Annotated in this window: 60 protein-coding genes, 4 tRNA genes and 1 rRNA gene (1 of these 65 running past the window's edge); 8 read left to right on the top strand and 57 right to left on the bottom strand. The window is 57.6% G+C overall.

The window, feature by feature from the left end; all coding sequences use genetic code 11:
* A protein-coding gene (locus AC3WN7_RS03165) for a DNA glycosylase AlkZ-like family protein (protein ID WP_102673687.1) crosses the window boundary here: on the top strand, positions 1-2633 show its 3' portion. 1684 nt of this gene lie to the left of the window's left edge; 2633 of the gene's 4317 nt are visible here — the last part of the coding sequence; its start codon lies off the left edge, out of view; its stop codon occupies positions 2631-2633.
* Positions 2634-2769: 136 nt separating this feature from the next.
* On the opposite strand, the gene AC3WN7_RS03160 is transcribed toward AC3WN7_RS03165, so the two are convergent.
* Complete coding sequence (locus AC3WN7_RS03160) at positions 2770-4893, bottom strand: mechanosensitive ion channel family protein (RefSeq protein ID WP_102673688.1); 2124 nt, start codon at positions 4891-4893, stop codon at positions 2770-2772.
* A gap of 368 nt (positions 4894-5261) precedes the next feature.
* On the opposite strand from AC3WN7_RS03160, the gene AC3WN7_RS03155 reads away from it, so the two are divergent.
* The 4 genes from AC3WN7_RS03155 to AC3WN7_RS03140 all read left to right on the top strand — a co-directional run bounded on the left by AC3WN7_RS03155 (position 5262) and on the right by AC3WN7_RS03140 (position 9765).
* A complete protein-coding gene (locus AC3WN7_RS03155; protein ID WP_102673689.1) occupies positions 5262-6473 on the top strand; it encodes an MFS transporter in 1212 nt (403 codons plus the stop codon).
* Positions 6474-6738: 265 nt separating this feature from the next.
* Positions 6739-7503: an endonuclease/exonuclease/phosphatase family protein gene (locus AC3WN7_RS03150; protein WP_256585631.1), complete on the top strand. Its 765-nt coding sequence runs from the start codon at positions 6739-6741 to the stop codon at positions 7501-7503.
* Positions 7500-8792, top strand: a complete 1293-nt coding sequence (clsB, locus tag AC3WN7_RS03145) for a cardiolipin synthase ClsB (protein WP_102673691.1) — start codon at positions 7500-7502, stop codon at positions 8790-8792. Before AC3WN7_RS03150 ends, clsB begins: the two co-directional genes overlap by 4 nt.
* Positions 8779-9765 (top strand): lysylphosphatidylglycerol synthase domain-containing protein, encoded by a 987-nt coding sequence (locus tag AC3WN7_RS03140; RefSeq protein WP_102673692.1) that lies wholly within the window; start codon positions 8779-8781, stop codon positions 9763-9765. The genes clsB and AC3WN7_RS03140 overlap by 14 nt, the downstream gene beginning before the upstream one ends.
* Before the next feature lie 138 nt (positions 9766-9903).
* On the opposite strand, the gene AC3WN7_RS03135 is transcribed toward AC3WN7_RS03140, so the two are convergent.
* From AC3WN7_RS03135 to AC3WN7_RS03125, 3 genes are all read right to left on the bottom strand, one after another.
* Positions 9904-10662, bottom strand: coding sequence for an alpha/beta hydrolase family protein (locus tag AC3WN7_RS03135; RefSeq protein WP_007970134.1), 759 nt, complete (start codon positions 10660-10662; stop codon positions 9904-9906).
* Complete coding sequence (locus tag AC3WN7_RS03130; RefSeq protein ID WP_095965769.1) at positions 10652-11761, bottom strand: DUF3182 family protein; 1110 nt, start codon at positions 11759-11761, stop codon at positions 10652-10654. The genes AC3WN7_RS03135 and AC3WN7_RS03130 overlap by 11 nt, the downstream gene beginning before the upstream one ends.
* A gap of 303 nt (positions 11762-12064) precedes the next feature.
* The gene (locus AC3WN7_RS03125; RefSeq protein ID WP_095965770.1) at positions 12065-13057 is read right to left on the bottom strand and encodes a GlxA family transcriptional regulator; all 993 of its coding nucleotides are present in this window, start codon (positions 13055-13057) and stop codon (positions 12065-12067) included.
* A gap of 101 nt (positions 13058-13158) precedes the next feature.
* Here AC3WN7_RS03125 and AC3WN7_RS03120 point away from each other — a divergent pair, with 101 nt between their 5' ends.
* Entirely contained in the window at positions 13159-13719 is a 561-nt protein-coding gene (locus tag AC3WN7_RS03120) for a cysteine hydrolase family protein (RefSeq protein WP_095965771.1), read from the top strand.
* Positions 13720-13940: 221 nt separating this feature from the next.
* Positions 13941-14441: a YkgB family protein gene (locus AC3WN7_RS03115; protein WP_008053863.1), complete on the top strand. Its 501-nt coding sequence runs from the start codon at positions 13941-13943 to the stop codon at positions 14439-14441.
* A gap of 30 nt (positions 14442-14471) precedes the next feature.
* On the opposite strand, the gene AC3WN7_RS03110 is transcribed toward AC3WN7_RS03115, so the two are convergent.
* From AC3WN7_RS03110 to AC3WN7_RS03100, 3 genes are all read right to left on the bottom strand, one after another.
* Complete coding sequence (locus tag AC3WN7_RS03110) at positions 14472-15344, bottom strand: AraC family transcriptional regulator (protein ID WP_102673693.1); 873 nt, start codon at positions 15342-15344, stop codon at positions 14472-14474.
* A 162-nt stretch (positions 15345-15506) separates the two neighbouring features.
* Positions 15507-16019, bottom strand: a complete 513-nt coding sequence (locus AC3WN7_RS03105; protein ID WP_095965774.1) for a single-stranded DNA-binding protein — start codon at positions 16017-16019, stop codon at positions 15507-15509.
* Positions 16020-16028: 9 nt separating this feature from the next.
* On the bottom strand, positions 16029-17426 hold the full coding sequence (locus AC3WN7_RS03100; protein ID WP_102673694.1) for an MFS transporter: 1398 nt from the start codon (positions 17424-17426) through the stop codon (positions 16029-16031).
* 191 nt (positions 17427-17617) lie between these two features.
* Here AC3WN7_RS03100 and uvrA point away from each other — a divergent pair, with 191 nt between their 5' ends.
* On the top strand, positions 17618-20452 hold the full coding sequence (gene uvrA, locus AC3WN7_RS03095) for an excinuclease ABC subunit UvrA (RefSeq protein ID WP_015097033.1): 2835 nt from the start codon (positions 17618-17620) through the stop codon (positions 20450-20452).
* Between the two features lie 64 nt (positions 20453-20516).
* On the opposite strand, the gene bfr is transcribed toward uvrA, so the two are convergent.
* The 50 genes from bfr to rrf all read right to left on the bottom strand — a co-directional run bounded on the left by bfr (position 20517) and on the right by rrf (position 56179).
* Positions 20517-20981, bottom strand: a complete 465-nt coding sequence (bfr, locus tag AC3WN7_RS03090) for a bacterioferritin (RefSeq protein WP_007970123.1) — start codon at positions 20979-20981, stop codon at positions 20517-20519.
* A gap of 148 nt (positions 20982-21129) precedes the next feature.
* Entirely contained in the window at positions 21130-22584 is a 1455-nt protein-coding gene (locus AC3WN7_RS03085) for a catalase (protein ID WP_102673695.1), read from the bottom strand.
* Between the two features lie 237 nt (positions 22585-22821).
* Positions 22822-23208 carry a 50S ribosomal protein L17 gene (gene rplQ / locus AC3WN7_RS03080; RefSeq protein WP_007970429.1) on the bottom strand — a complete coding sequence of 129 codons (387 nt, stop codon included), beginning with the start codon at positions 23206-23208 and terminating at the stop codon, positions 22822-22824.
* 42 nt (positions 23209-23250) lie between these two features.
* Entirely contained in the window at positions 23251-24252 is a 1002-nt protein-coding gene (locus AC3WN7_RS03075) for a DNA-directed RNA polymerase subunit alpha (protein ID WP_007970428.1), read from the bottom strand.
* A 22-nt stretch (positions 24253-24274) separates the two neighbouring features.
* Entirely contained in the window at positions 24275-24895 is a 621-nt protein-coding gene (rpsD, locus tag AC3WN7_RS03070; RefSeq protein WP_003176404.1) for a 30S ribosomal protein S4, read from the bottom strand.
* A gap of 18 nt (positions 24896-24913) precedes the next feature.
* Positions 24914-25303 carry a 30S ribosomal protein S11 gene (gene rpsK, locus AC3WN7_RS03065; protein ID WP_002555466.1) on the bottom strand — a complete coding sequence of 130 codons (390 nt, stop codon included), beginning with the start codon at positions 25301-25303 and terminating at the stop codon, positions 24914-24916.
* A 30-nt stretch (positions 25304-25333) separates the two neighbouring features.
* Positions 25334-25690: a 30S ribosomal protein S13 gene (gene rpsM / locus AC3WN7_RS03060; RefSeq protein ID WP_009045849.1), complete on the bottom strand. Its 357-nt coding sequence runs from the start codon at positions 25688-25690 to the stop codon at positions 25334-25336.
* 130 nt (positions 25691-25820) lie between these two features.
* Positions 25821-25937 carry a 50S ribosomal protein L36 gene (gene rpmJ, locus AC3WN7_RS03055; RefSeq protein WP_002555468.1) on the bottom strand — a complete coding sequence of 39 codons (117 nt, stop codon included), beginning with the start codon at positions 25935-25937 and terminating at the stop codon, positions 25821-25823.
* A 24-nt stretch (positions 25938-25961) separates the two neighbouring features.
* Complete coding sequence (gene secY, locus AC3WN7_RS03050) at positions 25962-27290, bottom strand: preprotein translocase subunit SecY (protein WP_015097035.1); 1329 nt, start codon at positions 27288-27290, stop codon at positions 25962-25964.
* Positions 27291-27728: a 50S ribosomal protein L15 gene (gene rplO, locus AC3WN7_RS03045; protein ID WP_003228720.1), complete on the bottom strand. Its 438-nt coding sequence runs from the start codon at positions 27726-27728 to the stop codon at positions 27291-27293.
* A 3-nt stretch (positions 27729-27731) separates the two neighbouring features.
* Complete coding sequence (rpmD, locus tag AC3WN7_RS03040; RefSeq protein WP_003176408.1) at positions 27732-27908, bottom strand: 50S ribosomal protein L30; 177 nt, start codon at positions 27906-27908, stop codon at positions 27732-27734.
* A 2-nt stretch (positions 27909-27910) separates the two neighbouring features.
* Positions 27911-28411: a 30S ribosomal protein S5 gene (rpsE, locus tag AC3WN7_RS03035; RefSeq protein WP_003186035.1), complete on the bottom strand. Its 501-nt coding sequence runs from the start codon at positions 28409-28411 to the stop codon at positions 27911-27913.
* 3 nt (positions 28412-28414) lie between these two features.
* Positions 28415-28765: a 50S ribosomal protein L18 gene (gene rplR, locus AC3WN7_RS03030; protein ID WP_003186037.1), complete on the bottom strand. Its 351-nt coding sequence runs from the start codon at positions 28763-28765 to the stop codon at positions 28415-28417.
* Positions 28766-28775: 10 nt separating this feature from the next.
* On the bottom strand, positions 28776-29309 hold the full coding sequence (rplF, locus tag AC3WN7_RS03025; RefSeq protein ID WP_003176412.1) for a 50S ribosomal protein L6: 534 nt from the start codon (positions 29307-29309) through the stop codon (positions 28776-28778).
* 12 nt (positions 29310-29321) lie between these two features.
* Positions 29322-29714: a 30S ribosomal protein S8 gene (gene rpsH / locus AC3WN7_RS03020; protein WP_003186040.1), complete on the bottom strand. Its 393-nt coding sequence runs from the start codon at positions 29712-29714 to the stop codon at positions 29322-29324.
* Positions 29715-29923: 209 nt separating this feature from the next.
* Positions 29924-30229, bottom strand: a complete 306-nt coding sequence (gene rpsN, locus AC3WN7_RS03015; RefSeq protein ID WP_003176414.1) for a 30S ribosomal protein S14 — start codon at positions 30227-30229, stop codon at positions 29924-29926.
* A gap of 13 nt (positions 30230-30242) precedes the next feature.
* Entirely contained in the window at positions 30243-30782 is a 540-nt protein-coding gene (gene rplE / locus AC3WN7_RS03010) for a 50S ribosomal protein L5 (protein ID WP_003210069.1), read from the bottom strand.
* A gap of 22 nt (positions 30783-30804) precedes the next feature.
* Complete coding sequence (rplX, locus tag AC3WN7_RS03005; RefSeq protein ID WP_095059509.1) at positions 30805-31119, bottom strand: 50S ribosomal protein L24; 315 nt, start codon at positions 31117-31119, stop codon at positions 30805-30807.
* Between the two features lie 11 nt (positions 31120-31130).
* Entirely contained in the window at positions 31131-31499 is a 369-nt protein-coding gene (rplN, locus tag AC3WN7_RS03000; RefSeq protein WP_002555479.1) for a 50S ribosomal protein L14, read from the bottom strand.
* A 23-nt stretch (positions 31500-31522) separates the two neighbouring features.
* Positions 31523-31789 (bottom strand): 30S ribosomal protein S17, encoded by a 267-nt coding sequence (gene rpsQ, locus AC3WN7_RS02995; protein ID WP_003176419.1) that lies wholly within the window; start codon positions 31787-31789, stop codon positions 31523-31525.
* A 2-nt stretch (positions 31790-31791) separates the two neighbouring features.
* Positions 31792-31983, bottom strand: coding sequence for a 50S ribosomal protein L29 (gene rpmC, locus AC3WN7_RS02990; RefSeq protein WP_102673696.1), 192 nt, complete (start codon positions 31981-31983; stop codon positions 31792-31794).
* On the bottom strand, positions 31983-32396 hold the full coding sequence (rplP, locus tag AC3WN7_RS02985) for a 50S ribosomal protein L16 (protein ID WP_003228729.1): 414 nt from the start codon (positions 32394-32396) through the stop codon (positions 31983-31985). Before rplP ends, rpmC begins: the two co-directional genes overlap by 1 nt.
* A gap of 12 nt (positions 32397-32408) precedes the next feature.
* Positions 32409-33095, bottom strand: a complete 687-nt coding sequence (gene rpsC, locus AC3WN7_RS02980; protein WP_007970424.1) for a 30S ribosomal protein S3 — start codon at positions 33093-33095, stop codon at positions 32409-32411.
* 13 nt (positions 33096-33108) lie between these two features.
* The gene (gene rplV, locus AC3WN7_RS02975; RefSeq protein WP_003103908.1) at positions 33109-33441 is read right to left on the bottom strand and encodes a 50S ribosomal protein L22; all 333 of its coding nucleotides are present in this window, start codon (positions 33439-33441) and stop codon (positions 33109-33111) included.
* Positions 33442-33452: 11 nt separating this feature from the next.
* Positions 33453-33728 carry a 30S ribosomal protein S19 gene (gene rpsS / locus AC3WN7_RS02970; protein WP_002555486.1) on the bottom strand — a complete coding sequence of 92 codons (276 nt, stop codon included), beginning with the start codon at positions 33726-33728 and terminating at the stop codon, positions 33453-33455.
* A 16-nt stretch (positions 33729-33744) separates the two neighbouring features.
* The gene (gene rplB, locus AC3WN7_RS02965; protein ID WP_003228734.1) at positions 33745-34569 is read right to left on the bottom strand and encodes a 50S ribosomal protein L2; all 825 of its coding nucleotides are present in this window, start codon (positions 34567-34569) and stop codon (positions 33745-33747) included.
* Between the two features lie 14 nt (positions 34570-34583).
* Positions 34584-34883 carry a 50S ribosomal protein L23 gene (gene rplW / locus AC3WN7_RS02960; protein ID WP_002555488.1) on the bottom strand — a complete coding sequence of 100 codons (300 nt, stop codon included), beginning with the start codon at positions 34881-34883 and terminating at the stop codon, positions 34584-34586.
* A complete protein-coding gene (gene rplD / locus AC3WN7_RS02955) occupies positions 34880-35482 on the bottom strand; it encodes a 50S ribosomal protein L4 (protein WP_003228735.1) in 603 nt (200 codons plus the stop codon). The genes rplW and rplD overlap by 4 nt, the downstream gene beginning before the upstream one ends.
* Before the next feature lie 12 nt (positions 35483-35494).
* Positions 35495-36130, bottom strand: a complete 636-nt coding sequence (gene rplC, locus AC3WN7_RS02950; RefSeq protein WP_003186059.1) for a 50S ribosomal protein L3 — start codon at positions 36128-36130, stop codon at positions 35495-35497.
* Between the two features lie 80 nt (positions 36131-36210).
* Positions 36211-36522 (bottom strand): 30S ribosomal protein S10, encoded by a 312-nt coding sequence (rpsJ, locus tag AC3WN7_RS02945; protein WP_003186070.1) that lies wholly within the window; start codon positions 36520-36522, stop codon positions 36211-36213.
* Positions 36523-36679: 157 nt separating this feature from the next.
* Positions 36680-37873: an elongation factor Tu gene (gene tuf, locus AC3WN7_RS02940; RefSeq protein WP_008053875.1), complete on the bottom strand. Its 1194-nt coding sequence runs from the start codon at positions 37871-37873 to the stop codon at positions 36680-36682.
* Between the two features lie 30 nt (positions 37874-37903).
* On the bottom strand, positions 37904-40009 hold the full coding sequence (gene fusA, locus AC3WN7_RS02935) for an elongation factor G (protein ID WP_057400627.1): 2106 nt from the start codon (positions 40007-40009) through the stop codon (positions 37904-37906).
* A 30-nt stretch (positions 40010-40039) separates the two neighbouring features.
* Positions 40040-40513, bottom strand: a complete 474-nt coding sequence (gene rpsG, locus AC3WN7_RS02930) for a 30S ribosomal protein S7 (protein ID WP_007970418.1) — start codon at positions 40511-40513, stop codon at positions 40040-40042.
* A 108-nt stretch (positions 40514-40621) separates the two neighbouring features.
* Positions 40622-40993: a 30S ribosomal protein S12 gene (gene rpsL / locus AC3WN7_RS02925; RefSeq protein WP_003186084.1), complete on the bottom strand. Its 372-nt coding sequence runs from the start codon at positions 40991-40993 to the stop codon at positions 40622-40624.
* A 216-nt stretch (positions 40994-41209) separates the two neighbouring features.
* Positions 41210-45409 (bottom strand): DNA-directed RNA polymerase subunit beta', encoded by a 4200-nt coding sequence (gene rpoC / locus AC3WN7_RS02920; protein WP_007970416.1) that lies wholly within the window; start codon positions 45407-45409, stop codon positions 41210-41212.
* Positions 45410-45473: 64 nt separating this feature from the next.
* Positions 45474-49547, bottom strand: coding sequence for a DNA-directed RNA polymerase subunit beta (gene rpoB, locus AC3WN7_RS02915; RefSeq protein ID WP_007970415.1), 4074 nt, complete (start codon positions 49545-49547; stop codon positions 45474-45476).
* 220 nt (positions 49548-49767) lie between these two features.
* On the bottom strand, positions 49768-50133 hold the full coding sequence (rplL, locus tag AC3WN7_RS02910; protein ID WP_007970414.1) for a 50S ribosomal protein L7/L12: 366 nt from the start codon (positions 50131-50133) through the stop codon (positions 49768-49770).
* A gap of 75 nt (positions 50134-50208) precedes the next feature.
* Positions 50209-50709, bottom strand: coding sequence for a 50S ribosomal protein L10 (rplJ, locus tag AC3WN7_RS02905; RefSeq protein ID WP_007970413.1), 501 nt, complete (start codon positions 50707-50709; stop codon positions 50209-50211).
* A 198-nt stretch (positions 50710-50907) separates the two neighbouring features.
* Complete coding sequence (gene rplA / locus AC3WN7_RS02900) at positions 50908-51603, bottom strand: 50S ribosomal protein L1 (protein ID WP_003186095.1); 696 nt, start codon at positions 51601-51603, stop codon at positions 50908-50910.
* On the bottom strand, positions 51603-52034 hold the full coding sequence (gene rplK / locus AC3WN7_RS02895) for a 50S ribosomal protein L11 (RefSeq protein ID WP_007933726.1): 432 nt from the start codon (positions 52032-52034) through the stop codon (positions 51603-51605). The genes rplA and rplK overlap by 1 nt, the downstream gene beginning before the upstream one ends.
* Positions 52035-52151: 117 nt before the next feature.
* Positions 52152-52685, bottom strand: a complete 534-nt coding sequence (gene nusG, locus AC3WN7_RS02890) for a transcription termination/antitermination protein NusG (protein ID WP_007984405.1) — start codon at positions 52683-52685, stop codon at positions 52152-52154.
* Between the two features lie 9 nt (positions 52686-52694).
* Positions 52695-53063 (bottom strand): preprotein translocase subunit SecE, encoded by a 369-nt coding sequence (gene secE / locus AC3WN7_RS02885; RefSeq protein WP_102673697.1) that lies wholly within the window; start codon positions 53061-53063, stop codon positions 52695-52697.
* Positions 53064-53108: 45 nt separating this feature from the next.
* A tRNA-Trp gene (locus AC3WN7_RS02880) sits at positions 53109-53184 on the bottom strand.
* 173 nt (positions 53185-53357) lie between these two features.
* Positions 53358-53433: transfer RNA gene (locus AC3WN7_RS02875), tRNA-Thr, on the bottom strand.
* 26 nt (positions 53434-53459) lie between these two features.
* Positions 53460-53533, bottom strand: a tRNA-Gly gene (locus AC3WN7_RS02870).
* A 24-nt stretch (positions 53534-53557) separates the two neighbouring features.
* Positions 53558-53642: transfer RNA gene (locus AC3WN7_RS02865), tRNA-Tyr, on the bottom strand.
* A gap of 142 nt (positions 53643-53784) precedes the next feature.
* The gene (locus AC3WN7_RS02860) at positions 53785-54222 is read right to left on the bottom strand and encodes a hypothetical protein (RefSeq protein ID WP_102673698.1); all 438 of its coding nucleotides are present in this window, start codon (positions 54220-54222) and stop codon (positions 53785-53787) included.
* Between the two features lie 7 nt (positions 54223-54229).
* On the bottom strand, positions 54230-54979 hold the full coding sequence (locus AC3WN7_RS02855; protein WP_095965779.1) for a pantothenate kinase: 750 nt from the start codon (positions 54977-54979) through the stop codon (positions 54230-54232).
* Positions 54969-55928, bottom strand: a complete 960-nt coding sequence (gene birA, locus AC3WN7_RS02850; RefSeq protein WP_095965780.1) for a bifunctional biotin--[acetyl-CoA-carboxylase] ligase/biotin operon repressor BirA — start codon at positions 55926-55928, stop codon at positions 54969-54971. The genes AC3WN7_RS02855 and birA overlap by 11 nt, the downstream gene beginning before the upstream one ends.
* Positions 55929-56063: 135 nt before the next feature.
* Positions 56064-56179, bottom strand: a 5S ribosomal RNA gene (gene rrf, locus AC3WN7_RS02845).
* Positions 56180-56402 lie beyond the last annotated feature (223 nt).

The raw sequence follows: 56402 nt of genomic DNA, 5'->3' as shown, positions 1-56402 counted from the left end.
CGCCGACCATTCCGTTCTGGCTTGGTGAAGCGCCGGGGCGCAGCGCCGAATTGTCCTCGGCGGTGGCGCGCCTGCAGGCAAAACTCGACGACCTGCTGGGTACCGCGCCTGGCAACTTGCAGCCAGCGCTGGACTGGCTGACCGAAACCCTGGGCCTGAACCTCGCCAGCGCCGAACAACTGGTGGACTACCTGGCCCGCGCACGACAGACGCTGGGTGCCCTGCCATCCCAAGACACGCTGCTGATGGAGCGTTTTTTCGACGAGTCCGGCGGCACCCAACTGGTCATTCATACGCCGTTCGGCAGCCGCATCAACCGCGCCTGGGGCCTGGCCCTGCGCAAGCGTTTCTGTCGCACCTTCAACTTCGAACTGCAAGCCGCCGCCAGCGAAGACGCCATCGTGCTGTCGCTGTCCACCAGCCACAGTTTTGAACTGGACGATGTCTGGCGCTACCTGCATAGCAACAGCGCCGAGCACATCCTGATCCAGGCCGTGCTCGACGCCCCGCTGTTCGGCGTGCGCTGGCGCTGGAATGCCGGCGTGGCCCTGGCGCTGCCGCGCTACAGCGGCGGGCGCAAAGTCCCGCCGCAGATCCAGCGGATGAAAAGCGAAGACCTGATCGCCAGCGTGTTTCCCGATCAGATTGCCTGTGTGGAAAACCTCGCTGGCGAACGGGAGATTCCCGACCATCCACTGGTGGAACAGACCCTTGACGATTGCCTGCACGAAGCCATGGACACTGAAGGCTGGCTGGCCTTGTTGCGGCGCATGGAACGCGGCGACATCCGCCTGATCAGCCGAGACCTGCCGGCGCCCTCGCCGCTGGCGGCGGAGATTCTCAGCGCCCGCCCCTACACCTTTCTCGACGATGCACCGCTTGAAGAACGCCGCACCCAAGCGGTACTCAATCGACGCTGGAGCGATCCGCAATCCACCGACGACCTCGGTGCACTGGACGCCGAGGCGATTGCCGCCGTGCGCGACGAAGCCTGGCCGGTGCCTTGCAGTGTCGATGAAATGCACGAGGCCTTGATGAGCCTGGCGTGCATCACCGATGCCGAGGCCGGCGCCAATCCGCATTGGCTCGACTGGCTCAAGACCCTGGCCGACAGCGGACGCGCGAGCCGTTTACAGATCAACGCCAGGCAATCGTTGTGGCTGGCGCTGGAGCGCCTGACCTGCCTGCGGGCCATTTATCCACAGGCCGAATTGACGCCACCGCTGCAAGCGCTGCCGGACTTCGATGAAACCTGGGCACGCGACGAAGCCGTCCTCGAAATGATCCGCGCACGGCTCAGCGCCTTCGGCCCACTTGCCCTCGATCGCATTGCCGAACCACTCGGCTTGCCCGCAGCACAAGTGACCCAGGCCCTGGCGCAACTGGAACGCGAAGGCTACGTGTTGCGCGGTCGCTTCACCCCGGGCATCGCCGAAGAAGAATGGTGCGAGCGGCATTTGCTGGCGCGGATTCACCGCTATACGGTCAAGCGCCTGCGCCGGGAAATCGAACCGGTGGCGTTGCAGGATTTCATGCGATTCCTGTTCGACTGGCAGCATGTGTCGACTGCAAGCCAGGGCCAGGGCGCTGCAGTGTTGCCAGTCATCGTCGGGCAATTGGAAGGCTACCCCGCCGCCGCTTCCGCCTGGGACAGCGACATCCTGCCCGCACGGATCAAGGACTATTCGGCGACCTGGCTGGATGAGTTGTGCCGCAGCGGCAGACTGGTGTGGACGCGCCTGACGGCGCACAACAAAAGCGCCGGCACCGCGCTGCGCAGCACACCGGTTGTCTTGCTGCCGCGCAATCGGGTCGGCCTCTGGAGCGGCTTGACCGAACAGACACCGGTGAGCGAACTGTCGCCGAAAACGCAAAAAGTCCACGCCGCCCTCAGTCAGCATGGCGCGCTGTTTTTCGACGAGCTGATCCATGAGGCGCACCTGCTGCGTTCGGAGCTGGAAATCGCCCTGCAGGAACTGGTGGGCGCGGGGCTGGTGAACGCCGACAGCTTTGCCGGGTTGCGCGCGCTGATCACCCCGGCCAGCAAGCGCCAGCCGCGCAACAGTCGGCGTGGACGCGGCGCATTCATCGGCGGCATGGACGATGCCGGGCGCTGGGCCTTGTTGCGACGCGCGCCAACGGCCCCTGTGGTGGAAAACCAGCGTCCCGCACCGACGCCGGGCGATACCCTGGAGCACATCGCCATGACCTTGCTGCGTCGTTACGGCGTGGTGTTCTGGCGCTTGCTGGAACGCGAGGCGGACTGGCTGCCGAGCTGGCGCGAACTGCTGCGCACCTTCCATCGCCTGGAGGCTCGCGGCGAGATTCGTGGAGGACGGTTTGTCAGCGGCCTGGCGGGCGAGCAGTTCGCCCTGCCCGAGGCGATTCCATTGCTGCGGGAGGTGCGACGTCGGCCCCATGACGGGAGTTTGGTCGCGGTGTGCGGGGTCGATCCGCTGAACCTTGCCGGCACACTATTACCTGGTGCGAAAGTCCCGGCGCTGGCGAGCAATCGGCTGGTGTATCGCGATGGTTTGCCGGTTGCTGCCGAGATTGCCGGCAAGCCGCTTTTTTGGCTGGAGCTGGATCAGCAGGCGAGTGCCGAGGTGCGCTGCAAGCTGATCCGGCATTGAGGTTGTCTCTACCGGCCCCTTCGCGAGCAAGCCCGCTCCCACAAGGGGATTTGTGAACGACACAGATCAACTGTGGGAGCGGGCTTGCCCGCGAAGAGGCCATTACAGGCAATAAAGAACCTCAGGACAACAACGGCTATTGAGACCGCGGCCGATCCGGCATCAACACCGCCGCATGTTCCGGCTCAGCCTCCGGTGGCGCTTCGACCGAATGCCTCGGCACCAACGCCTGCTGTGGATAAGTTTGCGCGAAGTTCACCCACGGGCAGTTATCCACAAGCTTTTTCAAACGCTGGTTAAAGGCCCGGCTCACCGCATATTGGCCACCACTCACCGTGCGAAATTGCGCGGTCAGTACCACACCGTTGAGGTCCATCCTGTCGACGCCAAACACATCCAGCGGCCCTTGCAGGTTGTAGCGCAGGAACGGGTCGTTGCTGATGGAATGCCCGGCCTCGCGAATCAGTTCGATGGCCTTGTCGACGTCGGTGTCATAGGTGAATTGCACCGAGAAAAACGCATAGGCGAATTGCCGCGACTGGTTGGTCACGGCCTTGATCTGCCCGAACGGTACCGAGTGCACGAAGCCCTTGCCGTCGCGCAGGCGCAAGGTGCGGATGGTCAGGCCTTCGACCGTGCCGGCATGCCCGGAATCAAGCACCACCCAATCACCGATGGACAGGGTGTCCTCGATGATGATGAACAGCCCGGTAATCACATCCTGCACCAGTTGCTGGGAGCCGAAACCGATTGCCAGGCCGATGACCCCGGCACCGGCCAGGAATGGCGCGACGTTGATGCCCAGGTTGGCCATGGTGGTGATCGCACAGATCACCACCAGGATGATTTTGATCGCATTGCGCAGCAGCGGCAGGATGGTTTTCACCCGCGTACTCGGCTGGCGTGCCGAGCGCTTGTTGGTCGGCGGTTTCAGGGCCTCCTGAATCGCCGTGTCGAGCACCACCCAGACCATCCAGGTCACCAAGAGGATCAAACCGATGTGGCTCAGGGAATCACTGATCGCCCGGCCCACGGCATTGCTCACCGCGAACTCGAACAGCGACACGCCCCAGATCCGCCCGAGGATATCGATGAACACGATGGCCATGCCGATGCGCAGCAAGGCGTGGGACAAATTGAGAAAACGCTCCTTGTAGGCGCTGCTGCGGCGCAGGTCCGCTTCGCTGCGCGCCTTGAACAGATGGTGCAGCGTGGTGCTGAGAAACACCGTGGCGATCAGCAATATCGTGGTGAACAAAGCGCTGCGCAGCACCCTCTGGTTGTCCGCGCCAACGCCGATCAGGTTGATGATCGAGACCAGCACCATCAACAGGATCGGCCAATACCAGAGCCCGGAAAATATCCGCAGGGTCTCACGCAATGCCGGCTGACTTTGGCGCTGGGCCAGCGGCAGGATGCGGATCACATGAGCGACCGGGCGGCGCATGCGGATCACCAGCAAGCCGAAGGAAAGCGAGGCCGCCATCCCGGTGAACACCGCAATGCTGCTGGTGAGATTGCTACCCAATTGATGGGAGATCTGCTGGCTGGTCAGGGCATCGCTCAAGGCCACCAGAAAGCCGATAACGAACAACGGTCGGGGACTTTTCTCGCGGATGATCTGCACCGCCCGCCGCTTGTGCCCGGCATTGAACACCACCACCAGCGACATCACCAATGACGCAGCAAATATCCCCGCGCTGGTGGCATAAGCCAGACACAGCGCCAGCACCCGACCCGCCGAAACCGGCAATAACTGGCTGGCATATATCGTCAGCGGCAGGCTGATCACCGCCGCAAAGGTGTAGGGCAGCACGTAACCGAGCAACGCCTGGCCCCGTTCACGACTGAGCAGCAGGCGATGCGCGCACAGGCGTTTGGCCAACAATCGCCCAAGCAGCCAAAGACAGGCAAACACGGCGGCCCACACGCCGGTCAGTATCAGGAAATCGACAACGACGCTCCAGGGCGAGCGGGCCGAAGGCTGATTGACCAACTGATCCACTTCATCGGCCGCGCGGTCGGCACGCAGGCGCCAGGCGTCGAGCAGGTTTTGATTGAGATCAAGCTTGGTCTGGACCTCGTCGATGCTTGAACTGATGGCCCCCAGTAATCCGCCTTGCACCAGCGGTTCGGGGTGTGCCGGCGGCGTCGCAGCGGTCGCGGCGGCCGGCAGCCCCGGTATCGCGGCGGCTTCCAGTTGCTCGCTGCCCACAAACAGCAACGCCCCCAGCAGTATCACGGTCTTGAGCCTGATCAAAACACCCGCTCCTTTGGCTGTGTCGGTAAGGAACTGATCGAAAAATGCCGGGCAAGTTCGGACATTGCCTCTAGATAGCCGAATGGCGATACCCCATGTGGCGAGGGAGCTTGTCGGATCGCCGCACCGTCCCGCTGGGGTGCGAAGCGCCCCCAAAAATTACCATTCGGAAACATCTGATACACCGCATGCAATGGGTTAACGACTGCTGCGCAGCCGAGCGGGAGCAAGCTCCCTCGCCACAGACTATCACCCGCACTTGCGATCTTTGCGTCCAAGGCAAATATCAAATGTCCATCCCTATATTTTTCCTCACGAGCAAAATCCCGACACTGCGCTCCATCGAATCATCTTCCGGAGTTGCAGCCATGCCCATTGCCTTGCTCGCGCTGACCCTCAGCGCCTTTGCCATCGGGACGACAGAGTTCGTCATCGTTGGCCTGTTACCCACTATTGGCACCGACCTCGGCGTCAGCCTGCCGTCCGCCGGCCTGCTGGTCAGCCTGTATGCCCTTGGCGTTGCCGTCGGCGCCCCGGTGCTGACCGCCCTCACCGGCAAGGTTCCGCGCAAGTTGTTGCTGTTGTCGCTGATGGTGCTGTTCACCCTCGGCAACCTGCTGGCGTGGCAAGCACCGGGCTACGAGTCGCTGATCCTCGCACGAATCGTCACCGGCCTGGCCCACGGGGTGTTTTTCTCGATCGGTTCGACCATCGCCACCAGTCTAGTGCCGAAGGAAAAAGCCGCCAGCGCGATTGCCATCATGTTCACCGGCCTGACCGTCGCGCTGGTCACCGGCGTGCCGCTGGGGACCTTCATCGGCCAGCATTTCGGCTGGCGTGAAACCTTCCTCGCCGTTTCGGCACTGGGCGTCATTGCCTTCATCGGCAGCCTGATCTACGTGCCGAAAAACATCGCCCACAGCAAACCCGCGTCGTTCTTGCAGCAATTGCAGGTGCTCAGGCAACCTCGCCTGTTGCTGGTGTATGCGATGACGGCCGTCGGCTACGGCGGCACGTTCACCGCCTTTACCTTCCTCGCGCCAATTCTTCAGGACCTCTCCGGCTTCAGCGCCAGCGCCGTCAGCCTGGTGTTGCTGGTCTACGGCATCTCCGTGGCCGTCGGCAATATCTGGGGCGGCAAACTGGCGGACAAACGCGGTCCGATCAGCGCCCTGAAAATCATTTTTGCCCTGCTCGCCGCCGTGTTGTTCGCGCTGACCTTCACGGCCGGCAATCCCTGGCTGGCGCTGGCCACCGTGCTGGTCTGGGGCGCCGTGGCATTCGGCAACGTGCCGGGGTTGCAGGTGTACGTGGTGCGCCAGGCCGAACATCACACCCCCCATGCCGTGGACGTGGCATCCGGCCTGAACATCGCCGCGTTCAACCTCGGCATTGCCGGTGGCGCCTGGGGCGGTGGCCTGATCGTCGCCCACATGGGGTTGATCCATACCGCGTGGATCGGTGGCCTGGTGGTGCTGGTGGCGCTGGCATTGACTGCGTGGAGCGGACGTCTTGATCGCCTTGGTCCGGCCTATGCCGAGCCGGCCGACGGTTCTGCCCGCATAATCACGGGCCACTGATACCCACTGTGGGAGCGGGCTTGCTCGCGAAGGCGTCGGCACACTCAACAATGAGGTGACTGACACACCGCTTTCGCGAGCAAGTCGGATCGCCGCACCGCCGCTCCCACAATTGTTCGGTGGTGCTCTGCAGAAAATCTACCGTCCGTAGCCCCATCGAAACTTTCGCCGTCGCCCCAGAGTCATCCAAAGACAGGGCCGTCAAGCGGGAGGCGACATGACAGCGAATCACACCGATATTCCCGCACACTCAAATGCAACCGACATGCGGGTACAGGATCCGTCCGTGACTTGTCGCTTCAAGGTGCTGACGGTCAACACCCATAAAGGTTTCACCGCGCTCAACCGGCGTTTCATCCTGCCGGAACTGCGTGAAGCGGTGCGCAGCGTGTCTGCCGATGTGGTGTTTTTGCAGGAAGTCCACGGCACCCACGAGCACCACCCCAAGCGCTACACCAACTGGCCGGCGATGCCGCAATACGAGTTCCTCGCCGACACCCTGTGGCCGCAGTTCGCCTATGGCCGCAATGCGGTGTATCCAGCGGGTGATCACGGCAACGCGCTGTTGTCGAAATTCCAGATCATCCGCCACGACAACCTCGACGTGTCCATCAGCGGTCACGAGAACCGCGGGATCCTGCATTGTGTGTTGCGCCTGCCAGGCGACGCCCAGGAAGTGCATGCCATTTGTGTGCATCTGGGGCTGCGCGAAAGTCACCGCACGGCGCAATTGAAGCTGCTCGCCCAGCGGCTGGACGCCCTGCCCGCCGATGCCCCGGTGATCGTCGCCGGGGACTTCAACGACTGGCGTCTGCGCGCCGATGCGTTGCTCAAACCCTGCGGTCTGCGCGAAGCCTTCGCCGCGCACCACGGCAAACCGGCGCGCAGTTTCCCCGCGCGCCTGCCGGCATTGCGTCTGGACCGCATCTACCTGCGCAACCTCAAGGCCAGCCATCCGCAAGTGCTGACCACCCGCCCCTGGTCGCACCTTTCCGACCACGTCCCGCTGTCGGTGGAGATCGAGTTATGAGCAGCCAGTCGATGGAAAAAACCACGCTGGATAACATCCCCGCTCCGCCGATCCGTGAGCCGACAGCGGTCGACGTTGAATACGGCTGGCAAGGCAGCAATCGCGTCGAGTTGCTGGAAAACGGTGAAGCGTATTTTCCCCGGGTATTTGACGCCCTTCGCCGGGCGCAAAGTGAAATCCTGCTGGAAACCTTCATTGTGTTCGAGGACAAGGTTGGCAATGAGCTGCAACAGATCCTGATCGAAGCTGCCCAGCGCGGTGTACGCACCACCGTCAGCCTCGACGGCTTTGGCTGCGGCGAATTGAGTACCGGGTTCCTTACCGCCCTGACCGCCGCCGGCGTGCACCTGCAAATGTTCGATCCGGCACCAAAACGCCTGGGCATCCGCACCAACTGGTTCCGGCGCCTGCACCGCAAGATAGTGGTGGTGGACGGCAGCATTGCCTTCATCGGCGGGATCAACTTTTCTGCCGATCACCTTGCCGACTTCGGTCCCGAGGCCAAGCAGGACTATTCCGTGGAGGTGCAAGGCCCGGCGGTGGCCGACATTCATCACTTCGCTCTGCTGCAATGCGGTCGCCCGGCGCACGCCAAATACTGGTGGCAACGCCGTCGGCAGCGGCGTTCGGAGCTGGCCTTCAGCGATCACGATGGCCAGGTGCGTCTGGTGTACCGCGACAACGGTGAACACCCGAGCGACATTGAAGAGGTTTACCGCCAGGTGTTGCGCCAGGCCAAGCGTCGGGTGGTGATCGCCAATGCCTACTTCTTTCCCGGCTTTCGCTTGTTGCGCGAGATCCGCAACGCGGCCCGCCGAGGCGTGGATGTGCGGCTGATCCTGCAGGGCCAGCCAGACATGCGGGTGGCCAAGCTTGCGGCGCGCATGACCTATGACTACCTGCTCAAATCCGGGGTGAAGATCTACGAATATTGCGACCGCCCGTTGCACGGCAAGGTCGCATTGGTGGATGAAGACTGGAGCACCGTCGGCTCGAGTAACCTCGACCCATTGAGCCTGTCGATGAATCTGGAAGCCAACGTGCTGATCCGCGACCGTGGCTTCAATCGAGTTCTGTTCGATCGCCTGGAAGACCTCAGCGACAACCATTGCAAGGCCATGTCTCACGACATCGCGCCGCGCGGGCGTGTCTGGCACATGACCATAGGTTTTCTGGTGTTTCACTTCCTGCGGCATTTCCCGGCTTGGGCCGGTTGGTTGCCGGCGCACAAACCTCGCCTGAAACCCATCCCCCCTCCGACCGGGAGCGCTGACCATGAACCGCGCTGAGCCTCACATGGAAACTGACGCCAAAAGCCCGGGCAAGTCGCACTGGAGCCGCTGGAAACGACCGCTGACGATGCTGTTTTTCCTGATGCTGATCGTGCTGTTCACGATGCTCGCCCAGCGCCTTGAGTGGAACGAAGTGTTCGATAACCTGGCCGATTTCAAGGTGCGCACGCTGATCATCGCGTCGGGGCTGACCCTGGTGAGTTTTCTGGTGTACGCCTGCTTCGACCTGATCGGCCGCACCTACATCCGCCAGAACCTGACGTGGAAGCAGATCCTGCCCGTGGGGATCATCAGCTACGCCTTCAACCTGAACCTGAGCGCCTGGGTCGGCGGCATTGCCATGCGCTACCGGTTGTATTCGCGGCTCCGGGTCAGCAAGAGCAACATCGCGAAGATCCTTGGCCTGAGCCTGGCGACCAACTGGTTCGGCTACATGGTCATTGCCGGCGCCGTGTTCAGCAGCGGGCTGGTGCGCATGCCGCCGGGCTGGAAGCTCAGCAGCAGTGCGCTGCAAGGCGTAGGGGTCTTGTTGTTGCTGTTGAGCGCCGGCTACCTGGTGGCGTGCCAGTTTGCCAAACGTCGGGAGTGGGAGATTCGCGGTATCGAAATCGACCTCCCGTCCTTGCGCATGGCGGTGCTGCAACTGACCCTCGGTGCGCTGAACTGGTCGCTGATGGCGGCGGTGATCTTCACCCTGCTGCCGAGCAAACTGGACTATCCACTGGTACTGGGCGTGCTGTTGATCAGCGCCATCGCCGGGGTCATCACCCACATCCCGGCCGGGCTCGGCGTGCTCGAGGCGGTGTTCGTGGCGCTGCTGCAACACGAGGTTTCGCGGGGTAGCCTGGTGGCCGGGCTGCTGGCCTATCGGGCGATTTATTTCATCCTGCCGTTGTTGATTGCCCTGGTGATGTACCTGTTGGTGGAGGCCAAGGCCAAGGCATTACGGATTTCGAAGAAAACCAAATGATTTGGGGTGTGCTTGAGGACGCCTTCGCGAGCAAGCCCGCTCCCACAGTTGATCGGTGATGAACACATTCTTTGTGAACACCTGCAGACATTGTGGGAGCGGGCTTGCCCGCGAAGGCGTCCGCAGGCACACCGCAAATCACTGGGATTGAATAATGCTCAACCGCTCCCCGACCACCATCTCGGTAATCCAGTCGACAAGGATCGAGGTATAGGCCTGCTGGGAAACCGGGTCGCTCAAGGCGTGGTCGGCACCGTCGATGATGCGGTGGGTCATTGAGTGCGTCTGCTGACAGGCCGCCCGGTAGCTCATGATCGTCGCGTGCGGCACATAATCGTCGGTTTCCGACTGCACCAGCAGGACATCCCCGCGAAATTGCGAGCAGGCATGCAAGGCCCGGTTGCTGTCGGCACGCACCAGAGTGCCTCGGTAATCACGCAGATCCAGCTTGTCCAGGTCACGTTTCGGCGTGTGCCATTGCTCGTCGCGGTACAGTGCCGGCACCCGCAGCGCCAGCCAGCGCACCGGCCGCAGCGAAGTCAGAATCGAGGCCAGATAACCCCCATAACTGGTGCCGACCACGGCAATCGCGGAGGTATCGAGGGCCGGGTGCGCGAGCAAGCGGTCATAGGCTGCCAGCAGGTCGCGCAGATTGTCCTCCCGGGTCACCCGGGACAATGGAATGCCGGTGCCGCCGGTGTGCCCGCGCAGGTCGAAGGTCAGGCATACACACCCCAAGCCGGCGATGCCTTTAGCGCGCTCCAGGTCCCGCTCCTGACTGCCGCCCCAACCGTGCACAAAAAGTACGCCGGGGACTTTCGATTTGGGGCTCAGAAAAGTCCCGCTCATCTGTTCATTATCGATATCGATCTGAATGGATTCGCTTCTAGCCGTCATAGGATTTAACCGTTACATACTTGAGGAGAAATTCACTGCTTTGCGCCGGCCCGCGATACACCTCGATGGCATCTGCCGGCAGCGGCTGATCAATGTAGGTTTCCACCGAAGACACACGAATCGCGCGCATCCCCGGATCGTTGACGAAACTCTGCAAGGCCGCCACCTCGGCACTGCTGGCACCGCCCATGCGCCAGGATTGTTCGAGCACGCCGCTGCGCTGTTTGCCGTCGCTATCGATGCCCTGAGCGATGTCGTAGTTGCGCCGTGACGCATAGAAACGCGGATAGGCTTCATCCGCGGCGCTGTCGAACACCTGCGCCTGCTTGATAGCCACCCGCACGTCATCGGCAAGGTCCAGCTTCAACAAATCGTCGTAGCTGCCCTGCACCACCAACAGGTTCGAGCCGCCATACACCTCCTCGCCCTCAGTGTCTTTGGTCAAGTATTGATCACCGCAGTAACTCAGCACCTTGTCGCCGATGAAGCTCTGGCCGACGCTGTGGGTAATCACCTGATCAAGATCCTGCTCCAGCACCACGCCTTCGGTGAAGGTTGCGTCAGCCTCGGGCCTGGCCAGAATTTCATCGAACTCGTCGAGGCTTTGGATCACTTCCTGACCACGCCCGGCGCAAGCGTGTATCGGCTTCAGGCGGATCGGCCCGGTGTACAACAGATGCTCCGCCGCCGGGCGAGCATCCTTCAGGCAGAACACGCTGAGACCGTCGAGTACGACGCTGCGTACCCGCTGGGAAAACAAAGGAGCCCAGCCGGGCGGTGCATGGGCATGGTGGTTGAGCAGCCCATGACTGATGGCTTTGGTGCAGATGAAATCATGGTCGACATAACCACCCCACAAATCCTCCGGTCCCTTGACCCCCAGTTGCCGGGCAGCCGCAGCGCCCACCAGCGTCTGGGTCGGCAACAGGTAGAGGTCCCGACCGTCATGCAATTGCGGATCGTAACTGCCGCCGTACTTGAGTCCCATTATCTGCGCCAGCCAGCGCGCCAGCGCACGGTTTGTCTCGACTTCGTGCAGCGGCGCATCGGCGCGTACAGAATGGGCAACCACCAGTTTCTTGCGGTTTGTTGGGGTCATGCATCCCCCTTCAATCGACGCTTGATGAATGTAGTTGAAGGGGTGCAGGGATCAGGCCAAGGCCCGTTGCGCAAAGAGGGGTTTTAAATCAGCCCGTTGCGTACAAAGTGATGGCATGGGGCCTGTTTTATTCTGCACGATGCCCTTTGATACTCCGGCATTTTGCACGACTCAAGACTGGCACAAACCCCATGTGGGAGCGGGCTTGCTCGCGAATGCGGACTTTCAGTCAACATTTGCGGTGAATGACACTCTGCCTTCGCGAGCAAGCCCGCTCCCACAAGGGGCTTTGTGGTGATGGGCCTATCGTACTGCGGCCCCCGGTGTCACCCCAAACCGCGCCCGATAATCACTCGGCGCCAACCCGGTGATTTTCTTGAAGGTCGCGCGAAACGCGCCGGGGTCCTGATAACCCACGGTCCAGGCGATATGATCGATGGTGCCGTTGGTGAATTCGAGCATTTCCCGGGCCTTGCCGACTCGCAGATGCTGACAGTATTCGGTAGGTTTGAGCCCGGTGGCCGCGCGGAAGCGTCGCAGGAAGGTGCGCTCCTCCAGCCCTGCCTTTTCGGCCATCGCCGCCAGCGACACATCGGTCGCCCCGGTGCTTTGCAGCCAGTGTTGCACCTTGAGAATCGCCGCATCGCCATGACTGAGGATCGGCGCAAAATTGCTGCCGCACTCGCTGGCGCTATCGCTGTGTTCCACCACCAGAAAACGCGCGGTACTGGTGGCAATGCTCGGTCCCAGCAGCCGGTTGACCAGGCGCAAACCCAGTTCAGACCACGCCATCAGTCCGGCGGTGGTGATCAGGTCGCCATCATCGACAATCGGCGTATCGGCCTTGAGCCGTATCGCCGGATAACGTTCGGCGAATGCTTTGGCCGAAGTCCAGTGGGTGGTGGCGCTGCGACCGTCGAGCAGACCGCTTTCAGCCAACAGGATCGAGCCCACGCAAACCCCGCCCAGTGTCGCGCCGCCGGCATGTTGCTCGCGCAACCAGCGGATCAAGCCCTGTGGCGCCTGGCCCTCGGAAAAGCCGGCAATCGATGGCGGGATCAACACGGCCACCAGGGCACGCTCCGGGCCGGGATGGCTGTCGAAGACCCGGGCCGGCGGCTGATCACCCTCGACCTGCCAATGGCTGACCCGCAGCAGGGGCAACTGCGCAGCCTGATGCTCGGCGGCGATCCGGTTCGCCACCCCGAACAAGTCCGTCAAGCCATGCACCGCCGCCATCTGCGCGCCGGGATAGATCAGCACACCGAGCTCGGCGATTGCCCTTTCTGCATCCATTGTCAGTTTTCCCCCTCTTATTGTCGGTGCGGCCAATCCCCGGACCGCCTGCCAGCGCCAATACTTCATTCCACACCCAAACACACTTCGAGGAAACAGTCATGGCCAAGCAAGCGCTCATCGTAGTCGATATCCAGAACGACTACTTCCCCCAAGGCAAGTGGCCACTGGTCGGCGCCGATGCCGCCGCCGACAACGCCGTCCGCCTGATCAAGGCCTTCCGTGATGCCGGTGATCCGGTGGTGCATATCCGCCACGAATTCACCTCCGCAGAGGCGCCGTTCTTCACCCCGAACTCCGAAGGCGCGAAGCTGCACCCCAAAGTGATCAACCGTGCAGACGAACCGGTGGTGCTCAAGCACTTCGTCAACTCGTTCCGCGAAACCGAGTTGAAATCGATCCTCGACGAGCAAGGCATCAAGGAACTGGTGGTCGTGGGCAGCATGAGCCACATGTGTGTCGACGGCATCACCCGTGCGGCGGCGGACTTCGGCTACACGGTGACCGTGATCCACGACGCCTGCGCCACCCGTGACCTGGAGTTCAATGGCGTGACGGTGCCGGCGGCCCAGGTTCATGCGGCGTTCATGGCGTCCCTGGCATTTGCGTATGCCAGCGTGGTGTCGGCCGACGAATTCCTGATAGGAAGCCAGAACGTGTAACCCTCATTCAGGACGAGACAGCAAAAATGAAAAAGCCCATGGCCTCACATGCCATGGGCTTTTTACTTCCAGTGAGTCTGGACGATCTGCATCGAACGCAATACCGCCAGAATCCTGGAAAGTCATGCCAAAGCCAACAATCACTCCACTCCCTACGCATACGCGGGGGATGTTGCTTTCACCCATGCCACTTTCTGGATAACTCACTGGAAGCCTGAACAATGAACAGCATGAATATCAGCACTGACAGCCTGTCGAAAAAAACATCCCTCGGACTCACCACCATGGCGATCGGGACCTACGGCATTTACTTTGCCCTTGCCGTTATCTACTTCTGGTTCGGCGGTATGAAATTTACTCACTATGAAGCAGAGGGACTGGTGCCTCTGGTGAGCAACAGCCCTTTCCTGGGTTGGGTCTATGACCTTATCAGTGTCGATCTGTTTTCCAGTTTGCTCGGTGTCCTGGAGATTTCCATCGGTGTACTGATTGCAGGCCGCCTGCTGTCACCAAAGCTTTCCTTGATCGGAGGCGCCTTGTCTGCCGGGTTATTTTTCACCACCTTGAGCTTTATGTTCTCGACGCCCGGAGTGATTGAGCCAGGCCTTGGTTTCCCGGCCATTACGGTCGCGCCAGGCCAGTTCCTGCTCAAGGACATCGGCTTGCTTGCCGCCTCCCTGTTCGTGGCGGGCCATTCGCTGACCAGACTGGAAACTCCTTGAGCTGACAACCTCATCCGCCGATGGCCTGAATCAGCTCAATGCATTCAGGTCATCGTCATCCTCAGCCAGTACGCCGCCCTCAGCCGCCAGGGACTTCATCCAGTCCCGTGGACTGCAGCCGGTCTTGCGGCGAAACGCACGGGCAAGCGCCGACGGACTTTCATAGCCCACCTCATCGGCGATCAGCGTAATCGGCCGCCCCTCCCGCAGGCGCTTCTGCGCCAGGCTGATACGCCAGCTCAACAGATAATCCAGCGGTGTTTGCCCCAGAACCGCGCGAAAATGCACAGCAAAAGCGGCGCGGGACATGTTCGATTCATTCGCCAACTCGGCCACTGACCAGGCCCGCTGAGGTTGGTTGTGCATCTGAATCAACGAGCGCGACAGCCGCACGTCGGCCAACCCGGCCATCATTCCAGTGCTCAACTGCTGGTGGTCAAGCAAATGCCGGAGCAGCAGGATGATCAACAGTTCGAACAAACGATCAAGTACCGCCTCCCTGCCACAATGCCCGGCGCCAGCTTCACCGAACAGCCATCTCAGGGTGTCGGCCAGCAACGGCAGCTCATCCAGAGGCAATATCAGAAGATCGGGGAGCGAAGCAGATATCGGATTACTGGCGCCGCCATCGAACAGCATCGACGCGCATAACAGCTGAGCACCTTCAGTGTCACTGGCGATGAGCTGATGTCGGTTGGGGCGCGGCAGGAAAATCAGGCTGGGGCGAGTGAGCAACAACTCACTCCTCCCCAGGCCTTTCAACGTGACAGAGCCGGCCTGCAACAGGTGAATATGGCCGCGCTGGTCGGCGCCATCGTAGGACGCCACGCCGCAAAGCTTGCCGCTGTAAAACAGGTGCGCGCGCACTCCGAACTGTGACAACAACGTAGACAGGCGATCCATAGGGCAACTCTGCACAGGGTCTAGACCCATAGCAGAGTATCACTGCGCGCTGACGGCTGGACGGTCCTCGATCCCGGCGAGGAAGCCTTGGTAAAAATGCAAAAAAGCCCGGCATCCATAAGGAGGCCGGGCTTTGTCAGGTTCTATTCTTCGGTGAAAGAATCAGAACGGGATATCGTCATCAAAGCTGTCGAAATCCGGAGCCGGTTGCGGTGCGGCCTGTTGAGGGGCCGGACGCTGTGGCTGCTGTTGCGGAGCAGGACGTTGAGCCTGCTGGCGCGGCGCGGATTGCTGGTAGTTGCCACCGCCCTGGCCCTGCTGGTCGCCCTGTGGACGGCCACCCAGCAGTTGCATGGTGCCTTGCATGTCGACCACGATTTCGGTGGTGTAACGCTTGATACCGTCTTTTTCCCACTCGCGGGTCTGCAGCTTGCCTTCGATGTAAACCTGCGAACCTTTACGCAGGTATTCGCCGGCGATTTCTGCCACTTTGCCGAACATCGATACACGGTGCCATTCGGTCTTTTCGACTTTCTGGCCGGTTTGCTTGTCGGTCCACTGTTCGCTGGTCGCCAGACTCAGGTTGGTCACGGCGTTACCGTTAGGCAAGTAGCGAACTTCGGGATCCTGGCCGCAAGTGCCGACCAATATGACTTTGTTAACCCCACGGGCCATAACGTTCTCCTAGGCTACGCACGCTGCCCCGGCCGGGTTGTTCACCAGGCGCTCAAGGGTGGTGCGATCCAATAGTTCGGTGTCCAGTTTGATGTAAATCGCCGCCTCTTCCGCGACGATGACTGCATCTGTTACCCCTACGACCGCCTTCAGGCGCTCGACCAGACCCGCTTCGCGGATCGCCTCGGGCGACAACGGCAAGCGCAGGCTTGTGACGTAGGGAGGTTCGCGCATGGTAACAGCAAAGGCCAGCCAGAGGGCAGCCAGACCGGCGCATCCGAGGAATACAACCGACAGACCGCCATGCTGGAACAGCCAGCCACCGAGGATTCCCCCCAGTGCCGAGCCGAGGAACTGGCTGGTGGAATAAACCCCCATCGCCGTGCCCTTGCCACCTGCCGGTGAAACCTTGCTGATCAGCGACGGCAATGAAGCCTCCAGCAGATTGAACGCGGTGAAGAACACCACCGTACCGATCACCAGAGACCGCAAGCTGTCACCGAACTGCCAGAAGAATAGCTCAGTGAACATCAACGTCACGACGGCGCCGAGTAAAACTCGTTTCATTTTGCGTTTCTTCTCGCCGTAGATAATGAACGGGATCATGGCGAAGAAAGAAATCAGCAGTGCGGTCAGGTATACCCACCAGTGCTGCTCTTTGGGCAACCCGGCTTTCTCGACCAGTGCCAGGGGCAAGGCGACGAAGCTGGACATCAACATCGCGTGCAAGACAAAAATGCCCAGGTCCAGGCGCAGCAGATCCGGATGCTTGAGGGTCGGGATCAACGCCTGGCGCGCGACACCGGACTCACGGTGCTGCAACGGGCCGGTGGAGCGCGGCACCATGAACATCACGATCACGATGCCGAACAGCGCCATGCCGCCCGTGGCGAGGAACAGCCCGGACAATCCGAAGGCCCGGGTCAACAGCGGGCCAACGACCATGGCCACCGCAAACGACAGGCCGATGGTCATGCCGATCATGGCCATGGCCTTGGTCCGGTGCTGTTCGCGGGTCAGGTCGGACAGCAAGGCCATGACCGCGGCGGAAATCGCCCCGGCACCCTGCAGGATTCGCCCGGCGATCACGCCCCAGATCGAATCGGCATTGGCGGCCAGCAGACTGCCGAGGGCAAAGACGATCAAGCCCAGGTAAATCACCGGGCGACGGCCGATGCGGTCGGAAATGAAACCGAACGGAATCTGGAAAACTGCCTGGGTCAGGCCATAAGCACCAATCGCCAGACCGATCAGGGCCGGCGTGGCTCCGGCCAGATCCATCCCATAGGTTGCCAGTACCGGCAACACCATGAACATGCCAAGCATACGGAAGGCGAACACCAGGGCCAGACCGCTTGCCGCGCGGGTCTCGCTACCACTCATGCGCTCGCTGTGGGGATCGTGCATGGAAAAACCTCATGTGAACCGGCGGCGATTCTACCAGTCCGATCGATTGGCGGGGTATATCGCGACGCTTTGACGCGCATTGCTGACACACTCTTCATGTAAGACAGTAACCCTCTCGTTTGATAGTGTGCATCCATCCAGTATTTGGCCGTATACTCCTACGTTTTCGACGCCCGCCGAGCGAGGCCACCTTGGACAAGATCCTGATTCGTGGGGCTCGAACCCACAACCTGAAGAACATCGACCTGACCCTGCCACGGGACAAGCTGATCGTCATCACCGGCCTGTCCGGCTCCGGCAAGTCGTCCCTGGCTTTCGACACCTTGTACGCCGAAGGCCAGCGCCGCTACGTCGAATCGCTGTCGGCTTATGCCCGGCAGTTCCTGTCGATGATGGAAAAGCCTGACGTCGACACCATCGAAGGCCTGTCGCCGGCGATCTCCATCGAACAGAAGTCCACCTCGCACAACCCGCGTTCGACGGTCGGCACCATTACCGAAATTTACGATTACCTGCGCCTGCTGTATGCCCGCGTGGGCATCCCCCGTTGCCCGGACCACGACATTCCGCTGGAAGCGCAGACCGTCAGCCAGATGGTCGACCTGGTCCTCGCCGAACCGGAGGGTAGCAAACTGATGCTGTTGGCCCCGGTCATCCGCGAGCGCAAAGGCGAGCACCTGTCGGTTTTCGAAGAACTGCGCGCACAGGGTTTTGTCCGCGCCCGAATCAACGGCAAGCTTTACGAGCTGGACGAAGCCCCCAAGCTCGACAAGCAGAAAAAACACACCATCGATGTCGTGGTCGACCGTTTCAAGGTTCGCGCCGACCTGCAACAACGCCTGGCCGAATCCTTTGAAACCGCGCTGAAACTGGCGGACGGCATCGCCCTGGTAGCGCCGATGGACGACGAACCGGGTGAAGAGATGATCTTCTCCGCACGCTTCGCCTGCCCGATCTGCGGCCACGCCATCAGCGAGCTTGAACCCAAGCTGTTCTCCTTCAACAACCCGGCCGGCGCCTGTCCGACCTGTGATGGTCTGGGGGTAAAGCAGTTCTTCGACATCAAGCGCCTGGTCAACGGCGAACTGACCCTGGCCGAAGGGGCGATTCGTGGCTGGGACCGGCGTAACGTCTATTACTTCCAGATGCTCGGCTCACTGGCCGCGCACTACAAGTTCAGCCTGGAAGTACCGTTCAACGAACTGCCCGCCGACCAGCAGAAATTCATCCTGCATGGCAGCGGCTCGCAAAACGTCGATTTCAAATACCTGAACGACCGCGGCGACATCGTCAAACGCTCGCACCCGTTCGAAGGCATCGTGCCGAACCTGGAGCGCCGTTACCGCGAAACCGAATCGGCATCGGTGCGCGAGGAGCTGGCCAAATTCCTCAGCACCCAGTCGTGCCCGGATTGCCGTGGCACCCGTCTGCGGCGTGAAGCGCGGCACGTCTGGGTCGGCGAGAAAACCCTACCGGCGGTGACCAACCTGCCGATCGGCGATGCGTCCGATTATTTTGGCGGGCTCAAGCTCACCGGTCGGCGTGGCGAAATTGCCGACAAGATCCTCAAGGAAATCCGCGAACGCCTGCAGTTCCTGGTCAACGTCGGCCTCGACTATCTGTCGCTGGACCGCAGTGCCGACACCTTGTCCGGTGGCGAGGCCCAGCGCATTCGCCTGGCCAGCCAGATTGGCGCCGGGCTGGTGGGTGTCCTGTACATCCTCGACGAACCCTCCATCGGCCTGCATCAGCGCGATAACGACCGGCTGCTGGGCACCCTCAAGCACCTGCGCGATATCGGCAACACGGTGATCGTGGTCGAGCACGACGAAGACGCAATCCGCCTGGCCGACTACGTGGTCGACATCGGCCCGGGCGCCGGCGTGCATGGCGGGCATATCGTCGCCGAAGGCACACCGGCCGAGGTCATGGCGCACCCGGACTCGCTGACGGGCAAATACCTGTCGGGCCGGGTGAAGATCGAAGTCCCGGCCAAACGTACGCCGCGCAACAAGAAACTGACGCTGTCGCTCAAAGGCGCGCGCGGCAACAACCTGCGCAATGTCGACCTGGAGATTCCGATCGGCTTGCTGACCTGTGTGACCGGCGTGTCCGGCTCGGGTAAATCGACGCTGATCAACAACACGCTGTTCCCGTTGAGTGCCACCGCGCTGAATGGCGCAACGACGCTTGAGGCGGCCGCCCACGACAGCATCAAGGGCCTGGAGCACCTGGACAAAGTCGTCGACATCGACCAGAGCCCGATCGGCCGCACACCACGCTCCAACCCGGCGACCTATACCGGATTGTTCACGCCGATCCGCGAGTTGTTCGCCGGCGTGCCGGAGTCCCGCTCCCGGGGCTACGGCCCGGGGCGCTTCTCCTTCAACGTCAAGGGCGGGCGTTGCGAAGCCTGCCAGGGCGACGGCCTGATCAAGGTCGAAATGCACTTCCTGCCGGACATCTACGTGCCGTGCGACGTGTGCAAGAGCAAGCGCTATAACCGTGAAACCCTGGAGATCAAGTACAAGGGCAAGAGCATCCACGAAACACTCGAGATGACCATCGAGGAAGCGCGGGTGTTCTTCGATGCCGTACCGGCCCTGGCGCGCAAGCTGCAAACGTTGATGGATGTCGGCCTGTCGTACATCAAACTGGGGCAATCGGCGACCACGCTCTCCGGAGGTGAAGCCCAGCGGGTGAAACTGTCTCGCGAATTGTCCAAGCGTGATACCGGCAAGACCCTGTACATCCTTGATGAACCGACCACCGGGCTGCACTTCGCGGATATCCAGCAACTGCTGGACGTGCTGCATCGCCTGCGCGACCACGGCAACACCGTGGTGGTCATCGAGCACAACCTGGACGTGATCAAGACCGCCGACTGGCTGGTGGACCTCGGTCCGGAAGGTGGTTCCAAGGGCGGTCAGATCATCGCCGTCGGTACACCGGAGGAAGTGTCAGAGATGAAGCAATCTCATACCGGCTACTACCTCAAGCCGCTGCTGGAGCGTGACCGGGCTTAACCGGGCGCCATGAAAAAGCCCCTGTCACTTCATCGGTGGCAGGGGCTTTTTTGTATTCGCTGAATCAGGCGTGGGATTGCAGGTAGTTCTCAAGCCCGATCAACTTGATCAGACCCAGCTGCTTTTCGAGCCAGTAAGTGTGATCTTCTTCGGTGTCATGCAATTGAACCCGCAGCATTTCGCGGCTGACGTAGTCCTTGTGCTGCTCGCAGAGCTTGATGCCTTTGCACAGCGCAGCCCGCACCTTGTATTCCAGGCGCAAATCCGCTTCGAGCATCTCGGTCACCGTGGTGCCGACATCGAGATCGTCCGGACGCATGCGCGGAGTACCTTCGAGCATCAGGATCCGGCGCATCAAGGCATCAGCGTGCCCTGCTTCCTCTTCCATCTCGTGGTTGATTCGTTCGTAGAGCTTGGTGAAACCCCAGTCCTCATACATCCGCGAATGAACGAAATATTGATCACGCGCGGCCAGTTCGCCGGTCAGCAACGTGTTGAGGTAATCGATCACATCTGGGTGGCCTTGCATCGCCCTACATCTCCCTGCTTGAAAGTTATAGTTTGAACCAACATGCCCCTATCGTCACTCGCAAGACGCAATAAAAGCGAAGATATTCTGAGAAAACCAGCTGAAATAACGCAAAAACCGCCCAAACAAGGGCGGTTCTGCTTCTCATTTAGACTTCGTTAAGCTGTACGTTGAGCAGCTTTGCGATTGCTTCTCCATACGCCGGGTCAGCCTTGTAGAAATGTTGCAGCTGGCGATCAACCACATCACTCGTCACCCCCGCCATCGCACCGGCGATGTTGCTGACCAGCAGTGATTTCTGCTCTTCAGACATCAAGCGGAACAACGCGCCGGCGTGACTGTAGTAATCAGTATCTTCGCGGTGGTCGTAGCGATCGGCGGCACCACTGAGGGCCAATGCAGGCTCTGCATAACGAGGTGCCTGCTTCGGCGATTCCACGTAGCTGTTTGGCTCGTAGTTCGGCGCCGCACCGCCATTGCTGCCAAAGGCCATCGATCCATCGCGCTGATAAGTGTTGACCGGACTGCGCGGAGCGTTGACTGGCAACTGTTGGTGATTGGTGCCGACACGGTAGCGGTGAGCATCCGCGTAGGCAAAGACCCGACCTTGCAGCATACGATCCGGCGACAAACCAACGCCTGGAACCATGTTGCTGGGACCGAACGCCGCCTGCTCGACTTCCGCGAAGTAGTTCTGCGGATTGCGATTGAGCTCCAACTCTCCGACTTCAATCAGTGGAAACTCTTTTTGCGACCAGGTTTTGGTGACATCAAACGGGTTCTCGTAGTGCGCTGCCGCCTGAGACTCGCTCATGATCTGAATGCACACGCGCCATTTCGGGAAATCACCCTGCTCGATGGCATTGAATAAGTCGCGCTGGGCGTAATCCGGATCTGTACCCGCCAGGCGCGCAGCCTCCGCTGGAGCAAGGTTCTTGATCCCTTGTTTGGTCTTGTAGTGCCACTTCACCCAGTGGCGCTCGCCTTTAGCGCTGATGAGGCTGTACGTGTGGCTGCCAAAGCCGTGCATGTGGCGATATCCGTCAGGGATACCGCGGTCGGAAAACAGGATGGTGACCTGGTGCAACGCTTCGGGCGAATGCGACCAGAAGTCCCACATCGCCTGGGCACTTTTCAGGTTGCTTTGCGGCAAACGCTTCTGGGTGTGGATAAAGTCTGGAAACTTCAATGGGTCACGAATGAAGAACACTGGCGTGTTATTGCCGACAATGTCCCAGTTGCCTTCCTCGGTGTAGAACTTCAAGGCAAACCCGCGTGGATCGCGCTCGGTATCGGCCGAACCGCGCTCACCACCCACGGTGGAAAACCGCAGGAAAGTCGGGGTCTGCTTGCCGACCGCCTCAAACAGTTTCGCACTGGTGTATTGAGTGATATCACGCGTCACTGTGAACGTACCGTAGGCACCCGAGCCTTTGGCGTGCACACGGCGCTCGGGGATGTTTTCACGGTTGAAATGGGCAAGCTTCTCGATCAGATGAAAGTCGTCGAGCAGCAGCGGGCCACGAGGGCCAGCAGAACGGGAATTCTGGTTATCGGCAACAGGAGCGCCACTGGCGGTGGTAAGCGTTTTGTTTTGGCTCATGCGATCTTCCTTCCTTTGTCGGTCTTGAACTGCCGGCTATCGGCTGAGAAGGAGTATTGATCATCAATATGACAGCTACAAATTCATTAACTTGCAGACATCGATAGATAAAAACTAATGATCATCCCCATCACATCATGACGATGTGGACGAAGAAGACGCTTGTACAAACGGCGCGTTTCTTACAGGCACAAAAAACCGGGCACTAGGCCCGGTTCCTTGTTTCAGACTGACGTCTTACTCGGCGGATACAGCTTCGCCAGCAGTAGCACGATCAACCAACTCGACGTACGCCATAGGCGCGTTGTCGCCAGCGCGGAAACCGCACTTGAGGATGCGCAGGTAGCCACCCTCACGGGTAGCGTAACGCTTGCCCAGGTCGTTGAAGAGCTTACCAACGATAGCTTTCGAACGAGTACGGTCGAAAGCCAGACGACGGTTAGCAACGCTGTCTGTCTTGGCCAGAGTGATCAGCGGCTCGGCAACGCGGCGCAGTTCTTTGGCTTTTGGCAGAGTCGTTTTGATCAGCTCGTGCTCGAACAGCGACACCGCCATGTTTTGGAACATGGCCTTGCGGTGCGAGCTGGTGCGGCTCAGGTGACGACCACTTTTACGATGACGCATGGTTCATTCCTTACCAAACACTACGTTCGGTGATTACGACGATCAGGCAGTCGCCTTGTCGTCCTTCTTAAGACTTGCAGGCGGCCAGTTGTCGAGGCGCATGCCGAGGGACAGACCGCGGGAGGCCAGAACGTCCTTGATTTCAGTCAAGGATTTCTTGCCCAGGTTCGGAGTCTTCAACAGTTCCACTTCGGTACGCTGAATCAGGTCACCGATGTAGTAAATGTTTTCCGCCTTAAGGCAGTTAGCCGAACGTACAGTCAGTTCCAGATCGTCAACCGGGCGAAGCAGGATCGGATCGATCTCGTCTTCCTGCTCGACAACCACTGGCTCACTGTCACCCTTGAGGTCGACGAACGCAGCCAACTGCTGTTGCAGGATGGTTGCAGCGCGGCGAATAGCCTCTTCAGGATCCAGAGTACCGTTGGTTTCCAGATCAATAACCAGCTTGTCCAGGTTAGTACGCTGCTCGACACGGGCGTTTTCCACCACGTATGCGATACGGCGAACCGGGCTGAACGAAGAGTCAAGCTGCAAGCGACCGATGCTGCGGCTTTCGTCTTCATCGCTCTGACGCGAGTCTGCCGGTTCATAACCACGACCACGAGCTACTACGAGCTTCATGTTCAGGGCGCCGTTAGACGCCAGGTTAGCGATTACGTGATCGGGATTAACGATCTCGACATCATGATCCAGCTGAATATCGGCAGCGGTAACCACCCCCGAACCCTTCTTCGACAAGGTCAGCGTAACTTCGTCACGACCGTGCAGCTTGATAGCCAGACCTTTAAGGTTCAACAGGATTTCAATGACGTCTTCCTGTACACCTTCGATGGCGCTGTACTCGTGGAGCACACCGTCAATCTCGGCCTCGACTACTGCACAGCCGGGCATTGAGGACAACAGGATGCGGCGCAGCGCGTTGCCCAGGGTATGGCCGAAACCACGCTCGAGAGGCTCGAGAGTGATCTTGGCGCGGGTTGGACTGACAACCTGCACATCAATGTGGCGGGGTGTCAGGAACTCATTTACCGAAATCTGCATGGATGCACCTATTTTCTAGCCCTTACTTGGAGTAGAGCTCGACAATCAGGCTTTCGTTGATGTCGGCGGACAGATCACTGCGAGCTGGAACGTTCTTGAAAACGCCCGACTTCTTCTCAGTGTCTACTTCTACCCATTCTACGCGGCCACGTTGGGCACACAGATCGAGAGCTTGGACAATGCGAAGTTGATTTTTTGCTTTCTCGCGAACAGCAACCACGTCACCAGCACGAACCTGGTAGGACGGTACGTTAACGGTCTGACCGTTTACGCTGATCGACTTGTGCGATACCAGCTGACGGGATTCGGCGCGAGTCGAACCAAAGCCCATACGGTATACAACGTTGTCCAGACGGCATTCGAGCAGTTGCAGCAGGTTCTCACCGGTTGCACCTTTCTTGCCAGCAGCTTCTTTGTAGTAGCCGCTGAATTGACGCTCGAGAACGCCGTAGATACGACGGACCTTCTGCTTTTCACGCAGTTGGGTGCCGTAGTCGGACTGGCGACCGCGGCGTTGGCCGTGGATACCAGGTGCTGCTTCAATGTTGCACTTCGATTCGATCGCGCGCACGCCGCTCTTCAGGAAGAGATCGGTGCCTTCGCGACGAGCGAGTTTGCATTTTGGACCAATGTAACGAGCCATTCTTTACAATCTCCTGGATTACACGCGGCGCTTCTTCGGCGGACGGCACCCGTTGTGCGGGATTGGCGTCACGTCGGTGATGCTGGCGATCTTGTAGCCACAGCCGTTCAAAGCGCGGACTGCGGATTCACGACCTGGACCTGGACCTTTGACGTTGACGTCGAGGTTTTTCAGGCCGTATTCCAGCGCAGCTTGACCAGCACGTTCAGCAGCTACCTGAGCAGCAAACGGGGTGGACTTGCGGGAACCGCGGAAACCCGAACCACCGGAGGTAGCCCAGGAAAGAGCGTTACCTTGACGGTCGGTGATGGTCACGATGGTGTTGTTAAAAGATGCATGGATGTGGGCGATGCCATCAACCACTGTCTTTTTAACTTTTTTACGAGGACGAGCAGCAGGTTTTGCCATGATTAAATTCCTGTCGATTCGCTGGGGCGATTACTTGCGGATCGGCTTACGCGGACCTTTACGGGTACGCGCGTTGGTCTTGGTACGCTGACCGCGCACTGGAAGACCGCGACGATGACGCAGACCGCGATAGCAACCGAGGTCCATCAAGCGCTTGATTTTCATGTTGATTTCGCGACGCAGGTCACCTTCAGTGGTGAACTTCGCCACTTCGCCACGCAGCTGTTCAATCTGCTCGTCGCTCAGATCTTTGATCTTTGCTGCTGGGTTTACCCCAGTCTCTGCACAAATTTTCTGTGCAGTAGTGCGACCAACACCATAGATGTAGGTCAGCGAGATAACAGTATGCTTGTTATCTGGAATGTTAACGCCTGCAATACGGGCCATTCAGTGGGACTCCAATTGACAGCTACCTACGCCCCGGAAGCCAAGAAATAGGGCGCGAGATAATATCGCTGTAATAACAAATAATCAACCCGGCAGCGCACTAGCTGCCGGGCTTGAAGCACAATCACACTCAGCCTTGGCGCTGTTTGTGACGCGGTTCCGCGCTGCAAATTACTCGAACAACACCTTCGCGGCGAATAATCTTGCAGTTACGGCACAGCTTTTTCACCGATGCACGAACTTTCATCACCAACTCCTCGAACCTTATGGGTCAGCGCAGCATGCCGCTGCCGTAACCCTTCAGGTTGGCTTTCTTCATCAGGGATTCGTACTGGTGCGAAACGAGGTGCGATTGTACTTGGGACATGAAGTCCATCACAACCACGACGACGATCAGCAACGAGGTCCCGCCAAGGTAGAACGGTACGTTCGCTGCAACCACCAGGAACTGGGGCAACAGGCAGACGGCCGTCATGTAAAGAGCACCGAACATGGTCAAGCGAGTCAGAACGCCATCAATGTAGCGCGCAGACTGCTCACCTGGACGGATACCCGGAATAAAGGCACCGGACTTCTTCAGGTTTTCCGCTACGTCTTTCGGATTGAACATCAACGCCGTATAGAAGAAGCAGAAGAAAATAATCCCTGCACTAAACAGCAGAATATTCAACGGCTGACCAGGAGCGATCGACTGCGAGATGTCCTGCAACCAGCCCATACCTTCAGACTGACCGAACCAGGCACCCAACGAAGCCGGGAACAGCAAAATGCTGCTCGCGAAAATAGCCGGAATAACACCGGCCATGTTCACCTTCAGCGGCAAGTGGCTGGTCTGCGCAGCGAAGACCTTGCGGCCCTGCTGACGCTTGGCGTAGTGAACAGCAATACGACGCTGACCACGCTCAATGAACACCACGAAACCGATAATCGCTACTGCCAGCAAACCGATGGCAACCAGGGCGAAGATGTTGATATCACCCTGACGTGCAGACTCGAAAGACTGCCCGATCGCTCTCGGAAGACCGGCGACGATACCTGCGAAGATCAACATCGAGATACCGTTGCCTACACCACGCTCAGTGATCTGCTCACCCAGCCACATCATGAACATCGCGCCCGCCACAAATGTGGTTACCGCAACGAAATGAAAGCTGAAGTCAGCAGTGAACGAAACGCCCTGCCCCGCCAGACCAATGGACATGCCAATGGCCTGGACGAGAGCGAGGACGACAGTGCCGTAGCGGGTGTACTGGCTTATCTTGCGACGGCCAGCTTCACCTTCCTTCTTCAACTGCTCCAGCTGCGGGCTGACGGCGGTCATCAGTTGCATGATGATCGATGCCGAGATGTACGGCATGATCCCCAGTGCAAAGATGCTCATCCGTTCCAGCGCGCCGCCGGAAAACATGTTGAACAAGCTAAGAATGGTCCCCTCATTCTGTCGAAACAGGTCCGCGAGTCGGTCCGGGTTGATACCTGGAACCGGGATGTGTGCGCCTATTCGGTAGACGATAATCGCCAGGAACAGAAAACGCAGACGAGCCCAGAGTTCAGACATACCGCCTTTGCCGAGCGCAGAGAGAGCACCTTGCTTAGCCATTTATTCCTCGAACTTGCCGCCAGCTGCTTCGATAGCCGCACGCGCACCTTTGGTGGCGCCGATTCCCTTGCCGATAGTGACAGCGCGAGTCACTTCACCGGACAGCATGATTTTCACACGCTGTACGTTGACGTTGATCACGTTGGCATCTTTCAGGGACTGCACGGTGACGATGTCGCCTTCCACTTTAGCCAGCTCGGACAGACGCACTTCTGCGCGATCCATGGCTTTCAGGGAAACGAAACCGAACTTCGGCAGGCGACGATGCAGCGGCTGTTGACCGCCTTCAAAGCCTGGAGCAATGGTGCCACCGGAGCGAGAGGTCTGACCTTTGTGACCACGGCCACCAGTCTTACCCAAACCGCTACCGATACCACGGCCCGGACGATGCTTTTCGCGACGGGAACCCGGCGCTGGACTCAGATCATTGAGTTTCATCGATTAACCCTCGACACGCAGCATGTAGTAAGCCTTGTTGATCATCCCGCGATTCTCGGGAGTATCCTGGACTTCTACAGTGTGACCGATGCGACGCAGACCCAGACCCTTAACGCACAGTTTGTGGTTAGGGATGCGGCCGGTCATGCTTTTGATCAGCGTAACTTTAACGGTAGCCATGATCAGAAGATCTCCTTGACGCTTTTGCCACGCTTGGCGGCAATGGATTCAGGAGACTGCATTGCTTTCAAACCCTTGAAAGTGGCGTGAACCACGTTTACCGGGTTAGTCGAGCCGTAGCACTTGGCCAGAACGTTCTGAACGCCAGCAACTTCGAGGACAGCACGCATAGCGCCGCCAGCGATGATACCGGTACCTTCAGAAGCAGGCTGCATGTACACCTTCGAAGCGCCGTGAGCGGACTTCATTGCGTACTGCAGGGTGGTGCCGTTCAGATCAACCTGGATCATGTTGCGGCGAGCAGCTTCCATTGCCTTCTGGATCGCAGCAGGCACTTCACGCGACTTGCCACGGCCGAAGCCAACACGGCCCTTACCATCACCAACCACGGTCAACGCGGTGAAAGTGAAGATACGGCCGCCTTTAACGGTTTTGGCTACGCGGTTAACTTGAACCAGCTTCTCGATGTAGCCTTCGTCGCGCTTTTGGTCGTTATTTGACATAACTTAGAACTCCAGCCCAGCTTCACGAGCAGCATCAGCCAGCGCTTTAACGCGGCCGTGGTACTTGAAGCCAGAGCGGTCGAAAGCCACCTGCGAGACGCCAGCGGCCTTAGCACGCGTAGCGACCAGCTGGCCAACCTTAGTGGCCGCGTCGATGTTGCCGGTGGCACCATCACGCAGTTCTTTATCCAAAGTCGAGGCGCTTGCCAGGACTTTGTTGCCGTCGGCCGAAATGACCTGGGCGTAGATGTGCTGCGAAGAGCGGAACACGCAGAGACGCACGACTTCTAGTTCGTGCATTTTCAGGCGTGCTTTGCGAGCGCGACGCAGTCGAGTAACTTTTTTGTCGGTCATTTGCTATGCCCTACTTCTTCTTGGCTTCTTTACGACGGACGACTTCGTCCGCGTAGCGCACACCTTTGCCTTTGTACGGCTCTGGTGGACGGAAGTCGCGGATCTCGGCGGCCACTTGACCTACCAGCTGCTTGTCGATGCCCTTGATCAGGATATCGGTCTGGCTAGGAGTCTCAGCGGTGATGCCTTCCGGCAGTTCGTAATCCACTGGGTGCGAGAAGCCAAGAGCCAGGTTCAGCACTGTGCCTTTTGCTTGCGCTTTGTAACCAACACCGACCAGCTGGAGCTTGCGCTCGAAGCCTTGGCTTACGCCTTGGACCATGTTGTTTACCAACGCACGAGTGGTACCAGCCATTGCGCGAGTCTGTTGATCGCCATTGCGAGCAGCGAAACGCAGCTCACCAGCTTCTTCAACGATCTCAACGGACGAATGGATGTTCAGTTCGAGAGTGCCCTTGGCACCCTTCACCGAAAGCTGTTGGCCTGCGAATTTTACTTCGACACCGGCTGGCAGCTTAACGGGGTTCTTAGCGACGCGAGACATGCTTATCCCCCCTTAGAACACAGTGCAAAGAACTTCGCCGCCGACACCGGCAGCGCGCGCAGCACGATCAGTCATCACACCCTTGTTGGTGGAGACGATAGACACACCGAGACCGCCACGAACTTTCGGCAGATCATCGACGGACTTGTACTGACGCAGGCCTGGACGGCTAACGCGCTTCACTTCTTCGATAACCGGACGGCCTTCGAAGTACTTCAGCTCGATGGACAGCAGTGGTTTGATTTCGCTGCTGATCTGATAACCCGCAATGTAACCTTCGTCCTTCAGGACTTTGGCAACAGCTACCTTCAACGTGGAAGATGGCATGCTTACGACGGACTTTTCAGCCATCTGGGCATTACGGATACGAGTTAGCATGTCCGCTAACGGGTCCTGCATACTCATGGGCTAGACGCTCCTAATACAAAAAAATTAGCCTTGCGGCTATTACGTGTCGCCGAGAATCTCCGGGCATGAAAAACACGGGCTCAGGCGAGCCGGGTATTCTAGACACACCCCAGAAATGAATCAAGCCCCAAAAGGGGCTTGATCCAGATTCAAGGCCACCGGTGGTCAGGATCTTGCGATCCTGGACACCGAGACTTTGACAGTACTTACCAGCTGGCTTTAACCAGACCCGGTACATCACCACGCATGGCAGCTTCACGCAGCTTGTTACGGCCGAGGCCGAACTTGCGGTAAACGCCGTGTGGACGACCGGTCAGGCGGCAGCGGTTACGCATGCGCGAAGCGCTTGCGTCACGTGGCTGCTTCTGCAGGGCTACTGTAGCTTCCCAACGCGCTTCTGGACTTGCGTTCAGATCAACGATGATAGCTTTCAGTGCTGCACGCTTCTTGGCGTACTTGGCAACCGTGAGCTGACGCTTCAGCTCGCGGTTTTTCATGCTCATCTTGGCCATGGTCCTACTCCAATCAGTTGCGGAACGGGAATTTGAACGCACGCAGCAGAGCGCGGCCTTCATCATCGTTCTTGGCAGTGGTGGTCAGGGTGATGTCCAGACCGCGGAGAGCATCGATCTTGTCGTAGTCGATTTCCGGGAAGATGATCTGCTCTTTCACGCCCATGCTGTAGTTGCCACGACCATCGAAGGACTTGGCATTCAGGCCGCGGAAGTCGCGAACCCGAGGCAGGGAGATCGACAGCAGACGATCCAGGAACTCGTACATACGCTCACGGCGCAGGGTCACTTTGACGCCGATCGGCCAACCTTCACGGACTTTAAAGCCAGCGATGGATTTGCGAGCGTAGGTCACAACGACTTTCTGGCCGGTGATCTTTTCCAGGTCAGCAACAGCGTGCTCGATGACTTTTTTGTCGCCGATCGCTTCGCCCAGACCCATGTTCAGGGTGATTTTGGTAACGCGCGGAACTTCCATCACGTTCGAAAGCTTAAGTTCTTCCTTAAGTTTCGGAGCAATTTCCTTCCGGTAAATCTCTTTTAGTCGTGCCATGGTCTCATCTACCTAGCAGTGTTCAAGCATCAACCGCTTTTTGGGTCGACTTGAAGACACGAATTTTCTTGCCGTCTTCTACTTTGAAACCAACGCGGTCAGCCTTGTTGGTTTCGCTGTTGAAAATGGCGACGTTAGAAGCATCCAGTGGAGCTTCTTTTTCGACGATACCGCCCTGCACGCCCGACATCGGGTTAGGCTTGGTATGACGCTTGACCAGGTTCAGACCACCAATAACCAGACGGTTGTTAGCGAGAACCTTAAGCACCTTACCGCGCTTACCTTTGTCTTTACCGGCGATCACGATGATCTCGTCGTCACGACGAATCTTTTGCATGTCGGATCTCCTTACAGCACTTCTGGGGCGAGCGAGACGATCTTCATGAACTTCTCAGTACGAAGTTCACGGGTCACTGGCCCAAAGATACGGGTGCCGATCGGCTCTTGCTTGTTGTTCAACAGAACAGCAGCGTTGCCATCAAAGCGGATAATGGAGCCATCAGCACGACGTACGCCGTGACGAGTGCGGACTACAACAGCAGTCATCACTTGGCCTTTTTTCACTTTACCGCGAGGAATTGCTTCCTTGACGGTAACTTTGATGATGTCACCGATACCAGCGTAACGACGATGGGAGCCACCCAGCACCTTGATGCACATAACGCGGCGAGCGCCGCTGTTATCGGCCACATCGAGCATGGATTGAGTCTGAATCATATAATTTCTCCGACCCCTAGTCCTTAGACTTCCACAGCGCGTTCGAGAACATCAACCAGCGCCCAAGACTTGGTCTTGGCCAAAGGACGAGTTTCACGAATAGTGACTTTGTCGCCGATGTGGCACTGATTGGTTTCGTCGTGCGCGTGCAGCTTAGTCGAACGCTTAACGTATTTACCGTAGATCGGGTGCTTAACGCGACGCTCGATCAGAACGGTGATGGTTTTGTCCATCTTGTCGCTGACAACACGGCCAGTCAGCGTACGGACAGTTTTTTCGGCTTCAGCCATGATTACTTACCTGCCTGCTGGTTGAGCACAGTCTTCACGCGAGCGATGTCACGCTTAACTTGCGAGAGCAGATGAGACTGCCCCAACTGGCCAGTTGCTTTCTGCATACGCAGATTGAACTGGTCGCGCAGCAGGTCGAGCAGTTGCTCGTTCAGCTGCTGTGCGGATTTTTCACGAAGTTCATTCGCTTTCATCACATCACCGTCCGTTTAACAAAGGAGGTGGCGAGCGGCAGCTTTGCAGCAGCCAGGGCGAAAGCCTCACGCGCCAGCTCTTCAGAAACACCCTCGATTTCATACAGGACTTTGCCTGGCTGAATCTGGGCAACCCAGTATTCCACGTTACCCTTACCTTTACCCATCCGAACCTCGAGAGGCTTTTTGGAGATCGGCTTGTCCGGGAATACACGGATCCAGATCTTGCCACCACGTTTTACGTGACGGGTCAGTGCACGACGCGCTGACTCGATCTGACGAGCGGTGAGACGACCACGAGCAACAGACTTCAGCGCGAACTCGCCGAAGCTGACTTTGCTACCGCGCAATGCCAGGCCACGGTTGTGACCAGTCATTTGCTTGCGGAACTTCGTACGCTTTGGTTGCAACATTTGGCGTACCCCTTACTTAGCAGCTTTTTTACGAGGCGCTGGTGCTTGTGGTTTCAGTTCTTCTTGGCGACCACCAATTACTTCGCCTTTGAAGATCCAAACCTTTACACCGATCACACCGTAAGTGGTGTGAGCTTCGTAGTTGGCATAGTCGATGTCGGCACGCAGGGTGTGCAATGGCACACGACCTTCGCGATACCATTCAGTACGTGCGATTTCAGCACCGCCGAGACGACCGCTCACTTGGATTTTGATGCCTTTGGCACCAATGCGCATGGCGTTCTGTACGGCGCGCTTCATAGCACGACGGAACATTACGCGACGCTCCAGCTGCTGAGCTACGCTCTGCGCAACCAGCATACCGTCGAGCTCCGGCTTGCGGATCTCTTCGATATTGATGTGCACAGGCACACCCATTTGCTTGGTCAGGTCCTGACGCAGTTTCTCAACATCTTCACCTTTCTTCCCGATAACGATACCTGGACGAGCGGTGTGGATGGTGATGCGTGCAGTTTGGGCCGGACGATGGATATCGATACGGCTTACGGACGCGCTTTTTAGTTTGTCTTGGAGGTACTCACGCACATTCAGATCTGCGAGCAAATAGTCCGCATAAGTCCGACCGTCTGCGTACCAGACGGAGGTGTGCTCCTTGACGATTCCCAGGCGAATGCCAATGGGATGTACTTTCTGACCCATCTCTTCGACTCCGTTACTTGTCAGCAACCTTGACAGTGATATGGCAAGACCGCTTGACGATGCGATCAGCACGGCCTTTGGCACGTGGCATGATGCGCTTCAGCGAACGCCCTTCGTTGACGAAAACGGTGCTGACCTTCAGGTCATCAACGTCTGCGCCTTCGTTATGCTCGGCGTTGGCTACGGCCGACTCCAGCACTTTCTTCATGATCTCGGCGGCTTTCTTACTGCTGAAAGCCAACAGGTTGAGCGCTTCGCCCACCTTCTTCCCGCGGATCTGGTCGGCGACCAAGCGGGCTTTCTGGGCGGAGATTCGAGCGCCCGACAACTTAGCGGCTACTTCCATTTCCTAACCCCTTAACGCTTGGCTTTCTTGTCTGCCACGTGCCCGCGATAAGTGCGGGTACCGGCGAACTCGCCCAGTTTGTGGCCGACCATGTCTTCGTTCACGAGAACTGGGACGTGCTGACGACCGTTGTGTACTGCGATGGTCAGACCGACCATTTGTGGCAGGATCATCGAACGACGCGACCAGGTTTTCACCGGTTTGCGATCGTTCTTTTCCGCCGCCACTTCGATCTTCTTCAGTAGGTGAAGATCGATAAAAGGACCTTTTTTCAGAGAACGTGGCACTGTCGTATCCCTCTATTTACTTGCGACGACGGACGATCATTTTGTCGGTACGCTTATTACCACGAGTCTTCGCGCCCTTAGTCGGGAAGCCCCATGGCGATACCGGATGACGACCACCAGAGGTACGACCTTCACCACCACCATGTGGGTGGTCAACCGGGTTCATGGCAACACCACGAACGGTTGGGCGAACGCCACGCCAGCGTTTGGCACCGGCTTTACCCAGCGAACGCAGGCTGTGCTCGGAGTTCGAGACTTCGCCCAGGGTCGCACGGCATTCAGCCAGGACTTTACGCATTTCACCGGAACGCAGACGCAGGGTAACGTACACGCCTTCACGAGCGATCAGCTGAGCCGAAGCACCAGCGGAACGAGCGATCTGTGCGCCTTTACCTGGCTTCAGTTCGATGCCGTGTACGGTAGAACCGACTGGAATGTTGCGCAGTTGCAGAGCGTTGCCTGGCTTGATTGGAGCCAGAGCGCCTGCGATCAGCTGGTCGCCAGCACTCACGCCTTTAGGGGCGATGATGTAGCGGCGCTCGCCGTCTGCGTAGCAGAGCAGTGCGATGTGAGCAGTACGGTTTGGATCGTATTCGATACGCTCGACAGTGGCGACGATGCCATCTTTGTCGTTGCGACGGAAATCGACCATACGGTAATGCTGCTTATGACCACCACCGATGTGACGAGTGGTAATACGGCCATTGTTGTTACGACCACCAGTCTTCGATTTCTTCTCGAGCAGCGGTGCGTGAGGAGCGCCTTTATGCAGCTCCTGGTTGACCACCTTGACCACAAAACGGCGGCCAGGGGAAGTCGGTTTGCATTTAACGATTGCCATGATGCACCCCTTCCTTACTCAGCACTGCTGCTGAAATCGAGATCTTGGCCTGGCTGAAGGGAGATAACTGCCTTCTTCCAGTCATTACGCTTGCCCAGACCGCGAGCAGTGCGCTTGCTCTTACCCAGAACATTCAGGGTAGTTACACGCTCTACTTTCACGCTGAACAGGCTTTCGACGGCCTTCTTGATTTCCAGCTTGGTTGCGTCAGTAGCAACCTTGAAAACGAACTGGCCTTTCTTGTCTGCCAGAACCGTAGCCTTCTCGGAAACGTGCGGGCCAAGCAGAACTTTAAATACGCGTTCCTGGTTCATCCCAGCAGCTCCTCGAATTTCTTCACGGCCGACACGGTGATCAACACCTTGTCGTATGCGATCAGACTAACTGGATCGGAACCTTGCACGTCACGTACATCTACGTGTGGCAGGTTACGAGCAGCCAGGTACAGGTTCTGATCAACAGCGTCCGACACGATCAGAACGTCGGTCAGGCTCATGTTGTTCAGTTTGCCCAGCAGGTCTTTGGTTTTCGGCGTTTCAACGGCGAAATCCTGAACCACGACCAGACGATCAGTACGCACCAGCTCAGCAAGGATGGAACGCATTGCTGCGCGATACATCTTCTTGTTCAACTTCTGGGAGTGATCCTGAGGACGAGCTGCGAAAGTGGTACCGCCGCCACGCCAGATTGGGCTACGGATAGTACCGGCACGAGCACGGCCAGTACCTTTCTGACGCCATGGGCGCTTGCCGCCACCACGAACGTCGGAACGGGTCTTTTGCTGCTTGGAACCCTGACGGCCGCCGGCCATGTAGGCCACGACTGCTTGGTGAACCAGCGTCTCGTTGAATTCGCCGCCAAATGTCAGTTCGGAAACTTCGATCGCTTGAGCGTCATTTACATTTAATTGCATGTCAGCTTCCCCTTAACCGCGAGCCTTGGCTGCTGGACGTACAACCAAGTTGCCGCCAGTAGCGCCAGGAACAGCGCCCTTGACCAACAACAGATTGCGTTCAGCGTCCACGCGCACTACTTCGAGGGACTGCACGGTCACGCGCTCAGCGCCCATATGACCGGACATTTTTTTGCCCTTGAATACACGACCAGGAGTCTGGCACTGGCCGATAGAGCCTGGAACGCGGTGGGATACGGAGTTACCGTGGGTGTTATCTTGCCCGCGGAAATTCCAACGCTTGATCGTACCCTGGAAGCCTTTACCCTTGGACTGACCGGTTACATCAACCAGTTGACCAGCGGCGAAGATTTCAGCGTTGATCAGATCGCCGGCCTGGTACTCGCCTTCTTCAAGGCGGAATTCCATTACGGTACGACCAGCGGCAACGTTCGCTTTAGCGAAGTGGCCAGCCTGAGCTGCTGTTACACGCGAAGCACGACGCTCGCCGACAGTGACTTGCACTGCACGATAGCCATCGGTCTCTTCAGTTTTGAACTGGGTGACGCGATTCGGCTCGATCTCAATGACCGTGACCGGAATGGAGACACCTTCTTCGGTGAAAATACGGGTCATACCGCATTTACGACCGACTACACCAATAGTCATGTTGTAAACCTCATGAGTGTACGGGGCTTTCACCCGCTATGGCCGCCCATTTCAGAGCGTTACACGACTAAGACCGAGTCTTAGCCGAGGCTGATCTGCACTTCCACACCGGCCGCAAGATCAAGCTTCATAAGAGCATCAACGGTTTTATCCGTTGGCTGGACGATGTCCAGAACGCGCTTATGAGTACGGATCTCGTACTGGTCACGCGCGTCTTTGTTGACGTGCGGGGAGACCAGAACGGTGAACCGCTCTTTACGGGTAGGCAGTGGAATTGGACCACGCACTTGAGCACCAGTACGTTTCGCGGTTTCCACGATTTCCTGGGTTGATTGGTCGATCAGGCGATGGTCGAAAGCCTTCAACCTGATACGGATTTGCTGATTTTGCATTGGATTTCAGACTCCGGCTGCTATTCCCACCGGGCGCAATACGCCCGTTAAAAGGAGGCGCAATTCTATAGACGCCCCAGATAGGTGTCAACCCAATAAAAAAGCCCCCGCTGAGCGGGGGCTTTTCAAAGCATCGAAGCTATCTCAAAAGAGATGCTTACTCGATGATTTTGGCTACGACGCCAGCGCCGACGGTACGACCGCCTTCACGGATAGCGAAACGCAGGCCGTCTTCCATTGCGATGGTCTTGATCAGGGTAACTTCCATCTGGATGTTGTCACCTGGCATTACCATTTCAACGCCTTCTGGCAGCTGGCAGTTACCAGTCACGTCAGTAGTACGGAAGTAGAACTGTGGACGGTAGCCTTTGAAGAACGGAGTGTGACGACCGCCTTCTTCCTTGCTCAGAACGTAAACTTCTGCGGTGAACTTGGTGTGCGGCTTAACCGAACCCGGCTTAACCAGAACCTGGCCACGCTCAACGTCGTCACGCTTGGTACCACGCAGCAGAACGCCGCAGTTCTCGCCAGCACGACCTTCGTCGAGCAGCTTGCGGAACATTTCAACACCGGTGCAGGTGGTGGTGGTGGTGTCACGCAGACCAACGATTTCCAGTGCATCTTGAACGCGAACGATACCGCGCTCGATACGACCAGTCACAACAGTACCACGACCCGAGATCGAGAATACGTCTTCGATTGGCATCAGGAATGGCTTGTCGATAGCGCGCTCTGGTTCTGGGATGTAGCTGTCCAGAGTTTCAACCAGTTTACGAACGGCAGTGGTGCCCATTTCGTTGTCGTCTTTGCCTTCCAGCGCCATACGAGCCGAACCGATGATGATTGGAGTGTCATCGCCCGGGAAGTCGTAGGTGGACAGCAGGTCGCGAACTTCCATCTCGACCAGTTCCAGCAGCTCAGCGTCGTCTACCAGGTCAGCCTTGTTCAGGAAAACCACGATGTACGGAACGCCTACCTGACGGGACAGCAGGATGTGCTCACGGGTTTGTGGCATCGGACCATCAGCGGCCGAGCAAACCAGGATCGCGCCGTCCATCTGGGCAGCACCGGTGATCATGTTCTTCACATAGTCAGCGTGACCTGGGCAGTCAACGTGAGCGTAGTGACGGATCTTCGAGTTGTACTCGACGTGCGCGGTGTTGATGGTGATACCACGAGCTTTTTCTTCTGGAGCGCTGTCGATTTTATCGAAATCAACGATTGCGGAACCGAAAACTTCGGAGCAAACGCGAGTCAGAGCTGCGGTCAGAGTGGTTTTACCGTGGTCAACGTGACCGATGGTGCCAACGTTGACGTGCGGTAGGGAACGATCAAATTTTTCTTTAGCCACGACAATTAACTCCTTGCCTAAAGGACTGAATCAGCCTTGTTTTTTGGTAACGGTTTCGACGATGTGCGACGGAGCCGTATTGTATTTTTTGAATTCCATAGAGTAGCTTGCGCGACCCTGGGACATCGAACGAACGTCGGTCGCATAACCGAACATCTCGCCCAACGGAACTTCAGCACGGATCACCTTACCGGAAACCGTGTCTTCCATACCCAGAATCATGCCGCGACGACGGTTAAGGTCGCCCATCACGTCACCCATATAGTCTTCAGGCGTAACAACCTCTACCGCCATGATCGGCTCGAGCAACTCACCACCGCCCTTCTGGGCCAGTTGCTTGGTCGCCATGGAAGCAGCCACCTTAAACGCCATCTCGTTCGAGTCGACGTCGTGGTAAGAACCATCAAACACGGTAGCCTTCAGGCCGATCAGCGGATAGCCGGCAACTACGCCGTTCTTCATCTGCTCTTCGATACCCTTCTGGATAGCCGGGATGTATTCCTTAGGAACCACACCACCCACTACTTCGTTCACGAATTGCAGACCTTCCTGACCTTCGTCAGCAGGAGCAAAACGAATCCAGCAATGACCGAACTGGCCACGACCACCGGACTGACGAACGAACTTGCCTTCGATTTCGCAATTCTTCGTGATGCGCTCACGATACGAAACCTGAGGCTTACCGATGTTGGCTTCGACGTTGAACTCACGGCGCATCCGGTCAACCAGGATGTCCAGGTGCAACTCGCCCATGCCAGAGATGATCGTCTGACCAGTCTCTTCATCAGTCTTGACGCGGAAAGACGGGTCTTCCTGAGCAAGTTTGCCCAGAGCGATACCCATTTTTTCCTGGTCATCCTTGGTCTTAGGCTCTACGGCAACCGAAATAACCGGCTCCGGGAAGTCCATGCGAACCAGGATGATTGGCTTGTCAGCGTTGCACAAGGTTTCACCAGTGGTGACGTCCTTCATGCCGATCAAGGCCGCGATGTCGCCAGCGCGTACTTCCTTGATCTCTTCACGGGCGTTTGCGTGCATCTGCACCATACGACCCACACGCTCTTTCTTGCCCTTGACCGAGTTGATCACGCCGTCGCCGGAGGCCAACACGCCCGAGTAAACACGAACGAAGGTCAGGGTACCCACGAATGGGTCAGTAGCGATTTTGAACGCCAGAGCCGAGAACGGCTCGTTGTCGTCTGCATGACGCTCCATCTGCTTTTCCTCGTCATCCGGGTCAGTACCCTTGATGGCAGGAATGTCAGTTGGTGCAGGCAGGTAGTCGATAACGGCGTCGAGAACCAGGGGAACACCCTTGTTCTTGAAGGAAGAACCGCAAACAGCCAGAACGATCTCACCAGCGATAGTACGCTGACGCAGAGCACCCTTGATTTCCTCGATGGAGAGCTCTTCCCCTTCGAGGTACTTGTTCATCAGCTCTTCGCTGGCTTCGGCCGCAGCCTCAACCATGTTGTTGCGCCACTCTTCAGCCAGCTCCTGCAGTTCAGCAGGGATGGCTTCACGACGAGGAGTCATACCCTTGTCGGCATCGTTCCAATAAACGGCTTCCATGGTCATCAGATCGATCTGACCCTGGAAGTTGTCTTCGGAACCGATAGCCAGCTGGATAGGCACCGGAGTGTGACCCAGACGCTGCTTGATCTGAGCGATCACGCGCAGGAAGTTCGCACCGGCACGGTCCATCTTGTTCACGTAAACGATACGTGGAACGCCGTACTTGTTGGCTTGACGCCATACGGTTTCGGACTGAGGCTCAACGCCGGAGGTGCCGCAGAACACAACGACCGCGCCGTCGAGTACACGCAGGGAACGTTCAACTTCAATGGTGAAGTCTACGTGACCCGGGGTATCGATGACGTTGAAGCGGTATTGGTCTTTGTGCTGCTTGGCCGAACCCTGCCAGAAGGCGGTAATGGCAGCAGAAGTAATGGTAATACCACGCTCCTGCTCCTGAACCATCCAGTCAGTGGTCGCAGCGCCATCATGCACTTCGCCCATCTTGTGGCTTTTGCCAGTGTAAAAAAGGACGCGCTCGGTGGTGGTGGTTTTACCAGCATCCACGTGAGCAACGATACCGATGTTACGGTAGCGATTAATCGGTGTAGTACGAGCCATAAAGCCCTCGCAAAATGAGTGACGCTAGAATTAGAAGCGGTAGTGCGAGAAAGCCTTGTTGGCTTCAGCCATACGGTGCACGTCTTCACGCTTCTTAACTGCAGCACCTTTACCTTCGGCGGCGTCCAACAGTTCGCCAGCCAAACGCAGAGCCATAGACTTCTCGCCGCGCTTGCGGGCGAAGTCTACCAACCAGCGCATTGCCAGAGCGTTACGACGGGAAGGACGAACCTCGACCGGAACCTGGTAAGTAGCACCACCAACGCGGCGCGACTTCACTTCGACCAGCGGAGCGATGGCGTCGAGTGCTTTTTCGAAGAGTTCCAGGGGATCGGTGCCGGCCTTACGAGCCTTCACGGTATCCAGGGCACCATAAACGATACGCTCGGCAACGGCCTTCTTGCCGCTTTCCATTACGTGGTTCATGAATTTGGCGAGGATTTGGCTTCCGTATTTCGGATCGTCCAGAATCTCACGCTTGGCTGCTACGCGACGTCTTGGCATTGATAAGCCCTCAAACGGTCTTCAGGTTAGCCCGGGACAGATCCTGTGGATACGTGCCCGACCTTACTCTTATCGACTCAATAAAATGAATAACTGCAAAACGGCCGATTACTTCGGACGCTTGGTACCGTACTTCGAACGACCCTGGTTACGACCTTTAACACCGGAAGTATCCAACGAACCGCGAACGGTGTGGTAACGAACACCTGGCAAGTCTTTTACACGACCGCCGCGGATCAGTACCACGCTGTGCTCTTGCAGGTTGTGGCCTTCACCACCGATGTACGAGGAAACCTCGAAACCGTTGGTCAGACGCACACGGCATACTTTACGCAGTGCCGAGTTAGGTTTTTTCGGCGTGGTGGTGTACACACGGGTGCACACGCCACGGCGTTGCGGGCAGTTCTGCAGCGCAGGCACGTCGGATTTCTCGACGATACGCTTACGCGGCTGACGTACCAGCTGGTTGATAGTTGCCATCTACTAGCTCCACTGTTGTCTTGCGACGCTATTGTCTTGCAAGAAAAGCAAAATGGCAGGAACGAGTTCCCGCCAAATTTAGGGGTACAAGAGTCTAAAGAGGATCTTGTCCCCAGTCAAGGCAAGGCCCCGCCCTCCCCGCTCATCCAATCTCGACAATTTGTCTCGATTCGATGAACGGAGTGACCAGGGCCTCACACTCATTTACCGCAGAACTCAGTTACCGCTCGAGTTCAGCGCTTCGGTCAGTGCAGCTTCCACTTCACTGGCGCTTACGCGCAACGGTTTGTCTGCATCACGGCGACGCTTACGCTCGCTGTGATAAGCCAGACCGGTACCAGCCGGGATCAGACGACCCACGACCACGTTTTCTTTCAGGCCGCGCAGGTAATCGCGCTTGCCGGTTACCGCCGCTTCGGTCAGTACGCGGGTGGTTTCCTGGAAGGAAGCCGCCGAGATGAACGATTCGGTGGACAACGACGCCTTGGTGATACCCAGCAGTACACGAGTGAACTTGGAGACAAACTTGTCTTCAGTCGCCAGGCGCTCGTTCTCTACCAGTACGTGAGTCAGTTCCATCTGGTCGCCCTTGATGAAACTGGAATCGCCGGATTCAGCGATTTCAACTTTACGCAGCATCTGACGCAGGATGGTCTCGATGTGCTTGTCGTTGATCTTCACGCCTTGCAGACGGTAAACGTCCTGGATCTCGTTAACGATGTACTTGGCCAGCGCACTCACACCCAGCAGACGCAGGATGTCGTGTGGATCGCTCGGACCGTCGGAGATAACTTCGCCGCGGTTTACCTGTTCGCCTTCGAACACGTTCAGGTGACGCCACTTCGGAATCAGCTCTTCGTACGGATCGCTACCGTCGTTCGGGGTAATGACCAGACGGCGCTTGCCCTTGGTCTCTTTACCGAACGCGATGGTGCCGCTGACTTCAGCCAGAATCGACGCTTCTTTCGGACGACGGGCTTCGAACAGGTCGGCAACACGCGGCAGACCACCGGTGATGTCACGGGTCTTCGAAGTTTCTTGCGGAATACGAGCGATAACATCACCGATCGCAATCTTCGCACCGTCCGCTACACCGACCAGGGCGTTGGCTGGCAGGAAGTACTGAGCGATAACGTCAGTGCCTGGCAGCAACAGATCCTTGCCGTTGTCGTCGACCATCTTAACGGCTGGACGGATGTCCTTACCGGCAGCTGGACGATCTTTGGCGTCGAGTACTTCAATGTTGGTCATACCGGTCAATTCGTCAGTCTGACGCTTGATCGTGATGCCTTCTTCCATGCCCACGTAGGTCACGGTACCTTTCATTTCGGTAACGATCGGGTGAGTGTGCGGATCCCACTTGGCCACGATGGCGCCAGCGTCGACCTTGTCACCTTCTTTAACCGAAATCACGGCACCGTACGGCAGCTTGTAACGCTCACGCTCACGACCGAAGTCATCAGCGATGGCCAGCTCACCGGAACGGGACACGGCAACCAGGTGACCGTCCACTCGCTCAACGTGCTTCAGGTTATGCAGACGGACGGTACCGCCATTCTTCACCTGAACGCTGTCGGCTGCGGAGGTCCGGCTTGCCGCACCACCAATGTGGAACGTACGCATCGTCAGCTGGGTACCCGGCTCACCGATGGACTGGGCAGCGATAACGCCGACCGCTTCACCGATGTTCACCTGGTGACCACGAGCCAGGTCACGGCCGTAGCACTTGGCGCAAATGCCGTAGCGGGTTTCGCAGCTGATCGGCGAACGCACGATCACTTCGTCGATGCTGTTCAGCTCGATGAACTCGACCCACTTCTCGTCTACCAGGGTGCCAGCAGGAACGATGACGTCCTCGGTACCCGGCTTGAATACGTCACGGGCAATAACACGACCCAATACGCGCTCACCCAACGGCTCTACAACGTCACCGCCTTCAATGTGCGGAGTCATCAGCAGACCGTGTTCGGTGCCGCAATCGATCTCGGTTACAACCAGATCCTGCGCCACGTCTACCAGACGACGAGTCAGGTAACCCGAGTTCGCCGTTTTCAACGCGGTATCCGCCAGACCTTTACGAGCACCGTGAGTGGAGATGAAGTACTGAAGTACGCTCAAACCTTCACGGAAGTTCGCAGTAATCGGCGTTTCGATGATGGAGCCGTCCGGCTTGGCCATCAGGCCACGCATACCGGCGAGCTGACGAATCTGTGCTGCGGAACCCCGCGCACCCGAGTCGGCCATCATGTACATCGAGTTGAACGATTCCTGGTCGACTTCGACGCCATGACGGTCGATGACTTTCTCTTTCGAGAGGTTGGCCATCATCGCCTTGGAAACTTCGTCGTTCGCCTTGGACCAAAGGTCGATCACTTTGTTGTACTTCTCGCCCTGGGTTACCAGGCCGGAGGCGTACTGGCTCTCGATCTCTTTCACTTCGTCGGTGGCTGCACCGATGATGCGGGCTTTTTCATCCGGGATAACGAAGTCGTTAACACCGATGGAAACGCCGGAGATGGTCGAGTAGGCAAAACCGGTGTACATCAACTGGTCAGCGAAGATAACGGTCTCTTTCAGACCAACCACGCGGTAGCACTGGTTGATCAGCTTGGAGATCGCCTTTTTCTTCATCGGCAGGTTGACGACGTCGTACGACAGACCTTTTGGCACAACCTGGAACAACAGCGCACGGCCGACAGTGGTGTCGACGATACGGGTGTTGGTCACGCTGCCGCCGTCACGGTCGTTGACGGTTTCGTTGATCCGGACTTTGACCTTGGCGTGCAGTGCGGCTTCGCCGGCACGGAACACACGGTCAACTTCCTGCAGATCCGCGAATACACGACCTTCGCCCTTGGCGTTGATCGCTTCACGCGTCATGTAGTACAGACCCAATACAACGTCCTGCGACGGAACGATGATTGGCTCACCGTTGGCTGGCGACAGAATGTTGTTGGTCGACATCATCAACGCACGCGCTTCCAGCTGGGCTTCCAGCGTCAGCGGTACGTGCACGGCCATTTGGTCGCCGTCGAAGTCGGCGTTGTACGCGGCGCATACCAGAGGGTGCAGCTGGATAGCCTTACCTTCGATCAGTACCGGTTCAAACGCCTGGATACCCAGACGGTGAAGGGTCGGTGCACGGTTGAGAAGAACCGGGTGTTCGCGAATCACTTCAGCGAGAACGTCCCAAACTTCCGGCAGCTCGCGCTCGACCATCTTCTTGGCAGCTTTGATGGTGGTTGCGAGACCACGCATTTCCAGCTTGCCGAAAATGAACGGTTTGAACAGCTCGAGAGCCATCTTCTTCGGCAGACCGCACTGGTGCAGACGCAGGGTCGGACCTACGGTAATTACCGAACGGCCGGAGTAGTCAACACGCTTACCGAGCAAGTTCTGACGGAAACGACCCTGCTTACCCTTGATCATGTCAGCCAGGGATTTCAGAGGACGCTTGTTGGAACCTGTGATAGCGCGGCCACGACGACCGTTGTCGAGCAGTGCGTCGACGGCTTCCTGCAACATACGCTTTTCGTTGCGCACGATGATGTCCGGAGCGGACAGATCCAGCAGGCGCTTCAAACGGTTGTTACGGTTGATCACTCGACGATACAGATCGTTGAGGTCGGAAGTTGCGAAGCGACCGCCATCCAGCGGGACCAGTGGACGCAGATCTGGCGGCAGAACCGGCAGAACGGTCAGCACCATCCACTCTGGCAGGTTGCCGGAACCCTGGAAGGCTTCCATCAACTTCAGACGCTTGGACAGCTTCTTGATCTTGGTTTCCGAGTTGGTTTGCGGAATTTCTTCACGCAGGCGGCCAATCTCGTGCTCCAGGTCGATAGCGTGCAGCAGTTCGCGGACAGCTTCGGCACCCATGCGGGCATCGAAATCGTCGCCGAACTCTTCCAGCGCTTCGAAGTACTGCTCGTCGTTCAGCAGCTGACCTTTTTCAAGGGTGGTCATGCCTGGATCGATAACGACGTAGCTCTCGAAGTAGAGAACGCGTTCGATATCACGCAGGGTCATATCCATCAGCAAGCCGATACGGGACGGCAGCGATTTCAGGAACCAGATGTGGGCAACCGGCGAGGCCAGTTCGATGTGCGCCATGCGCTCACGACGAACTTTTGCCAGCGCGACTTCAACACCGCACTTCTCGCAGATCACACCGCGGTGCTTCAAGCGCTTGTACTTACCGCACAGGCACTCGTAATCCTTTACCGGGCCAAAGATCTTGGCGCAGAACAGGCCGTCACGCTCAGGTTTGAACGTACGGTAGTTGATGGTTTCCGGCTTTTTAACTTCACCGAACGACCACGAACGGATCATCTCAGGCGATGCCAATCCGATACGGATGGCGTCGAACTCTTCGACTTGACCCTGGTTTTTCAGCAAATTCAGTAGGTCTTTCAAGGCCTTTCCTCCTGGCGGAGCAGAGAGCGGGCAATCCTGCCCCGCTCTCGATTCGCGTCACGTGTTATTCGGTTTCCAGATCGATATCGATGCCGAGGGAACGAATTTCCTTGATCAACACGTTGAAGGACTCGGGCATGCCCGGCTCCATACGGTGATCGCCATCCACGATGTTTTTGTACATCTTGGTACGGCCGTTCACATCGTCCGACTTCACTGTGAGCATTTCTTGCAGAGTGTAAGCGGCACCGTATGCTTCCAGTGCCCAGACCTCCATCTCCCCGAAACGCTGACCACCGAACTGCGCCTTACCACCCAGCGGCTGCTGGGTAACCAGGCTGTACGAACCGGTAGAACGCGCGTGCATCTTGTCGTCTACCAAGTGGTTCAGCTTCAGCATGTACATGTAGCCAACGGTGACCGGGCGCTCGAACTTGTTGCCGGTACGGCCGTCGGTCAGCTGCATCTGGCCGCTTTCTGGCAGGTCCGCCAGTTTCAGCATGGCCTTGATTTCACTTTCCTTGGCGCCGTCGAACACTGGAGTGGCCATTGGAACGCCGCCACGCAGGTTTTGAGCCAGATCCAGGATTTCCTGGTCCGAGAAGTCATCGAGGCTTTCCTGACGACCGCCGATCTCGTTGTAGATCTCGTGCAGGAACTTACGCAGCTCGGCAACCTTGCGCTGCTCTTCAATCATGCGGTTGATCTTCTCGCCCAGACCTTTGGCCGCGAGGCCCAGGTGGGTTTCAAGGATCTGACCAACGTTCATACGCGAAGGTACGCCCAACGGGTTGAGGACGACGTCGACCGGGGTGCCATTGGCATCGTGCGGCATGTCTTCAACCGGCATGATCACGGAGACCACACCCTTGTTACCGTGACGACCGGCCATCTTGTCGCCCGGCTGGATGCGACGACGGATTGCCAGGTAGACCTTGACGATTTTCAGCACGCCTGGAGCCAGGTCATCGCCTTGCTGCAGCTTGCGCTTCTTGTCTTCGAACTTGTCGTCCAGCAGACGGCGACGATCAACGATGTAGGCCTGGGCCTTCTCGAGCTGCTCGTTCAGAGCATCTTCAGCCATGCGCAGTTTGAACCACTGGCCGTGCTCAAGACCGTCGAGAACTTCGTCGGTGATGTCCTGGCCTTTCTTCAGACCGGCGCCGCCTTCGGCTTTGTGGCCGACCAGAGCGGAACGCAGACGTTCGAAAGTAGCACCTTCAACGATACGGAACTCTTCGTTCAGGTCCTTGCGGATCTCGTCCAGCTGGGACTTCTCGATCGACAGGGCACGAGCATCACGCTCAACGCCGTCGCGGGTGAAGACCTGTACGTCGATGACAGTACCTTTGGTACCGGTAGGTACACGCAGGGAGGTGTCTTTAACGTCGCTGGCTTTTTCACCGAAGATCGCACGCAGCAGTTTTTCTTCCGGAGTCAGCTGGGTCTCGCCTTTCGGAGTGACCTTACCGACCAGGATATCGCCTGCGCCAACTTCAGCACCTACGTAAACGATACCGGCTTCGTCCAGCTTGTTCAGTGCCGCTTCACCCACGTTCGGGATGTCGGCAGTGATTTCCTCTGGGCCAAGCTTGGTGTCACGAGCCACACAGGTCAGTTCCTGGATGTGGATCGTGGTGAAACGGTCTTCCTGAACAACACGCTCGGACAGGCAGATGGAGTCTTCGAAGTTGAAGCCGTTCCATGCCATGAACGCGATGCGCATGTTCTGACCCAGAGCCAGTTCACCCATGTCGGTGGACGGACCGTCGGCCATGATGTCGCTACGCTGAACCCGATCACCTTTACGCACCAGCGGACGCTGGTTGATGCAGGTGTTCTGGTTGGAGCGGGTGTACTTGGTCAGGTTGTAGATGTCGACACCGGCTTCACCGGTTTCAACTTCGTCATCGGCAACACGAACCACGATACGGCTGGCGTCGACGGAGTCGATCACGCCGCCACGACGAGCCACGACGCAAACGCCGGAGTCACGGGCTACGTTACGCTCCATGCCGGTACCTACCAGCGGCTTGTCAGCGCGCAAGGTCGGTACAGCTTGACGCTGCATGTTCGAACCCATCAACGCACGGTTGGCGTCGTCGTGCTCGAGGAACGGAATCAGCGACGCAGCAACCGAAACTACCTGCTTCGGCGATACGTCCATCAAGGTGACGTCTTCCGGCGCCTTGACGGTGAATTCGTTCAAGTGACGAACAGCTACCAGCTCGTCGATCAGGACTTTCTTGTCGTTCATCGTGGCCGAAGCCTGAGCGATCACGTGATCAGCTTCTTCGATGGCGGACAGGAACACGATCTCGTCGGTGACCAGAGCGTCTTTCACCACGCGGTACGGGCTCTCGAGGAAGCCGTACTGGTTGGTGCGGGCATAAGCGGCCAGGGAGTTGATCAGACCGATGTTCGGACCTTCCGGCGTTTCAATCGGGCATACACGACCGTAGTGAGTCGGGTGTACGTCACGAACTTCAAAGCCGGCACGCTCACGCGTCAGACCGCCAGGGCCGAGTGCAGAAACACGGCGCTTGTGGGTGATCTCGGACAGCGGGTTGTTCTGGTCCATGAACTGGGACAGCTGGCTGGAACCGAAGAACTCTTTCACCGCCGCAGCCACTGGCTTGGCGTTGATCAGGTCTTGCGGCATCAGGCCTTCGCTTTCAGCCATCGACAGACGCTCTTTGACCGCACGCTCAACACGTACCAGGCCAACGCGGAACTGGTTCTCGGCCATTTCGCCTACGCAGCGAACACGACGGTTACCCAGGTGGTCGATGTCATCGACGATGCCTTTACCGTTACGGATGTCGACCAGGGTCTTCAGTACCGCGACGATGTCTTCCTTGCACAGCACGCCCGAACCTTCGATCTCGGTGCGACCGATACGACGGTTGAACTTCATCCGGCCGACCGCAGACAGGTCATAGCGCTCAGGGCTGAAGAACAGGTTGTTGAACAGGGTCTCGGCAGCGTCTTTGGTTGGCGGCTCGCCAGGACGCATCATGCGATAGATCTCGACCAGCGCTTCCAGTTGGTTGCTGGTGGAGTCGATCTTCAAGGTGTCGGAGACGAACGGACCGCAGTCGATATCGTTGGTGTACAGAGTTTCGATGCGAACAACGCCGGCCTTGGCGATTTTTGCCAGGATCTCGGTGTTCAGCTCGGTGTTGCACTCTGCCAGGATTTCGCCGGTTGCCGGATGCACGATGACCTTGGCGGTTGTGCGGCCCAGGACGTAGTCCAGAGGCACATCCAGCTCTTTGATACCGGCTTTTTCCAGCTGGTTGATGTGGCGAGCGGTGATACGACGACCCTGCTCGACAATAACCTTGCCTTTGTCATCCTGAATATCGAGGACAGCGATTTCACCGCGCAGGCGCTGAGGCACCAGCTCCAGGCTCAGGGTCTCGCCCTTCACGTGGAATACGTTGGTGGTGTAGAACGCGTCCAGCACTTCTTCGGTGGTATAGCCGAGCGCGCGCAGCAGTACCGATGCAGGCAGCTTGCGACGACGGTCGATACGCACGAAAACGCAGTCTTTCGGGTCGAACTCGAAGTCCAGCCACGAACCGCGGTAAGGAATGATGCGCGCGGAGTACAGCAGTTTACCGGAGCTGTGCGTCTTGCCACGGTCGTGGTCGAAGAACACGCCCGGGGAACGGTGCAGCTGGGAAACGATTACACGCTCGGTACCGTTGATTACGAAGGTACCGTTTTCAGTCATCAGGGGGATTTCACCCATGTAGACTTCTTGCTCTTTGATGTCCTTGATCGCTTTGTTCGACGATTCTTTGTCGAAAATGATCAGGCGCACTTTTACCCGCAAAGGTACGGCGTAAGTTACACCGCGCAATACGCATTCTTTGACATCAAATGCCGGTTCGCCCAGACGATATCCGACGTACTCCAGCGCAGCATTGCCGGAGTAGCTGATGATCGGGAAAACGGATTTGAAGGCCGCATGCAGGCCCACGTCGCGGAACTGATCTTTAGTCGCTCCCGCTTGCAAGAATTCACGATACGAATCCAGCTGGATGGCCAGGAGGTACGGCACATCCATGACGTCCGGCAACTTGCTAAAGTCCTTGCGGATACGTTTTTTCTCAGTATATGAGTAAGCCATCAGCGTTCCCCAGCTTGGTCACCTGCTTGTTTGGCCCCTCCCGACGGGAGCAGCCAGAAAATCGTGCAAACCCCATGGTTTGCGCCACCGCATCGGGTGGTTACAGCACGTTATCGGCACCAACCCAGTCGGCTGCCAATAACGGAAAAAGGCCGGTGGCAAGAGCCACCAGCCATCAGCCTGTCGCTTAACGCTCGGGCTGGAGGAGCAAAGTCGATGCTTACTTCAGCTCGACTTTAGCGCCTGCTTCTTCCAGAGCTGCTTTGGCTTTGTCAGCTGCGTCTTTGGCAACAGCTTCCAGAACCATGGCAGGTGCGCCGTCAACTACAGCCTTGGCTTCTTTCAGGCCCAGACCGGTCAGTTCACGTACAGCCTTGATCACGTTAACTTTCTTCTCGCCAGCTTCGGTCAGCATGACGTTGAATTCGGTTTGCTCTTCAGCAACGGCAGCAGCAACGGCAGGACCTGCCGATGCAGCAGCAGCGGTAACACCGAATTTTTCTTCGAAAGCTTTGATCAGCTCAACAACTTCCATTACGGACATGTTGCCAACTGCTTCAAGGATATCGTTCTGAGAGATAGACATGAATCTAATTCCTGATATTGGGGACGGCCTACGCGACCATCGAAAAAAACAAAAAACGCGAGAAGTTGACGAGCCTTAGGCTGCAGCAGCTTCTTTCTGGTCGCGAATTGCCGCCAGAGTACGAGCCAACTTGCTGGTAGCGCCTTGAATCACGCTCATCAGCTGAGAAATTGCTTCGTCACGGGTCGGCAGAGTTGCCAGTACGTCGATTTGGTTAGCTGCGAGGAACTTGCCCTCGAACGCAGCTGCCTTGATCTCGAACTTGTCCTGACCCTTTGCGAATTCCTTGAAGATCCGGGCAGCAGCGCCTGGATGTTCCTTGGAGAACGCAATCAGGGTAGGGCCGGTGAACACGTCGTTGAGGACACTGAATTCAGTGTCAGCAACAGCGCGCTTGAGCAGGGTGTTACGTACAACACGTACGTAAACGCCAGCTTCACGAGCCTCTTTACGGAGTCCGGTCATCGCGCCTACTGTTACGCCACGGGCATCAGCCACGACAGCGGACAGAGCGACTTTGGCAGCCTCGTTGACTTCAGCGACGATGGCCTTCTTGTCTTCGAGTTTAATTGCCACGGGTTTAACTCCTGCTTGTTACCGTTTCATCTGGTCGAAACCGGATGTCGTTTTGGTGTCTGATTCGGTAAGGAACCGGGAGCACCATCTGCGTAGGCTTGTGGTTTAAGACTTGCGTCGCCTACGGTCTTGGATAGCCCCCGCCAGGCAGGGACCCCAATTTTTCAATTGGCGCAATCGCTTGCGCCAATCTGTGTCTTACGCGTCGAGCGAGCTCTGGTCGATAACCAGACCTGGGCCCATGGTGGTGCTCAGGGTAACGCGCTTGACGTAGATGCCTTTCGAGGAAGCTGGCTTGATACGCTTCAGATCAGCGATCAGGGCTTCAACGTTTTCCTTCAGCTTGACGGCGTCGAAGCCGATCTTGCCAACGGAAGTGTGGATGATGCCGTTTTTGTCGGTGCGATAACGAACCTGACCAGCTTTGGCGTTTTTAACCGCGGTAGCTACGTCTGGAGTTACGGTGCCGACTTTAGGGTTAGGCATCAGGCCACGTGGACCGAGGATCTGACCCAACTGACCTACAACGCGCATGGCATCCGGGGATGCGATCACTACGTCATAGTTCAGGTCGCCGCCTTTCATTTCGGCAGCCAGGTCGTCCATGCCTACACGGTCAGCGCCGGCAGCCAGAGCGGCTTCAGCAGCTGGACCCTGGGTGAACACGGCAACGCGAACGGTCTTGCCAGTGCCGTGTGGCAGCACGGTAGCGCTACGAACGACCTGGTCGGATTTACGCGGGTCAACACCCAGGTTTACAGCTACGTCGAACGACTCGCTGAACTTGACAGTCGACAGCTCGGCCAGCAGGGCAGCAGCGTCTACAAAGTTGTAGGCCTTGCCTGCTTCGATTTTGCCGGCGATAGCCTTTTGACGCTTGGTCAGCTTAGCCATTACACACCCTCCACGTTAAGGCCCATGCTACGAGCAGAACCGGCGATAGTACGCACGGCTGCTTCCATATCAGCTGCAGTCAGATCCGCGTTTTTGGTTTTCGCGATTTCTTCCAGCTGAGCACGAGTTACGGTGCCAACCTTAACGGTGTTCGGACGAGCGGAACCGCTGGTCAGACCGGCCGCCTTCTTCAGCAGAACCGAAGCAGGGGTGGATTTGGTTTCGAAAGTGAAGCTACGGTCGCTATAGACAGTGATGATCACTGGAGTCGGCAGACCTGGCTCAAGACCCTGGGTACGGGCGTTGAAAGCCTTGCAGAATTCCATGATGTTCACGCCGTGCTGACCCAGAGCAGGACCAACAGGTGGGCTTGGGTTAGCCTGAGCGGCCTTCACTTGCAGCTTGATGTAAGCGGTAATCTTCTTGGCCATGAGGCACTCCAATTACGGGTTCGAACGCCTCGAGAGGCTCCCCGGTTACTTGCGCGTTTATCCCAGTGACGACAAAACCCCACAGCCTACGGCTGCGGGGTTGGGATTGTTGCTCAGCTAGACCTTTTCGACCTGGCTGAACTCGAGCTCCACCGGAGTAGAGCGACCGAAAATGAGCACTGCGACCTGAATCCGGCTCTTTTCGTAGTTAACTTCTTCAACAACACCGGTAAAGTCCGCGAATGGACCGTCATTGACACGTACCGACTCGCCCGGCTCGAACAACGTCTTCGGCTTCGGCTTGTCGCTACCATCAGCAACGCGGCGCAGAATCGCTTCTGCTTCCTTATCGGTGATCGGTGCCGGCTTATCGGCAGTACCGCCGATGAAACCCATCACCCGAGGAGTATCCTTGACCAAGTGCCAAGTACCCTCGTTCATATCCATCTGCACCAGCACGTAGCCAGGGAAGAATTTGCGTTCGCTTTTGCGCTTCTGGCCATTACGCATTTCAACCACTTCTTCAGTGGGAACCAGAATCTCGCCGAAGCCGTCTTCCATACCGGCCAGCTTTACGCGCTCGATCAGCGAGCGCATTACATGCTTCTCGTAACCGGAGTAAGCATGCACAACATACCAACGCTTAGCCACGGGACACCCTTAGCCGACAATCAAGGAAACAAGCCAGCCGAGCAGGGAATCAAGCCCCCACAACAGCAACGCCATAACCAGAACAACAGCCACCACAATCAGGGTGGTCTGCGTGGTTTCTTGGCGAGTTGGCCAAACGACTTTACGAATCTCGGTGCGAGCTTCCTTAACCAGTACAAAGAAAGACTTGCCCTTGGCCGTCTGCAAGCCTACAAAGGCAGCTACAGCAGCAATGGCAAGCAATGCGAGTACGCGGTACAGGATCGGCGAAGCAGAAAAGTACTGATTGCCAACAACGCCAACAACCACCAGAGCGACTACTACAAGCCACTTGAGGAGGTCGAAACGAGAGCCTTGAGCTTCAGCTTTAGGAGTCATCTATGAAGATCCTGTGAAAAGAAAGCCAGACACACCAGGTGAATCTGGCAGGTCAGGAGGGAATCGAACCCCCAACCTACGGTTTTGGAGACCGTCGCTCTGCCAATTGAGCTACTGACCTAAAACAAAATCAGGCCGACCATTATGCCGACCCGAAAAAGACTTTACAACACTTACCAGGCAATCCCGACTGCAACACCAGCATCTGCGACACCGGCAACCCCGAAAACACAACGAGGCGCAACCACAACCACCTAAAACAAAGGCAGATATTTTCATATCTGCCTTGTTATATGGAGCTCTTGAGCGGATTTGAACCGCTGACCTCACCCTTACCAAGGGTGTGCTCTACCAACTGAGCTACAAGAGCGTAACACCGTGCAAAACCTGTAAACTTGGAGCGGGTAGCGGGAATCGAACCCGCATCATCAGCTTGGAAGGCTGAGGTTCTACCACTAAACTATACCCGCGAGGCTTACAGCTCTCGCTAAAAATGGTGGAGGGGGAAGGATTCGAACCTTCGAAGTCGTAGACGTCAGATTTACAGTCTGATCCCTTTGGCCGCTCGGGAACCCCTCCTAAGCGAGCCGGCATTCTACATCATGCCAGCCTTCTGTCAAGCATTTTCTCAATTAAATCTTGAGGTTAGCTGCGTTGACCTCGCTTCACATCGCTAACCGTTTCCGGTGTTCGCTGTGGAGCGGGCGCCATTCTATGCAAACTATTCGGTGGGCGCAACCCCCTCGCACGGCATTATTTTATGTTTTAACTCATTGAATTCTTTAGAAAGGTTTTGCAGCTGCAGATCGTCCAGCCAACGCCGGCTTTCCGGTGCAATACGCACCCAATACCCTGCGCTTTCCGAGCTCCTGGACAGGGGCTGGTATTTGACCTCCATCCCGCTCAACCGACGCTCAACCGCCTGCGCGGCGTCCTGACGCGTATAACCCCCCAGATAAAGACAGCCATTGTCTGGCGAGACAGCTTTAGCCTTCTCTTTGGAGGCGTCACCCGCTTCGCTCAACAGGCGTATATCCTGCTGAGACCCGCGATACAGACTCAAAGGCGTGACATCCTTCGCGCGCAGCGGAGCCTCTTGTTGATGCCAGATGTAGTAAAAGCCATTGAGGACAAGCAGCAGCAGAAACAACCAACGCATAAAAACCTCAGGACAAGGGACAGGCCATGGCCAATCCGACAAACACCAAGTCCGGAACCACCCTGGCCCGAGGCACGACCTCAGAAACCAGGCTCGCATCCCCCCCGGTGAGGAATACGACAAAGTCCTCACCCCAGTAGCTGCGCGCCAACTCGAGCTGAGTCATTACGAAGCCGCGCAACATCAACAAACAACCACGCTCGACAGCCTCGACAGTCGCACGACCCGGAACAAGACTTTCCAGAGCCTGCTCCGCCGCCAGATCCCCGTAACGAATTTTGCGCGTATGGGTACGCAACTGGTTGCGCATCAACGGCATGCCCGGACAGATGAAACCACCCAGGTGCTCTCCATTAGAAGCGATAAAGTCCGCAGTCACGGCCGTACCGAAGTCGAGCACCAGGCACGCACCTGAAGCCAGATGAAAGCCTCCCAGCATTGCAAGCCACCGATCCAGACCCAGCCGCTCAAACTCTTCATAACCGTTGCGCACGCCTGACATTTCGCGAGCAGGCGCTGCGCACACTATCGGCACATCAAAGGTATCCTTCAGCAAAGACGTCAGCGCACCGGTCTCTTCCGCAGTCCTGACGCTCACCAGCCGGCAAAACGTGAGGGCAAGCCCTTTGAGCTCCCCCAACCCCTCAAGCAATGCGAGATTGGAATCGACAACCCCCTCACCAAGCACCTGCCCGGCATTCGCTGCAAGCACGCGCCACTTGATGAAACTATTCCCACAATCGAGCTCAAGAATCATCACGCAACCTCAGGCTCAATTCACCACCACTGAAGACTTTCTCCACACCATCCACCTTCAGGCGCAGAGCGCCTTGGCCATCAATACCAAGCACCTCACCATCAATTTGATTGACACCGGCAATCAACGACACGCTTCGCCCCTGCCACAGGTGATTTTGCTCCCACTCTGTCTGGATGGCCAAAAAACCACCCGCCTGATGACGAGCCAGGTATCGCTGCAGCATCTCCCCCAACATAGCGACCAATTGGTTGCGATCAAACGATTTGCCTGATTCGAGCCGCATGGATGTCCATTGCTGATCCACCTCGTCAGCGGACTGCATGTTCACATTGATTCCCACCCCCAGAACCACATGGCACACATCAGCAGGGTCACCAACCAGCTCGAGCAGTATTCCAGCGATCTTTTTCTGCCCCACCAGGACATCGTTGGGCCACTTCAATCCAGCGGCTGCAATACCAAGCTCACGCAACGTCTGCAAAACAGCGAGCCCAACGACGAGACTCAAGCCCTCCAACTGGCGCATCCCACCATCAATGCGCAGCACCAGGCTGTAATAGACGTTTTCTGCGAAGGGACTGACCCATTTACGACCCCGTCGCCCGCGCCCGGCTGTCTGCCGCTCCGAAAGCACAAGAAAGGGCGCAGCCTGCCCCCGCTCTATGGCACGCAGCGCCTCGGCGTTCGTGGAGTCGATTGAATCGTAAACCTGGACGGGCCAGTCGCAAGAAATCGCCCGGGCACTGATCTCGGAAGGATCGAGCAGCGCTAATGGCGCGGACAATTGATAGCCGCGCCCACGAACTTTATGAATGGACAATCCCAGCTCAGCTTCTAAATGCTGAAGCTGCTTCCACACGGCGCTACGACTGACGCCCAGGGCAGCACCCAATGCTTGACCCGAATGGAATCGGCCATCTTTAAGAAGCTTTAACAACGTCAGCATGCAGGTCTCGCCTCACAATGAGGCCCGCATGATAGCCACGCGCCGAGCTATTGCATAGAAATCCAGTAGCCGTGACTTTTCTGCGGACAAAAACAAAACCCCAACTGCTTTCGCAATTGGGGTTTCGGAATTTAATCTTGACGATGACCTACTCTCACATGGGGAAACCCCACACTACCATCGGCGATGCATCGTTTCACTGCTGAGTTCGGGATGGGATCAGGTGGTTCCAATGCTCTATGGTCGTCAAGAAATTCGGGTACTGAGTCGTGACCGGTTGGCCGCGCTTCAGCAAATTGGGTATGTAATAGAGTTCGGTGTTTTGTGAGCGTCGAACTTTCGGTTCGTTTCGTCTTCACACACCGCAATCTGGCTCTGCTCTTTATTCAGGAGCAGTCAAATTGCTTGGGTGTTATATGGTCAAGCCTCACGGGCAATTAGTATTGGTTAGCTCAACGCCTCACAGCGCTTACA

Source organism: Pseudomonas sp. FW305-70, from assembly GCF_058783925.1.
Note: the sequence above shows the minus strand (reverse complement) of the source record. Positions and strands in the feature narration are given on the sequence as shown.

Bases quoted from the DNA above. Each gene is read 5' to 3' on its own strand.
- rplK (WP_007933726.1), bottom strand. From the start codon at position 52,034: ATGGCCAAGAAGATTACCGCTTACATCAAGCTGCAAGTGAAGGCCGCT.
- rpsH (WP_003186040.1), bottom strand. From the start codon at position 29,714: ATGAGTATGCAGGACCCGTTAGCGGACATGCTAACTCGTATCCGTAAT.
- rpsG (WP_007970418.1), bottom strand. From the start codon at position 40,513: ATGCCAAGACGTCGCGTAGCAGCCAAGCGTGAGATTCTGGACGATCCG.
- AC3WN7_RS02860 (WP_102673698.1), bottom strand. From the start codon at position 54,222: ATGCGTTGGTTGTTTCTGCTGCTGCTTGTCCTCAATGGCTTTTACTAC.
- rplE (WP_003210069.1), bottom strand. From the start codon at position 30,782: ATGGCACGACTAAAAGAGATTTACCGGAAGGAAATTGCTCCGAAACTT.
- rpoB (WP_007970415.1), bottom strand. From the start codon at position 49,547: ATGGCTTACTCATATACTGAGAAAAAACGTATCCGCAAGGACTTTAGC.
- AC3WN7_RS03130 (WP_095965769.1), bottom strand. From the start codon at position 11,761: ATGACCCCAACAAACCGCAAGAAACTGGTGGTTGCCCATTCTGTACGC.
- AC3WN7_RS03115 (WP_008053863.1), top strand. From the start codon at position 13,941: ATGAACAGCATGAATATCAGCACTGACAGCCTGTCGAAAAAAACATCC.
- rpmJ (WP_002555468.1), bottom strand. From the start codon at position 25,937: ATGAAAGTTCGTGCATCGGTGAAAAAGCTGTGCCGTAACTGCAAGATT.
- rpsL (WP_003186084.1), bottom strand. From the start codon at position 40,993: ATGGCAACTATCAACCAGCTGGTACGTCAGCCGCGTAAGCGTATCGTC.
- rpsK (WP_002555466.1), bottom strand. From the start codon at position 25,303: ATGGCAAAACCTGCTGCTCGTCCTCGTAAAAAAGTTAAAAAGACAGTG.
- AC3WN7_RS03075 (WP_007970428.1), bottom strand. From the start codon at position 24,252: ATGCAGATTTCGGTAAATGAGTTCCTGACACCCCGCCACATTGATGTG.
- birA (WP_095965780.1), bottom strand. From the start codon at position 55,928: ATGCTGACGTTGTTAAAGCTTCTTAAAGATGGCCGATTCCATTCGGGT.
- AC3WN7_RS03120 (WP_095965771.1), top strand. From the start codon at position 13,159: ATGGCCAAGCAAGCGCTCATCGTAGTCGATATCCAGAACGACTACTTC.
- AC3WN7_RS03085 (WP_102673695.1), bottom strand. From the start codon at position 22,584: ATGAGCCAAAACAAAACGCTTACCACCGCCAGTGGCGCTCCTGTTGCC.
- rplX (WP_095059509.1), bottom strand. From the start codon at position 31,119: ATGCAAAAGATTCGTCGTGACGACGAGATCATCGTGATCGCCGGTAAA.
- fusA (WP_057400627.1), bottom strand. From the start codon at position 40,009: ATGGCTCGTACTACACCGATTAATCGCTACCGTAACATCGGTATCGTT.
- rpsD (WP_003176404.1), bottom strand. From the start codon at position 24,895: ATGGCTCGTTACATTGGTCCAAAATGCAAACTCGCTCGTCGCGAAGGC.
- rpsC (WP_007970424.1), bottom strand. From the start codon at position 33,095: ATGGGTCAGAAAGTACATCCCATTGGCATTCGCCTGGGAATCGTCAAG.
- AC3WN7_RS03140 (WP_102673692.1), top strand. From the start codon at position 8,779: ATGAACCGCGCTGAGCCTCACATGGAAACTGACGCCAAAAGCCCGGGC.
- rplQ (WP_007970429.1), bottom strand. From the start codon at position 23,208: ATGCGTCATCGTAAAAGTGGTCGTCACCTGAGCCGCACCAGCTCGCAC.
- AC3WN7_RS03135 (WP_007970134.1), bottom strand. From the start codon at position 10,662: ATGACGGCTAGAAGCGAATCCATTCAGATCGATATCGATAATGAACAG.
- rpsE (WP_003186035.1), bottom strand. From the start codon at position 28,411: ATGTCAAATAACGACCAAAAGCGCGACGAAGGCTACATCGAGAAGCTG.
- AC3WN7_RS03110 (WP_102673693.1), bottom strand. From the start codon at position 15,344: ATGGATCGCCTGTCTACGTTGTTGTCACAGTTCGGAGTGCGCGCGCAC.
- AC3WN7_RS03125 (WP_095965770.1), bottom strand. From the start codon at position 13,057: ATGGATGCAGAAAGGGCAATCGCCGAGCTCGGTGTGCTGATCTATCCC.
- AC3WN7_RS02855 (WP_095965779.1), bottom strand. From the start codon at position 54,979: ATGATTCTTGAGCTCGATTGTGGGAATAGTTTCATCAAGTGGCGCGTG.
- rplP (WP_003228729.1), bottom strand. From the start codon at position 32,396: ATGTTGCAACCAAAGCGTACGAAGTTCCGCAAGCAAATGACTGGTCAC.
- rpsQ (WP_003176419.1), bottom strand. From the start codon at position 31,789: ATGGCTGAAGCCGAAAAAACTGTCCGTACGCTGACTGGCCGTGTTGTC.
- rpsN (WP_003176414.1), bottom strand. From the start codon at position 30,229: ATGGCCAAGATGAGCATGAAAAACCGCGAGCTGAAGCGTCAGCTCACG.
- rpsM (WP_009045849.1), bottom strand. From the start codon at position 25,690: ATGGCCCGTATTGCAGGCGTTAACATTCCAGATAACAAGCATACTGTT.
- rplF (WP_003176412.1), bottom strand. From the start codon at position 29,309: ATGTCTCGCGTCGCTAAGAACCCCGTTAAGCTGCCAGCCGGTGTCGAA.
- rplN (WP_002555479.1), bottom strand. From the start codon at position 31,499: ATGATTCAGACTCAATCCATGCTCGATGTGGCCGATAACAGCGGCGCT.
- rplB (WP_003228734.1), bottom strand. From the start codon at position 34,569: ATGGCAATCGTTAAATGCAAACCGACTTCCCCTGGCCGCCGTTTTGTG.
- AC3WN7_RS03155 (WP_102673689.1), top strand. From the start codon at position 5,262: ATGCCCATTGCCTTGCTCGCGCTGACCCTCAGCGCCTTTGCCATCGGG.
- secY (WP_015097035.1), bottom strand. From the start codon at position 27,290: ATGGCTAAGCAAGGTGCTCTCTCTGCGCTCGGCAAAGGCGGTATGTCT.
- rpmC (WP_102673696.1), bottom strand. From the start codon at position 31,983: ATGAAAGCGAATGAACTTCGTGAAAAATCCGCACAGCAGCTGAACGAG.
- rplC (WP_003186059.1), bottom strand. From the start codon at position 36,130: ATGACTATTGGTGTAGTCGGTCGTAAATGCGGTATGACCCGTATTTTC.
- AC3WN7_RS03105 (WP_095965774.1), bottom strand. From the start codon at position 16,019: ATGGCCCGTGGGGTTAACAAAGTCATATTGGTCGGCACTTGCGGCCAG.
- rpsJ (WP_003186070.1), bottom strand. From the start codon at position 36,522: ATGCAAAATCAGCAAATCCGTATCAGGTTGAAGGCTTTCGACCATCGC.
- rplO (WP_003228720.1), bottom strand. From the start codon at position 27,728: ATGAAACTCAATGATCTGAGTCCAGCGCCGGGTTCCCGTCGCGAAAAG.
- rplW (WP_002555488.1), bottom strand. From the start codon at position 34,883: ATGAACCAGGAACGCGTATTTAAAGTTCTGCTTGGCCCGCACGTTTCC.
- clsB (WP_102673691.1), top strand. From the start codon at position 7,500: ATGAGCAGCCAGTCGATGGAAAAAACCACGCTGGATAACATCCCCGCT.
- rpmD (WP_003176408.1), bottom strand. From the start codon at position 27,908: ATGGCTACCGTTAAAGTTACGCTGATCAAAAGCATGACCGGCCGCATC.
- rplA (WP_003186095.1), bottom strand. From the start codon at position 51,603: ATGGCTAAGCTGACCAAGCGTCAAAAGGCTATCGCCGGCAAAATCGAA.
- rplL (WP_007970414.1), bottom strand. From the start codon at position 50,133: ATGTCTATCTCTCAGAACGATATCCTTGAAGCAGTTGGCAACATGTCC.
- bfr (WP_007970123.1), bottom strand. From the start codon at position 20,981: ATGCAAGGCCACCCAGATGTGATCGATTACCTCAACACGTTGCTGACC.
- secE (WP_102673697.1), bottom strand. From the start codon at position 53,063: ATGACTCCTAAAGCTGAAGCTCAAGGCTCTCGTTTCGACCTCCTCAAG.
- AC3WN7_RS03150 (WP_256585631.1), top strand. From the start codon at position 6,739: ATGCGGGTACAGGATCCGTCCGTGACTTGTCGCTTCAAGGTGCTGACG.
- AC3WN7_RS03100 (WP_102673694.1), bottom strand. From the start codon at position 17,426: ATGCACGATCCCCACAGCGAGCGCATGAGTGGTAGCGAGACCCGCGCG.
- rplR (WP_003186037.1), bottom strand. From the start codon at position 28,765: ATGACCGACAAAAAAGTTACTCGACTGCGTCGCGCTCGCAAAGCACGC.
- rplV (WP_003103908.1), bottom strand. From the start codon at position 33,441: ATGGAAGTAGCCGCTAAGTTGTCGGGCGCTCGAATCTCCGCCCAGAAA.
- rplD (WP_003228735.1), bottom strand. From the start codon at position 35,482: ATGCAATTAAATGTAAATGACGCTCAAGCGATCGAAGTTTCCGAACTG.